This window comes from Clostridioides mangenotii TR, assembly GCF_000498755.1.
Lineage (GTDB): Bacteria > Bacillota > Clostridia > Peptostreptococcales > Peptostreptococcaceae > Metaclostridioides > Metaclostridioides mangenotii_A.
Map to the genome: position 1 here is coordinate 1 of NZ_AXUS01000003.1, position 57,671 is coordinate 57,671.

Consider the following 57,671-nt stretch of genomic DNA (forward strand, 5'->3'; position numbering starts at 1 on the left):
ATTTTATTTTATTATAATCATATTTTATCTATATATACTATGACCCTTTATTTGTATAACCAATGATAGCCAAATACTAAATACTAATTGTACTTGAATACAGTCTGCTCATCAATTTCAGTCGTAAGTGCATCTAAAGCCGTTTGAATTATATCGTATCTAAGTTTGTACTGCTCTTCTTTTGACTTTGTTGGGTCTCCCATAGGATATGGTATTGATACTGTAGTTACTATCCTATTAGCACCAACTGTTTTAGCAACCGGAACTAAGTTGCACATTTGCACAATCGGGAATCCCGCTTTTTCAAACTCTCTTACCATCGTTGCGCCGCAACGAGTACAAGTACCTCACGTAGAAACCAGTATTATAGCATCTACGTTTGCATCTTTAAGATATGGAATCATCTCATTTGCCATTTTAACTGCTTCACCTTGAGTTGTTCCAGTACCGACTGTTGAGTAAAAGTATTCATGAAGTTTTCCGATATTACCTCTTTTTTCATGTTCTTTTAATGCGTCTATAGGAGTTACTACATCTGGATCTCCATTTGCAACAGCAGGGTCAAATCCAGCGTGAATTGTTTTAAATACTCCAGATTTTAAATCTTCTATGTTTGATATATCGTATCTTCCCCATCTTGTCGCAGATGCAGATTGAATTCTATCTGGATTATCTACTGGTACTATTCCGCCAGTCGTAACAAGTGCAACGTTTGCACTACTGATGTTTTTTACAGCAGGGGCTATATCTACTTTCTCTATAATAGGTATCTCTAACTCAGATACAAAGTTCTGACCTGTAAGTTTTTTTACAATCATATTTACTGCTCTGTCAGACGCCATCAAATTGTCGTCTCTCCAAACTTGATGTCTTTTACCTCTTTCAAAAATGCCTTCAGTCTCTGCATCTAGCACTTTTTGATCATTTAGTATTTTATTTCCAAGGCTTGCCATACTAGATAAATCTTTTCTCATTTTTCCAGCGCTATTTCCACCCTTAAGTATATACATATCTTTTTTGTACATTTCTACTCCGGGATTTTCTTCGTGCATTGATGTTATTACTTCTACACCAAATTTATCCTTTACAGCTTTACATATCTGCCCACATGCAACGCCATATCTACCCGCTTGGAATGCTGGACCTGCAAAGAAGATGTCAAACTCCTTATCCTCTAGAAATCCTAGTACTCTATCTACGGCTTCATCCGTATTTGATCCCATAAAGTTATCTCCACAAATTATTGTGTAAACTATCTCTGTATCGTCCAACAACTTATCTAACTGTAATCCTGGTCCAACTAGGCCTTCTCTAATTTCCGGCTCAAAATCAGCCTTGTCTTCTCCACCTATTTGACCAAAAAATTGATTTAAGTATAGTATTGCTTTTTTCATAAAATTCCCTCCTATTCTATTAGAATTCTTTCATTGTCTTTGTAGACCATCCTAAAACTTGATCCCCACAGAACATTGAGTTGTTTTCCATTATTATTGAACCATCTTCTCTAACTGAAGGCCCTAGCACTTCATCATTAGCCCAGCCCCCTGCAAAACCATCCCTGCCTAATGACTCTAGTTCTCCAAGTACAGTTTGCATAGCAGGAAGCTCTACAAGCTCTGAAACATTCCCACATGATACTATTGCATCTAACTTTTGGTCTAAAGTTACAAATGGTTGTGAGTTTCCGTCTCTTCCAGTACATTCATTTGAAAGACCCACAACTTTTACTCCCACATCTTCAAGGGCTACTATACAACCAACAAAATCTGCATCTGGATTTCCGTATCCTTCTTCAGTCACTATAGCTCCATCAGCTCCTAGTGATTTAGCTATCTGAGCTACGAAAATTGCCGATCTTTCTTTTTGTTCAAGTGATACATTTAAGTTTGATAAAATTACCCCTAAAAAGTTTAAAGTTTTTCCATGTTCTCTATATAAGCTCTTTAAAACTGGCGTGTTTTGTATATCGTAAGTAGACCATTTTGATGAGCAAGGCATAAAGCTACCAGAAATAAGCGCACCATCTAATATCTCATTTGGATGTAAAAATGTAGGTACAAAGTGGTTCATATCCCATCCATATACCAAGTCATTGTAACCAGAATCCTCCATCTGTGATTGACCCTGCATAACTAAAACTACACTAGGAAGTTTATTTGTGTCATCATTTCTCTTTGTAACTGGATCGAGTTCAAAGATTTCTGTATCCTCTGGAGTTAATTCCTTTATACAATTTGCAATGTACTCTGCCAATTTATGTCCTGCTCTTCTAAGCGCATCGTTTTTCTTTTGTTGTTCTTGCTTTTCAAAATCTTCATTTGTATCAGCTACTAACACAATGTTGTTTAGTTTAGAAAAATAAGTGTATTTAGCACCTTCTCCTCCCATATCTATTAAACCGTCCTGAAATCCCCCCCAGTGTTTACCTACAACTAAAACACTACAATCTTTCAGTGCATGTGTCTTACCGCTACCACAAGGAACTACATCACCTGTATAACCAGGAAATAGTGGTGATCCATCTAGTTTTACCCTAGGCTCAATTGCTTCTTTTACAGGACAAATTCTCACCATATCTCCAGGTTTGACGATGTGAATATCAGCCTCTGTTATCCTCTCATCCTTTTTAACAAAATCTAGAAGATCTTCTTTATTTAGGGTAAGTTCTCCATCATTAAAAAACGTTTTCTCACCAAAAGTGATTTTTTTAACATAAAATTGCCCAATTTCTAACTTCATATTTAATCCTCCTCTATCATAGATAATTGCTATAGTTCTACCCCTTAATATAATTTTATTACATAATCATTTCAATTGATTTGTTATTTTTTTAATTAACTCTTGTTTTTTTGGTAATTTTTACAAATTTATATCATTCTACTTTGTTATTTGATAGAATATAATTATATGTTGGTTTATAATTATATTCTATTCGGAGGCTTAATTATGTCAATTACAGTAAAAGATGTATTGCAGCTTGACTTGTTCAGAAATACAAAAGTATTAGCTGGTAAAGATGGCCTTGATCGTATGGTAAACAGAGTATCGGTTTTTGATTGCCCCATACAAATTGAGAGGGATTTGATAGTTCTGAAAGAAGGGGATTTTTTCGTTTCCAACTTCTATTTTTGGAAAGACGACTATGATGAAGCAATTTTTGCAATTGACTTTCTAAATTCTAGAAAGTGCAGTTGTCTCTGTATAACTAGTGAATACCTTGAATACTTTAGCGATGAAATGGCCGAACATTGCAATAAAATCAACTTTCCTATTCTCACGATAGACTACTCAGTCTCTTATGGAGATATTATGAAAAGCGTATACCTTTTAATGGTCGAAGATCAGAGAAATATTATTCATGAAATGCAGTTGATAAACTTAATAAAAACAAAAGACACTCTTGAAATAAATAAAATAATCAATGAAATAAATCCTCACTTTTTAGGATATATAACTACCATCTACTGTTACTCAAATGATCCTAACTTTAAATTTTCCAAGCATTTTAGAAATACTATTAATGAATCAAAACAAAATTTTTGTATACCGTACAAAAATGGTATTATAATAATTTTGACTTACAATAATATGACTGATAGTAAAATTATATCATATGTAAATTACTATCTAGAGCTAATCAAATCCAATGTTAAAGACTACATAGTCGGTATAAGCAACAATTCAATAAGCTTAATGGATGTACAAGAATCAATATCTCAAGCTGTTTTAAGCTGTACATCGCGCACGATAAAAAGTGATTCTATTGTATTCTACGGTAATCTGGGGTCATTCTCATTGTTACTATCATTCAAAGACACTCCCGTTATAAAATCCATATACAGCAATACAATTGTTCCAATTATACAATACGATAAAAATCATAATAAAGACTTATTATATACACTTATCACCTTTGTTGAATGTTGCGGAGATTATAAAAAAACTGCTCAGCTTATATATCAGCACGAAAACACGGTTAGATATAGAGTACTTAAAGTTAAGTCTCTTTTAGGCCTTGGGGATTCAACAATTGAATTTTATGAGAGGATTTCTTTAGGTGTTAAACTTCACAAAATATACAAGCAAATGAATTCAAGCTTTTAATTTATCTATAACTATAAAGAAACGGACTCTTAATCTTAATTAAGAGTCCGTTTCTCTAATAGTGCGAATTTTATAGCTTTAAATTCTATATTATAAATATTTAGTAGGCTTTTTACCAATATTAATTGGCAGTGTATCCAGCTTTGATAAGGGTGTCTATTGATACACCGCCCTTATTTTCATTTACCAGTACTATTGGCCCAGTACATCCCATTCCACTCTCAGCGTAGATTCCACTCTTCCACAATTCAGAAACAGCATCTTCTAGATCCATTATATCAATACCGTTTATTTGGTATGTTACTACTTCTTTATCAGGCATTTTTACTTCAACTTTATCAGCTTTAGTCTCTTTTTTAGTCAGAGATGAGATAACATCATCAAATTTAGCTTTCTTAGCTTTTGAAAATTCATCTTTAGCAACTTCATTTACTGAACCTTTTACTACATCATAAGCGTATTTTAAAGCATTTGCAACAACTGGAGAACCAGATGCTCTAGAAAGAATTAAAACTCTTCTATCATAGTTTTCTCCAACACCTGGACCATATCCATATCCTTGGGCCTCAAAATCTCCACCAGTATTAAATGAAGAAAATATCTTCATAAATATATTTCCTGATAATGTATCTGTTACCATCACGTCTGGCGCTCCAACAAGTAAGTCATTACCCCTCATTACACATCCGCCATCGGCCCTTATAGAATCTGCAAACTCTATATCATATCCATTATCTTTAAGTTCTTTAAGACCTTTTTCAACTTGTCTTGCTCCATCTACATTTAAGATACCAACTTTAGGATTCTTAATTCCTATTGATTTCGCAGTCGAAATACCGTATATAGCATTTCTAATCATAGCCTCTATCCTATTAGTAGCACTAGTACCTGTTGTAGTTGCAAGTATCATTTCTTTACCTTTAGCAGGAGTAATTACCCTTCCTACTGTAGAAACTCCTATTGGGAAATTGTAGTGCATTGTAACACACGCATCTATATATCCCGAGTCAAGAAGCTCCTCCATTTTACAGTGCATATCTGATTCATCATTTACTTCAACTATTTCTAAGTCAGTATCGTATTTTGGCCCAATTAAAACTATATCAAACAATCCAGAGGCTGCAAGTTCAGCACCATCTACAATGTTTTTAACTCCGTGCTCACTACCTAGAGTTGTTATACCTATTTTAATTTTTTCACCAAATTCTCCACTTTCTATTGCATTAGCTACTTCTAAGAATACATCTGCAATTACTTTTTTAGACATATAATCACCCCTATTCTTCCATCATATCTAATGCTAATTTTTTCATGGATTCAGCAATTATCTTCTTAATTTCATCCTTAGATACACCACTTGTAGCGTCTTCTGTAACTCCTGTATTTCTTTCTATAATCACAGAAACTCCATCAAATAAATTAGTCATTCTTCCTAAGAACAAGCTTCCTTTACCAACTATCATAGCTCTATTTTTATCGCCAGTAGTCATATCATCTATTGCAAAACCAGCATATGGAACACCTGATGGTATATGCCCTTGAGTTGGAGCCCATCCAGGTAAACCGCACTTAGATACGAAATCTTTTAGATCCTTTTTCTCCATATCTCCACGTTTAACAGCAAGTGCACCTATCATCTTGTAGTTTGCCTCTGGAACATCTCCAGCTCCTGCAGGTTTTGTTATATCAGGGTTTTGCATTTCAACTGAGTATACATCTACATCAGGAATCTTTAGGTCCGCTCTATCAAGTCCTGAAGTAATAAGAGAAGTCATAACTGCTTGAGGAGATGATCCTGTTCCAACAGTATGTTTTCCTGTTAAGTCAGTTCTTATTATTGGATTAATTCCATCATTTTCAGATATAAGTACTGCAAATCCACCAACTACATCTTCTAGAACTGGAAGATCTTTTTTGATATGGTCTTTTGAGTTCATTCCAAGTTTAGCACTAGCACCACCTGCAACTATCATAACATTTTTATGAACTCCAGATTTAACAAGTGCTGCTGCTTGAATAAGAGCATGCGTTGGAGCTGCACAGAAACCTCTTGTATCAGAACCAGTTGCATTTTGGAAGCCTGCTATTTCAGCTATTGATTTTGCAAAGTTTCCTCCACCTCTTTGATTCATATCTCCACAAGCTTCTTCTGAACACTCAATAACATAATCTATATCATTAGCGTCTATTTCACAATGTCTAATTGCATGAATAGCAGATAAAACACCTGATGCTTTTACAACTAAGTTTTCAAACATAGTGTGAGCGTTTAGGTTTATATCTACATCATGAGCTCTTTTTATATATCCTACAAGTTCACCGTTATGGTATAACCCCTCAGCTATATGTTCTTCTATAAGAGCTTTTCCGTCTTCTATATCGTCTCCCTTTATTTTTCCAAAGAATGGAGAAATTTCTGGGTAGTTATTTTCAATTTTAGGTTTCACTTCATTTACAAAGCTTTCTGATAACTTAACAAGATCAAAAGCATCACTTATTTGCATAAATGCTAAAAATTCATCTTGAGGCATTATTTCCCCAAACTTACCATTTCTTTTTCCCTCAATTTTTTGGTTGCACCAAGGCATTTCTAAATCTTTTAAATCTTCTGGTCTGTTGTTTCCTATATAAACTTGATTTGGCATGTAATTTACTGCTTCATCATAAGATCTGATGTGTTTGCCTACTTCTATTAAAAATTCTGAATCTGGATGTGTCTGTCTCTCAACAGAGCATGTAGTTCCGTTTTGAACTATCATATCCGGAGTATGGACAAGTATGTAGCCTGCACCTTTTAATACTGGAAAAGTCATTTATTTGCACCCCCAAAGATTTTTTGTTCTCAAATTGTTGTGGATTTCACGGACAGAACACCCGTGAAATCCACAGATTGGATAGTATATAGTTAAGTATTTATATGATGTGACATTATAATTTACAGCGTGTATTTCTAGTCCTCAAATACTGTTTGACCATCAACTTCTGTAGTCAATGCTTTCAATGCTTTTTCTACTAATCCTCTTCTTAAAGCCTTTTCTTCATCTGGCTCTAAAGCTGGATTTCCTAGTGGATGAGGTATTGCAATAGTTGGAACTATTCTGTTTGCTCCAACTGTAAGTGAGATTGGAACTACTGTACACATATGTACAACAGGTATACCCGCTCTCTCTATTTCTTTAACCATCGTTGCACCGCAACGAGTACAAGTGCCTCACGTAGAAGTTAAGATTACTGCATCTACACCATCAGCTTTTAATTTTGCACCTATTTCAGATGCGTATTTTTTCGCACTTGCAACTGCTGTACCATTACCAACTGTTGAGAAGAAAGTTTCATATAGTTTACCTATAGCTCCCTCTTTTTCTAAGTCTCTTAGAACATCAACTGGTAAAACTCTATCTGAGTCTATATTACAGTAAACAGGGTCAAAACCACCGTGTGCTGTTTCGTAAGTTTCTTCAGTAAGGTTTTCTACTCCAGCGATTGAGTAAGAACCATACTTAGAAGCTGATGAAGACTCTATTCTATCAGGGTTTCCTTTTGGAACTATACCACCAGATGTTACTAAAGCTATTGTCGCTTTTGTAATATCTTTAACTGCTGGATTTGGATCAACTCTATCGAAATCTGGCATTGGGTATTCAGTTTCATATTCCTCTCCCTTGATCTTTTTGATAAGCATATCAACTGCTCTCTTAGATCCTCTATCTTCATGGAAGAAGTTAACTCTTATTCCTCTTGGCATATATCCTTCTTCTTTAGGAGATCCGATTTCTTCTCCTTTAGAATACTTAATAGCAAATTTAGCTAACTTAGGAAGCGCTTTCCTCATTCCTGCTGCAGAGTCAGAAGTTTCTACTATATATACATCCTTCTTAAACATATCTGCACCTGGGTTTTCTATATACATTCCTGTAACACATGGTATATTTAATGCTTCTTGAACAACTTTAGTTATTGTTCCAGCTGCAACTCCGTATCTACCAGCGTTAAATGCAGGACCTGCTATGAAAAGATCTGGCTTGAAGCCTTTTATCATACCTAGAACTTCTTCGCCTGCTTCGTCGATGTTTTCATTGAAATAACTATCTCCGCATACAACTGTTCCAACTATTTCAAATTCATCACCTAAGTTTTTATCAAGTTGCATACTTATTGGCGGTAAAGACTCAGCTATGTGAGGCTTTATATCAGCCTTTTCTTCACCACCAATACCAGCAAAGAACTGATTTACATAATGAACTACTCTAAGCTTTTCCATACGATTTCACCCCTTTAGATTTTATTTTAGTTGTTGAATTTGCAGAATTCATCTCTTATTTCTTTCATTTCACCCGCAATCTCATCAACTTCTAAAACCATCTCCATCATTCCTACTTGATCTTCGTAAACTTCTTCATTAAATAACTCTTTCATTTCCGGCTCAACAACATGGTAAACGCTAAGTCCCAAATCAACTCCAGCAAGTGGTCCAGCGAATGTTGGATCACCAGCAGTTACTGTTTCAGCTGCAAGACCTGCAGCTTCGGCTTCAGCAGCACCTAGTAAAACCACTAAGTTCTCAGCCCCGAATTTATCAGAAGCGTCTTTAACTCTTTTTTGGTTTTCTAAGTCCATAGCCCCAGCAGCCGTTCAGACAAAACATTCAGTCGATGAAAATATTATCTCTGCCCCTTCTACTGTTTTTACACACTCATCAATTGCAGGTCCAGGTATTCCGTCACGGTCACCTATTATAAGGACCTTCTTATTAGTCAATAAGCTCATAATAATCCTCCTAATTTATATTTTTCTTATTTTAATTACAATTATAATAAATTTATATTTTATTTTACTTATATATTTTTTTAAATTTAACTTTTATCGAATCTCTATTAACTAGAATCCTTTTGATGTTAAATGTCCAAATCCAGTTTCGTTTGTTGCACCAGTTATAGCTTGTATTTCAACTTCGATAGTTCCATCATCTTTTAGACTTCCATCAGCTCCACCAGCTATTACTTCTACTACATCTAAGTGACCTATAACTTTATCAAGTTTAGGTAAAACTACAACTTGGTTGGCATTTCCACCAGTTACAACAGCATCTGCTTTTGCATCTGCATCTGCAAGTGATTGAGAAGCACCATCTCTACCAGCGTATTCATCTGTAACGATTACAGTTTTAACACCTTGATTTTCTATTTTTTTACAGTTCATTATAAGGTCAGTATCAGGGTTTCCGAAACCTTCTTGAGATACTATAACAGCATCTAAACCTAGGTATTTACATAACTTAGAAGTCCAGTTTGAAGATCTTTCTTTATCAGCTAGGTAAACATTTTCATTAGTGATTATTACACCCATAAAGTTTATTTCTTTACCGTGTTTAGCATAAAGCTCTTCTACAACTCCATTATTTAAGTGAACATAACTTGGGTTCTTGTCACAAGCAGAAACACAGTTACCACTTACAACAGCACCATCCATTATTTCAGTTGGATATAAAATTGTTGGGACTATTTGTTTTGCATCTACTCCGTAAACATAAGTGTCGTGAAGTAATCCTTGAGTTTGAAGCATATAAACATATCCTACTTTTGGAAGATCTGGGTATTCACTTATTTGCTCAAGCAGTGGTTTAGTTTCATAAGTAGATACTTCATCTGGAGTAATCTCTTTAGCAACTTTTCCTAAGTAAGTAGCCGCTTTAAATCCAATCATTCTAACAGCGTACTCGTGATTGTGTTGTTTTAATCCATCAACTGGCTCTGCTATAACAACGACATTGTTAAGTTTAGAGAATGGAGTGTATTTTGCACCTTCTCCAGTCATGTCTATGATACCCTCTTGGAATCCAACGATTTTACCAGTAGTTACTACAGCTACACCTTTAAGTGCGTGAGTTCTACCTTCTCCAACAGTATCTACTTTAGATATAATTCCCGGGAAAATTCCACCATTTCCTTCGACCTTAACTCTAGGCTCAATTACATCTTTTACTGGTGTTATTCTTACACTTTCACCTGGGCGAGCTAACTCGATATCAATTGATTTAATATGCTCATCCCCACCAATTTCTTGTAGCATCTCTTCCTTGTTGATGAATAAAACACCATCTACTACTTTTGTCTCATCACCAAATTGAACATCCTTAATATTGATCTTACCTAATTCAAGACGCATACTGCACCTCCTAATATTTAGATTTATATATACATCTGACCTGTGTCAAATTTATACCTTTGTTAGTTGTTATTTTATAGTGCAAATCATTTATTTGTATTTACTATACGTATTTTTTGATCATGTCTTCTATATTAGGTACTGTTGCATCATCTTTAGTAACCTCGTCTACTTTTTCTCCGCCTTTGTATATAGCTAGAGTAGGAAGCCCTAATACCTTTTGTTTTATAGCTAATCTTCTTGCTTTTGTAGTATCCATCTTGCAGAATTTTATTTTATCTCCATAAGTTTCAGAAAGCTTTTCAATATCTGGAAGTAATGCTTTACAAGGTTCACAACCTTCACTCCAGAAATCTACAAATACTACCTCTTCAGAATTTAATACTTCAGTTTCAAAAGTTTCTTTATCTAGTGATAACATATTATTTCCCCCTCATTTTTTAATTTTTTATTTTAACTCCAAAACAATATTCAGTTTGTCTGATACTATTCTGGGAATTTTTCATCTATATATTTCTCTGCAACTACTGCAGCTATTGACCCATCTCCAGTTGCTGTAACAACCTGTCTAAGTGATTTTTCTCTAACATCTCCTGCTGCAAATACACCTTCTATATCAGTTTTCATATCTTGGTCAGTTATTATATAACCTTGCTCATTCATGTTTACTTTGCCTTTAAATACATCTGTCTGTGAAATCAGTCCTACGAAAACAAATAATCCCATTGTTCCATCTTCTTCATCTGCAAAGTACTCGTGAGTTTCTCCATTGATTTTGTTTTTAAATACTATAGACTCTAGTAATCCGTCGCCTTTAACTTCTTCAACTACTGTATCTAGTAAAAACTCAATCTTTGGATTTGCTTGAGCTTTTTCTAATACACTCTTAGCACATCTAAAGCCTTGTCTTCTATGAACTACAGTTACTTTTCTTGCAAATTTTGTTAGGTACATTGCTTCTTCAAGAGCACTGTCTCCACCACCTACAACAAACACTTCAAAGTCTTCAAAGAAGTCGGCGTCGCATGTAGCGCAGTAAGAAACACCTTTTCCAGTAAGTTCTTTCTCGCCAGGGCAACCCATTTTTCTTGGAGATGCTCCAGTCGCAATGATTACAGCTTTTGCTTTATATTCACCTTTTTGACCTTTTAAAACTTTTATGTCTCCGTCGAGTTCAACTGATTCTATAGTATCCTTTACTCTCTTAGCTCCAAACTCATCACACTGTTCAACCATTCTTGCAACCAGTGATGGCCCTGTTGCTTCCCTTACAGATCCAGGATAGTTTGCAACTTCATGGGTAATAACTATTTGCCCACCAGTTTTATCTTTTTCGATGATCAAAGTATTAAGTTTTGCTCTAGATCCATATAATCCTGCTGACAATCCCGCTGGACCTGCGCCTATTATTACTAAGTCATAAACGTTTTCCATATTATATTCCTCCTATTTTGTTATATATTAATTGTTTTTAATTAACTAAATAAGTTTTTGACTATTTTTTAACACTTTCGATTAATTTTTAACAAAATCTATAGTTAAAAATTTTATCTAATTTTCAACATTTTTGGGTATAAGAAATAGGACCTTATTCTCTCATTTTTTAATTTAAAACTTCCTTTTCTCAGAAAATTCCAACTTATCAAAGTCTAATTAGGCATTTTACTATTCCTTTAAATATTTCTTGTTTTTCTAATTACTATCTAATGCTATACATAATTGATTCTTTGAACTGTATTGTAAAATATATCAAAGTCTATCACTCTAAAATCATCTTTTACTGATTCAGTCCAATTTGGAGTTATTTTGTCATTTTGGAATTTTGTCGTGGTGTTTATTGATTCTTCGATCAAACTTAATGAGTTTACATCAAGCGTATTGCCTTTTTTTAAAATTATGGTTCTATATGGTGTTTCATTCGGCTTCACACTTCCATATAGTGGATGTGAAAGAAGATTAAAACCCTCATGAATTAAATCTCTACAGATTTTCAATATATCTATATAACCAACTTCTTTATATAGAATATTTAAGTCATCACTTGTTTCTTCTTTTACTTTTGAGTTGTTTGTTATTATGATCATTTATACACTCTCTCTTTCGAAATGTAGTTTATGTTAAAATAAAAAACAGAAAATACAAACATCCAATTTGTATTCCCTGTTAAAATATTCTTCAGAGCCACGTCCACGTACAGTCTTCTATTACCTGAGAATTTCATCTAAGCTCTTTGGATTTACAGATTAGATTTGTCCCTTCGGTCGCCATCATAACAATGTGGCTGTCTCCTGTGCGCTTCAACCGTATGTTTAGTTTTAGTATATAAATCAGTAAAAATATATTGGATAAGTTTTTAACTATTATTTTTAATAGCTTTTAACTATCTCTTTAATTAATAGTATATAAATATTCAATCCAAATTGCAACATATTTTTTACAAAAAAAGTAAGTTTCTTCATTTTATTCCGATATTTTACTGAAATCACTTACTTTTCATACTATTGTTATATGAAATATTTTCCAAAATAATGATCGATTATAATGATATTTTTAATTTTATTTATTAATTTTGATCTTTAAATACTTCCTTTTTCATTAAAAATATTCTTCATTTACAGCATCTAAATAAAATTTTACGCTGTTGATTATTTTTGTAAGTGCATTTTTTTCAAATGGTGAATTTAAATTACCGATTTCTATTATCTCAACAAATGATTTGCTTCCACCTACCGCACACATTTTTTTGTAATCTGATAAATAATCAGACTTTCCATCTCTACTCTTTTCCCACATTTGTAAAGCACAAACTTGCGCTAAAGCATAGTCAATATAGTAAAATGGGTTTTTAAATATATGCCCCTGTTTATACCACCAACCACCTTTTTGTAAAAAATCACATGCACTATAATCCCTGTGTGGTAGATATTTTTTTTCTAAAGTCCTCCAAATGTTTTTTCTCTTTTCCTTTGATATATCTGGATTTCTGTAAACCTCGTGTTGAAATTCATCTACCAGCGCTCCGTATGGTATAAACTTAATTGCCGAAGATAGATGTGAAAACTTATACTTCTCGGTATCTTCTTTAAAAAACATATCCATCCATGGCCATGTTATAAATTCCATACTCATAGAGTGAATTTCACAGCTATCGAGCGTTGGAAAATTGATTTCCGGTGTATCAATCCATCTAGACATATAGAGTTGAAACGCATGTCCAGCTTCATGAGTAAGTACATCTATATCATCTAGTGTCGAATTAAAATTTGCAAATATAAAAGGTGCCTTATGATTTGGTATATATGTACAGTAACCACCCGCTCCTTTATTTGCTCTGGTTTCGTAGTCTATGAGTTCATTCTCTATTATATAATTAAAAAACTCATTTGTTTCATCTGAAAGTCCTTTGTACATTTTCTTTGCTGAACTGAAAATATAATCTGCATCACCTCTTGGTTTAGCATTCCCATTTGTAAACTCTATGTTCTCATCTATGTAATCCAATTTTTCCAAATTCAAACGACTTGCTTGCCTTTCGTACAGTGAATTTGCAAGTGGTACAATATCATTTAATATATGATCTCTAAATATTTTTACCATCTTTTCATTGTACTCGGTTCTCATCATTCTAAGGTATCCAAGCTCCACAAAATTGTCAAAACCAAGTTTTTTAGCCATTTTGTCTCTGACCTTTACAAGGTCGTCAAACAGATTACCGAATTCATCTTCATTTTCTTCAAAGTAATTGTAGTATTTTTTTGAAGCAGATACTCTGATTTTTCTATCTTTAGAGTACATGTATGAAGTTATACCAGATAAATTTTTTATTTGTCCATCAAATTCTATCTCAGCAGATGCAAGTAGTTTTGTATACTTTGAACAAAGCTTGTTTTCATATTGTAGCTCAGGTATTATCAGTGATGAGAATGCCTTAAGTGAATAATCGCATATTTTTAAAAACTGTTTGCCATAATCTACTTCAATCTTATCTATGTACTTTGAATTAACAATGCTTTTATAAAACATAGAATTTAATTCCTCATACATTGGGCTGTACTCATCCCAATACTGCTTTTCTTCTATGTAAAATTTATCACTTGTATTTAAACTGTATCTTATCGATACAATTGTAGACATAGATTCAATATTATTTCTAAGTCTGTTTAGTCCTTCTATATGTAATTTTTGATCTATGTAAGACTTTGATGTATCTATACAATTTACAGTATCTATAATTTTGGACTTAATGACCTTATATTCCGGTCTAGTATATTTAAATTCCGAAAATTTCATAATATCCTCCTATAACCTAATAAAAACATTTTAAATTTTATTTTTATTGCATAAATAATTATAACATATCAGAAAAATAATAATAAAAATACGATACCCCATATAAAATAAATTGGTTATTTTATAAGAAGTACCGCATTTTTAAAGCTTAAATATTTTATATGCTACATCCAATGCCCCAAGTATATCTAAACAATAAATATCCTCATCATCATTCATTTCATTTATGTTTATCCAACTTTCATACTCATCCTTCGTCCAGAAGAAATTCATTATATTTCAACAACTTGCCGCCCATTCTGAGTGTTTATCTAGGTTAATATGTAAAACCCTTAGATTAGGATTGCTGACATACTTTATCTGTTCATCCTCAACTCTAATTTTTATTTCTTGCCCAGTTACACAACACATAGAGTCGATTGTTACATTTTGATGGAATGTACAAGATGTTCCGATTGCATCTATTGCACACATTGCAAAAAATTCTCTTCCATCATCAAGAGTTACTTTATGACTTGTAGGTAAAGCTGATACAGGGTAAATAAAATTGATATTATCACCTTCAGCTACAAGTATATTTTCTTTTATAAAACTGTCTAATGTATTTTGCAAATATCCTCTATCTATGCTCAGCTTCAAACTCAAAACATTAACAACTTCATTAAGTGTGATACTACGTTTTTCTTCAATAATCATATCCATTATGGACACTCTAATAGCTCTCTGCGTATTATCTAAATTTTTATATTTTTCTACTTCGCTCATAATTCCCCCTAAGCATTATAACAAGTTGACAGTAATTCTGATACATGTGATTTATACTCTTCATACTCCTTACAATCTCTATTTCTCGGTCTAGGAATATCAATTTTTATATTACCTATTATTTCACCTTTGTTTCTAGACATAATTACAACTCTGTCGCTCATATAAACAGCTTCATCGACATCGTGTGTAACCATAACTGCAGTAATTCTGTTAGCTGACCATATTTTTTCTAGCTCTTCCTGTAAGTTTTGTCTCATCTTCAAATCGACAGCACCCAAAGGTTCGTCCATAAGAAGCACTTCAGGATTACAAGCTAAAGCTCTTATAACTGCAACTCTCTGTTTCATACCCCCTGAAAGTTGATGAGGATACATGCTTTCTTTGCCTTTTAAGTCTGACATTTCTATAAGTTCTTCTAGATTTTTTTCCCTTTCCTTCTTTGGAATCTTCTGCTGTTTCATAGGGTATAAAACATTATCCCTTACAGTCTTCCACGGAAATAAAGCGTAGTTTTGGAATATAAAAGCTCTATCAATACCTGGTTTTATAACTTTATTTCCATTTACTAAGATTTCACCACTATCAGGTTTTTGAAAACCACCTATGATAGTAAGCAACGTAGTCTTCCCACATCCAGAAGGACCAAGCAAACATATAAACTCCCCTTGATCTACTTCTAAACTTATGTCATCAAGTACTTCGATATGTTTTTTATTATTTATAAATGATTTGCTTATATTTTTTACGTCCAGCTTCATTAATCTGCAAACCTCCATTTACAAAGAGTTTTGTTCACGAATTTTAATATTAAATCTATTAAAAAACCTATTATAGCTGCCATACACATAAGGGCAACTAATAACTCAGTCCTCATCAAGGTCTGAGCTTGTACCATAGAGTAACCGAGGCCGGCACTCGTAGCTATGAATTCCGCTCATATTACAGACATCCAACCAGTACTTATTGCGAGTCTTGATCCTGTCAATATATCTGGTAGCGCTGCTGGTATTATTACATTAAAGAAAATCGACACTGGAGATGCACCCATGCTTCTTGCAGCATTGTAGTAATCTTTTGATATAGCTCTAACCCCTTGAATAGTATTTAAAATTATAGGGAATACACCTGCAAACGCGATCAAAAATATTGTAGGCCCATCTCCTATTCCAAACCATACTATTGTCAGCGGAACCCATGCCATTATGGGAACCTGTCTTACGGAGTCAATCATAGGTGATAAAACTTTCTCACTAGTCATTGAAAATCCCATAATAAGTCCTATTGGCAACCCGATTCCGAGTGCACATAAGAATCCTTTTAAAACCCTTTGAAGTGTTATCATTAGATTTTTTACTATTTCAGGATCAGTAACACAAGTTATAAAACCTTTAAAAACATCTAATGGCATCGGAAGTAGTAATGAGCTTCCTATTTCAATTGCAGCAATTTGCCATACTGTAACTATAACTACTAGAAGAATAATTCTATATAGATTCTCTATTAGACTTTTAGAATTTTTCTTTTTTCTAATAGCTATTCTTTTATCGGCAGAAATTTTACTTTCCAATTTACTATTTCCTCCATCTCTTTATTTGAAATATCCACGTTCTTATAGTTTTCTATAGCCTTTTTAAAGACTTCTCTATCTTCTAAATCATAAACAGCCTCATTGTAAAGCCTAATAAAGTTTTTATATAGGTCATTTTGTTTAAATTCCTTATTTACTACTAAAACGTAACTTTCATACTCTTTATTAGTCGCGGTAGAAAGTTTCTCTCCCTTTAAACTAAGGGATTTCATAATATCTACTACAACGCCATCCACTAAATCGCTCTCAAGACCATATCCTAGAGCTGTACCTATAAGTGGAACAATTTCTGCATCTTTATAGTACTCACTAACCAAATTGTATTGATAATCTCTCTTTTGAGTTACACCAATTCGCTTTGGTATATCAGTATCCATCAAGAATATATCCGAGTTTTTGACTACGGGAGCTACTATCTCAAAGTTTGTATCATTTTTTATATACTCCTCGGCTGCATCTTTGCAGATTATTGCCATATCCATTTCCTCTGAACTCAGAGCCCATTGTGTTGTGCTCGATCAGCAATCTGCAACAGAGTACTTATCCAATAACTTATCTATTTCCAACCCGTCAAATTCATTTTTTTCAGTCATATAGTTTATCACAAAACCAGAGGTATCATCAGATACCCCTAATTTCATTTTACCCTTTATATGTTCTTTGGTATTAAAATTAAAAAATAGCAAAATCAAACATACAAAGATTATCGTTGCTGAAATTATAATATTTTTAAATTTACTCATTAATTTCATTGCCTTTTCAATCTATTGTTTATCTAATTTTATTGCTTTAGCCTTCCAATCGTCATAACTCATATCTTTTGGAAATACAGGATCTACTTTTTCTTCTATAAATTTATCAAAGTCGTCGGCACCGCATGAATCTAATAAGCTCTTGTCAACAACCTCATCATAAGATGGAACCTTGTCCATTTTTTTGTATTCTTTGTACATCTCTAAGTTGTTTTTGTACTCTTCACCTGTAATTTTCCAAGTAAGTGTTCTACCTTCACCAACAGTCTTTTTATAAATAGTCATTAGAGCTACTTCTTCGTCCACATTGTAGTCTTCTGCAAATATTTTTGCTGCTTTAACTGGATTAGTGTATATGTACTCTATTGATTTTGTATGTGCTAGTACCAATTTTTTGGCTAGTTCTGGATGATCTTTTATAAAATTTTTATTTAGCGAGAATGAACAACAGTTGTACTGTTTACCAGTTGATTCTTCTTTGTACTGTGTCGACGCAATTATTTTACCTGTTCCTTCATACTCAGCTACTGATCCCCATGGATCACAAGATGTAAATGCTTTTATTTTGCCTGTTTTAAAAGCTAGGTATGCATCTTTGTCCGACTCCATATCTACACAGTCATACTCGCTAGACTTAGCTGGTATCCCTGCTTCTGGTCCATAATCAGTTTGCCACAAAGTATCATTATCAGGATCGCCAGCTATCTTTTCCCAATTAAATCTTTTGGCTCTTTTATATCATTCGAAACTATTAGGTACTCTGAACCCCCACTGTGATTATTCGCCGCAACTACTATAGGAGCTCCCTTTGGGATAGCTCCTGCTAATCCTCCAGTACCTATGTAACCAGCATCCATCTGACCAGCCGCCATTGCTTCTGGTACTTTTCCATTTCCTAGAGTCTTTACATTTAATCCAAGCTCCTCATAAATTCCAGCCTTAACTCCAACTGGTGCTGCTGTCATATGATCACAATTATAATACCCTACTGTTATAGCGTAATCATCGTCACCTTTTGCTTTGTCTTTCTTTGAACTACATCCTGTCAGCACTGTAGTCCCAATTACAGTAGCCAACATTAATGCCGTAACCTTTTTTGATTTACTCATCTTCAATCCTCCAAAATAAAATTAATTAACAACAACTCTCCATATTCTCTCCAAACAAATCTTCTAACTTATTTCCTTCTAATCTGTAAATTGCATATCCAATTTTTTTGTTTTTAGAACCAGATACCATAATCTCCATAACACCTTTTGAATCGATATCTTTAAATGTTATAACCTGATCATCGACTGGTGCAGCTACCGGTTCAGTAACATAATACTCATTCCCTTTAGTTGCAACGACAACAAGTCTATTGTGGTTTTCTTTATTTTTATAAATTACCGCCAAGTCTTTTTTATCGTCGCCGTTAACATCTTCTTCAGCATAAGTTATTATTTCTTTGTATTTGCAATTTTTTTTAAAGTACTTAAGCGTTTGTTTACTTACATCGGGTAAACCATCATCTTCTTTTAAGTTTTCATCCACCAACTTTGATCCCAGTATCAAACACACCAACACAACAACTGTAATAATTATTTTTTTACGCATATTTTTTAATTACCTCTTTCATTTTAGGTAATATTGCAATAATACAGAAAATTATTATTGCTATTGAACATACATATGTTATAGATTCTGGTATATTTAAAAATAACCTATTTGCCAGTTGTACTGATGCACCATCCGCTTGACTGTTTACAAAGTTTGAGTTGCCACTTAAAATTAGATTAGTTATATAACCGATGATTATAGATCCTATTGTAAGAGTTGCCGTATATATAATTACACATCTTTTCCCAATTACATTGTACATACTTATAAGTTCAGGTAGGTTTGTAGCTGCTCCTGCAATTAAGAAAGTTATCGCTACTCCAGGTGATGCTCCACTTGCTACTAATGCAGCAATAAATGGTATATGACCAACTGCACACACGTACATAATACATGCTAAAACTGTGATACTAGCCATTGAAATAAGACCTGGATTACCCAAATACTTCTGTATTATAGAACTAGGAAAAATTGTAGTAATAAACCCTGCCATGATCATACCTACTACTACGTATTTACTTATAGTAAGAGCGAGTTCGCTAAATGACCATTTCATTCCATCTAATAAATTTTCTAAAAAACCTTTTCTTTCTTCTTCTAACTCAATTGCTTCACTGTCATCATCGCTGGCAACAAAAAGTTCGTCTTTGGCAAATGTATTTCCTATAAAACAACCAACATTGGAAGTACAAATCCAGCAATGATGTATATTATCGTTATCTGTCGACCCAACAGTCCAAAACAGAGTATAACCGCTATTGGATTTATAATAGGCGTTGATGTCATAAATGCTAACATAGGTCCTAAGTAAGCCCCCGAATAGTACATACTTATTCCTATTGGAATTACTCCACAACTACAAATAGGCAAAAACATCCCTGAAATAGTACTCTTTATTAAAGAAGAGGCCTTTTTATTCCCTAAATGTTTTTGAAACTTAGCTGGGGTAATTACATTGTGTAGGATACCTGCTAATACAAAACTTATCATTAGCCAACCTGAAGATCCGTTTAACATTATAAATGCGGTCACCAGAGTATCCTTTACAGCAGTAAAGATTGTCTCTAACATATTCATTAATCTCCTATAATTAAATTTTAAATATTGCAATTTAAATAGCTTCTAAATATTTTTGTGTCCCTATTCTATATCTAAGTTCTTTTCTCTTATTTATATATAGCGGCAACTGCTCCTCTATCCAATTGCTTCTAATATTGCTTTTTCAATGCTTTTTTTGTTTAATCTATCATACTTCTTCTTTTGACCTATAATCATTGTCCCTTTTGTTATAAGTCCATATTTTTTGACGTATGAAAAATCTTTTCCTGCAGTGTACAATTTTACTTCTAATTTATCGCTGTACTTTTTACCAAGATCTTTAATAAGCCCTCCATGCTCATCGCAAGATGGTCAGGTACTTATAAATTCAATCAATACTTTTGCCATATATTCCACTCCCCAAATTCAAAATAAAAATAAAAATTATTCTTTATATATAATTTTTATTTAACTATATTCACTTTATATTTACAAAAAAAGTCGTATTTCTACGTAACAATCACCCACAGAAGACAGTCTCAATGGGTGATTTTAATCTCTACTTTGTAAAATTTATCTCTTATAATGTAATCACTTGATCTATGCCAGCATCTCCCAAACATGCATAAAGATTAGGGAAACATCCTATAGTAGCCCCATCTACTAAGTTGCCTTCAATACCTCTTTCAATTGTGCATTGATCACATCCCATTATTATCATACCTGTTTTGTTATTTATTTTGCTAAGTTTTTCACCAACTGGATTACCTTTAGATAGGAATAAGGTATTGTCCATAAAAAAGAACATACCTAAAACTTCTGCTCCGTGATTTCCTTGCTCTAGCTGTGGAATAATCATCTTGTCTAATATTTTGTGTGCATTTGTACTACTAAAAATATAAGCAACTTTCACTGCAACTACCCCCATAATTATACATTTTTTGATATTCTTTTCTTACATAATTATACATTTAACTAAGTTGCAAAGTACAATTGAAATTTACTATGTGACGAACTCTAAACATCGTAATTTTCTATTATTAAGTTTTTTTGGCGTAAATATTATCAGAATATTGAATTAATTCAAAGTTGATTTATTCCTATATATCATATATAATTACCATAAGTTAACTTTAGGTTAATAAATTAACTTATTTTTAACACTTATTAATTAAGAGGTGATATTATGGTAACATTTTTTGTGGGTATTGCACTATTGCTAGTGGGAGGATTCTTGTATGGAAAATACTGTGAAAAAGTATTCGGTCCAGATGACAGAGAAACACCTGCAATAACAGAAAGGGATGGTGTTGACTATGTTCCTATGAAAAAATGGAAAAATAGTCTTATTGAGCTATTGAATATAGCTGGTACTGGACCAATACTTGGACCTATACAGGGTATATTATTTGGACCTATCGCCTTTATATTGATTCCAATTGGTTGTGTTTTCGGTGGGGCTCTACATGATTATATGTGTGGAATGATATCTATTAGAGAAAAAGGTGCTCAGATGCCAGCTTTAGTAAATAAGTTTTTAGGCAAAAAAGTTTATGGAATTTATCAAATTTTTCTATGTTTACTTATGCTGCTAGTAGGTACGGTTTTTATATATACACCTGGAGATCTAGTTGTTTCTCAACTACTTGGTCAAAAGCCTGTTATGGGTAACCCTGTTGTTTGGATTGTGTACGGTCTTATATTCTTATACTATCTATGTGCTACACTATTCCCTATTGATAAAATAATCGGGCGTATATATCCTATATTCGGAGCTATACTGCTTTTATCTGCAGTAGGCGTTGGAGTTGGAATATTTACAAGTGGTTATCAACTTACTGAACTTAATTCGGCTAATTGGCTTGGAATTCATCCAGATGGCATTCCTCTAGTACCGACATTCTTTGTAACAATAGCTTGTGGTATCGTATCAGGATTCCACTCTACTCAAGCCACTCTTATAGCAAGATCTGTATCAAGTGAAAGAGAAGGTAGAGGTACCTTCTACAATACTATGATTTTAGAAGGTTTAATAGCTATGATATGGGCTGCTGCTGCAATGGGGATTTATGCAAAAGGAATTGACAGTTCATTTATAGGAACGGCTTCAGTAATCGGAATTGTTGCTAGAGATTTACTTGGATCAATAGGTGGAGTAATCGCAATAATAGGCGTTATAGTTCTTCCTATAACATCAGGAGATACAGCTCTTAGATCTCTTAGATTGATACTTGCTGAACACTTTAACATCGATCAAAAAATTAAAAGAAATAGAGTTGTGCTTACTATTGGAATATTCATTCCAGTAATTGCAATACTTATTTTTGCTAAATCTAGTGAAAAAGGATTCAATATACTGTGGCGTTACTTCTCGTGGAGCAATCAGACTATTGCTGTCTTCGCATTTGCTATGATAACAGTTTACCTAATTGTTAAAAATAAAACTACCTTATGTCATTAATACCAGGTATGTTCTACGCATATGTAATATTCAGCTATATCTTGAATGCACAGATCGGTTTCAATTTAAGTATAAATATTGCATATATTATATCTGCTCCTTTAACTCTTCTGTATGCCTACTTTACAGTTAAATACGGAAAAAACTTAAAGAAAAATAGTCTAGAAATAACTGGATAGTTAAATTTCTAAAAATTATTGGGGTCGAGATAATATAATCATATTATCTTAAAAAAAGAATGACAAAAAGTCGGAAGTCAATTAGTATAATACGATATCCAAAATAATTTGGCATTGTTGATATACTAATCAACTTCCGGCTTATTTTATTGCCTACGTTACATTTCGTTTTATTTTCACGTTACATCTTGTTTTATTATCTACACTACGTTTTGTTTTATTGAAATGCTACATTTTGCTATATTGTCACGCTACAACTTATTTTATTATTACGATACATCTTATTTTACTGCCTTTTATTAATCTATCGCCTTTACACTACTTCTTTCAATAATTGAAGGATACTGGACTCTAGCAATTTTATCTCCAGGATTTTTATTTATAGCTTCTACCAAATAATCTGCAGCATTTTTCACTACTGCTTCTCTTTTATCATCAATTGTAGTAAGCTCAGATTTAAAGTAATCTATCAACTCAATATTATTATATGTAATTATCGATATATCATCTGGAACTCTTATATTATGGCTCAGTTTAAGTTCTTGATTTATTGAAATTGCTGGTATATCTTGTTGTATGAAAATCGCGGAATACTTTTTTATTTCCTCAATATTTCGACTTACAAATTCAACCTGAGATTCAAAATCCATACTGTTTTCCATTATATGTGGCTCTAAATTAGCATCTTCCATAGCTTTTAAATATCCTGATGTTCTGCCAATATACATGTCGCTAGTTTTATCAGTCGATGTTATAGTAAGTATTTTAGTATGTGATTTTTTTATTAAGTGCTGTGTTGATATATATCCACCGTATTCATTGTCATCCCAAAAATAGTTATTTTTTTCTTCTAAATAATACTTAGGTTTAAAGAACATATACGCATGTGGAAAGTCGTTTTTATTAAGAAATTCATATTCCTTTTCTGTTAAATCCTTTGATACTATCAATAAGGCATCGACCATCTGCCCATTTACAAGCTTGTATATATTACTCTCCCCAGAAATATTATTATTTGGTTGAATAATAAAGTCGTATTTAGTTGATTCAATCGATCTTATTGAGCTCTCCATTGCATCACTAAAAAATCTTCTCATATCTCTATCATTGAAGTTATTAGAAAAAACTACACCAATTGTATTAGTGCTCTTCTTAACTAAATTTCTAGCATTTACATTAAAATGAAATCCTAATCTATCTGCTTCTTCCTCTACTCTTCGCTTGGTTTCTTCCGATACATTAGGACAAGAGTTTAAGCACCTTGACACAGTTGAGTAACTAATTCCAAGGTTTTTAGCAATATCTTTTATAGTTACCATTTATCTCATCCTTTATATTTATTTCTTACTTACCTTAAAATAATAGTTAATATTTAAATCAAAGTCAATACTATTTTGAAACGTTTCCACAATTTAATGAATAAACAGTACTTTTTTACACATAATAATTGCGACTAATATTTTAGGAGGTAATTTTATGAATGAAAATTTAAATTGTTCAGCTACAAGTTGTGTTTATAACTCTAGCCAATTATGTTATGCTGGAAATATCAAAGTTGATGGTAGACAAGCAAATTCTACTGGCGAAACTTACTGTGCATCATTTGAAGATAAAGGTCATTCTGGAATGACTAACAGTGTTGACAATGCTAAACAAGTATGTCCAAATGATATTCACTGTGAAGCAACTAAATGTAAGTATAATGACCAAGAACTTTGTAAGGCTGAAAATGTCCATATAAATGCTAACAATGCTAGTTGTGAGACATTTGCTGCTAAATAAGTAGTCTAAAAATTAAGACAGGCGCAATAGACATTAAAAATGAAAAAATTATAAATGCCGACTAACACAGCTTGGACCAAAGGCTGTAACTGTAGTCGGCGTTTATAATTTTTTCCAATTTCATTTGTTTTCCATCTACTGCGCTTGTCTTAATTTTGTGCTGGAGATAAAAACAATATCAAGGTAATATTTTAAAATTTTAAGTGGCAACTAAAAAGAGATCCTTTTAAATCGATCTCCTTTTAATTTTATACTCCTAACAACTCTTTTTTTAGTATTAAATACGTCTTTCTTATAGATCTCAGTTATTTTACATAAGTGCAATTGTTGAAGAGTAGTGCTTTATAAACTATCAGAGATGAATTGCATAGTTCTTCTAAAATCGATTAAACCATATCCTTGAGAATCGTTAGGATATTCATATAGTTCATTTCTTGTTGCGCCTATCATTAAATATGTTTTTAAAACTTGAGAATATAATAATAATTTTGGATATCTACTTTGTATACTTAAAAACTCCATTATCAGTGCTAACATGCCTGATGTAACAGAACTGCTAATACCAGTTCCTGTACCTGATCTATAGCTATCATTACCGTAAGTTGATACAATATTAACACCAGGAGCTACAAAATCAGGTTTCACAGAAACTCCTTTTGTTGGGCCCTTTGATGAACCAACCCATATGCTATCATATCTATTGTCATAAGAACCAACAGTAATTATATTCTCGCCAGTTCCAAGAAAGGTTATAGTTGAAAAAGAACTGGTATCTATAAATCCATCATTAGCGCCTAAAAGATTGTTGTTTGGTAAATAAACATGGTATTCTCCATTTAGGAATACATCCGGTCTAACTCTAAGGGTCCACGCTCCAGGTTTCATATTTCTAAGGTTTATCTCAAGAAATTCAGATCCTGTAGGTAACCAAGGATAAAAGTATCTAACCCTGTATGTTGTATTTTCTAAATTAAATATTCCTATGTATTCATAGTAATCAGGAGCATAATATGCTGTATAACTGACTTCTCCTGACGGCGAAATTATTGTTGCATTTATTCTATCTAAGTCACTCCCCTCGAGGAAAATATCTAAATTTTGACCATCCCCGAATTCAATAATAATATCATTTACATCCATCTGATTTCTAAATCTACCAGCATAATGTATATAAGTATTTCTTTGATTTCCTGCACCACTTACTACAACAACTCCTGGATATTCTAATTCAGTAAATGTATTTAAGGCTGTTATAAATCCCAGTGAAGATCTCTGTCCAACAGTTAAATTTATTATAAGAGACTTTTCTTCCCTAAGTGCAACGCTTATAACATATGAAAATGCAGCTAAAAAATCAGTTGTTGTATAATTTCGCTTTTCTACATAATATCGTCCTGGATATGATCTTAATTTTACAACAATTAAATCAGATCCTTCTGATACTCCTTTGTAGTTAGAGTTTACCCTTCCGCTACCCACAGTAATTCCAGCAGCAATTGTACCCGTTCCTACATCATCTCTACTTAAACTACCGTCATTTCTTGCTATAGCAGCATTTAATTCTTCTCTTGAATATTCGCTTCCAAACAAATATCCTTCCGGTGGAGGATTTATGCTGCCTTCTTGATCCCATAACTTTATTATTTTACTTGATCCATCTTCTCTAATTAAATCAGGATGTAAATAATTGACTCCTGAATCTATTATCGCAATAAGGACTCCTCTTCCTGTAATATTATTATAAATATTATTATAAATATAATTCGCTCCAGAAACACTTCTTGCTCCATCTCCTAATTCGACAAAGTTAGTTAAATCTATCAAGGAGCTCATTGGATCAGATTCATTGTACCAAGAGATCTCATATATACTTCTTAATATATTTGAGTTGAAATCTAATGGCGTATATAGGACAGCAAGCCTTTCATTCAATATAATAAAGTTATTTAAACCTCTATCTCTAAGAGCGGATGCTAAGTGTAAACCTTCACCTTCTTGGAACACTATATAAAATGATTTTTCCATATTTACCTCCTATCTAAAAAAATCAAACATTCTTCTCACGTTTAAAACTCCGTACCCATAACTATAATTTGGATAAACTATATTTACAGCACGTTCAGCACCCAATTTTATAAATGTCTTAAAATTAGATAGATAAGCTTGATTGTAGTAGTTGCCATCTACAAGTGTATACTGAAAATATAATGCTGCCGCCCCTGAAACATGTGCTGCCGATGCTCCTGTTCCTGTTATAGTGGCATAAGTATTTCCAGGAAATGGTGCAATAATATTTACACCTGGAGCAATGATATCTGGTTTTGCCCAATTTTGAATAGTAGGACCTCTTGATGAACTATTCCACAAGCTCCTGTTTAATGAATTATAGGAACCCGAGGTTACAATCTCTTCTCTAATTGCAGGGAAATTTATAGTATAAGATGGGTCGGGATTCCTAAATCTTGTTCCACTATTTATAAATATTCTATTTGGCAAGTATATATTATATCTTCCATTAATTATATTAATTCCAGTGAGTCTTATTGTCCAAATACCACGTACTACATTTCGTAAATATATTTGTATAAATTGTTGACCTGACACGGTTGTAGGATATCTCGAGGTTATATTATAAGAAGTACCTTCTAAATCAAGTAATCCACTTACTTCAAGATAATTAGAGTACGCGCTTATCCTCCTAGTACTTTCACCTGATGGAGAAACTAATTCCATATCTACTAAATCTGGCCTTTGTACCCACAGGTCTATTGTTAGTTCTTCTTCATCTTCATTAATCTCTAACTCCACATTAACTATCTCTCCATTAAATTGTAGTCTTCCAGTAGTATGTGTTTGTGTATCTCCCTCATCTCCAGCTCCAGCAACCTCACAATATCCTCTTTCGTAATATCTCGTTGTATTTACGTTTGTAAGCCCTAAAAGATTATTACTTCCATAAGATATATTTATAACTATAGGTCTACTTAGTTGTCGGGCTTTACCATATGCATATTCTGTTGAAGCATACAACATTGCATTATTATAGTATCCTTCTAACGTACCAAGTTTGACAATAATCAAATCGGCTTCATATGCAACTCCTGCATATTCAGGATTTATATTTCCCATACCAGCACATATACCGCTTATCATCGTTCCTCTTCCTATTTCATCTTGAGATAGACTTGAGTCATTGTTCTGAATAGCTATATTAATATCTTCCCTTGTATACTCTGTTCCAAAATAAAATCCTTCTGGTGGATTACCTTCTTTAGTTTGATCCCATAAATATAGTATTTTAGATGTTCCATCAGGATATATAAAGTCGGGATGTAAATAATCAATACCGCTATCTGCAACTGCTATTATTACGCCTCTACCAGTTATTGATATATTAGGGTTGTTTTTAAAGTAGTTAACCCCTATTTCTTCAGTTGCTACTATACCATCTGTAATCCCTTGACTAACTTGAGATAGTGGAGCCATTCTAATAGTTCTTTCAATATTAACTACTGATCGCAATGCTAATATATCTTCTAACCCTTGAGAATACGTTTCTTCACTTAAGCGCAGAACTCCTAAATTATTAGTTAATCTCAAGAAATCGTACGGATAGCCCGCTGCTTCAAACTCATTAAAAAAATTAGGTGTAAATATTACATTTATATCATAAATAACATTATTATTTCCGTCTAATCTATAATCGTTACTATCTTTAATCATAATAACCACTCCTTATTTTATTGTAGTTATTTAATATTTAGTCTTTTATACTAAATCTATTATCATTATATTTTATGTTTATATAGTATATTCACTAAATGAAGAAAACATAGCAGTAACAAGAAATCAGGAAAATGTTTACAATTAATAACCTAAATGCGGAGGGGTTTATGATCATCTTTAGATTTATATGTGATAATTCAGTATAAACAAGTGATATTCCTCTTAGCACAGAATAGTATCCGATTCTATATCTAAGCTTATCTATTACCTTTTAAATCAGGTTGCCTTAATGGACCTAGATCGTTTGCAAATTATATTGAATATGAAATTGTGATAACAACAACTTGTATTCTCTTAATAAATATAATTATTTATAAATGAAAAAAAGAGCCTATGTATTAATTTACATGGCTCTTTTTCACTTCATCTAACTAAAACATAATTAAAAACATCAAGCATATCATTATATTTTATTTTTCTATTGAAACAGTAATATAAGCAATAATCTATATTTTACTAGATGAATTTAATATGTATTAATCTGATGCACCTTTATATTAAATTAAGTGAAAAACACTATTTAATAGCATCTTCATAAACATTATTAGTATTCTCTTCCATTTGCTGTAATCTAGTCTTAATACTATTTAATTCAGATTTAGCTTTTTCTGATTCTGATTTATACTGGTCCCTCTCGGCATTTGCTCTACTTACTTCAATAGCCTTTTCATTAATCTCTTTTACCTTCTCATTTATCTCATTAATTTTCTGTTGTATCTCATTTTGTTTATCTGACAATTGCTGTTTTAAACTTTTAATCTCTTGATTTGATGACTGATTCGCCTGTTTCAGTGAGCTTAATTCATTTTCTAATTGTTGTTTTTGAGATACTAGTGTTGACTTTTCTGATATCAGTTGTTCTTTATTTTTTTGTAATTCACTCGCTTTATTTTCTAGCATAATATTATCAGTTTTACTTCGCTTTAAACGACCAGCTAGATCATTTACTCTGTTTTCAGTATTAGTTATAATCGAATTCCAATCTATTGAAGATTGAAATGCCAAAACTGTTCCTCCAGAGAAGACAATAGCGGATACTAAAAGACTTATACCTAATTTACCAAATTTTTTCATATTCATAATCACCTACCCTCATATATATACACCATTGTTTACTTATTACTTCTTAATTACGAAACAGTAATTATTTATATATTTCTATATAGTTATTTTTTATAAACTTAATTACATTCTATGTAAACTACATTGATTAGATTCCTTTTTCATCGAATATATCCATACTATTAACTTCCTGGTTTTAGTAGGTCAATGAAGGTTATTTTAAGCATAAAAAACCGTTCTCCATGGACTACTTTTTTATAATTTTGAAGATTCATTGCAGCTTTTCTGGTAAAAGTTATCATTTCAACAGTGAGTGCAAAGGTTTAAAGAGCGTAAACTCTATTGAACAATAGTACTTGTATTATGCACAGGGAAAAGGTTCTGTGGATTGAAAAATAAATAATATATAAATTTAGGGTTGAACTTCTCCCCTTCTTTTTACATTCTTATATTAATTTTATTTTTTCCAACCACTCTAAAACTTCTTTATATGTCTCTTTAAAGTAATTGCCTACAAACTTAGTTACGATGAAAACAATTTTCATTACTATAAACACTTATTCAACATAAATATCATATTATATATCAGTGGACAAGAATATAATCCACTAAAGTTTTTAGTTTTGCATTTAAGTATCCTGTTTGTGAATTGAGATACTATTTAATTTTCAAAACTTATATTTTCTATCAATAATAACAAAGTAAATTTTTAATTCATTCCTATAAATGTTTTAGGAAAATAACAGTAAGGTATCATGCCATCTTAATAAACTTAAATAAGATGGCATGTTTTTTAGAATTCCTTTAAATTAATTTTCTATCTTTTAAGTATTTAACCAATAACTCGTATGACTTTTTAAAATCCTTGCCAACCTATTTGGCTACAATTTTCTAATATACTAAGACCTTCATTTGCTACATAAAAATAGCACACAAGTTTTCTAAATACCCATGTGCCATTATCTATTAACCTAATGTTTATTTATTTCTAATAAAAGTTTTTATAAATAAAAATACTGACATTAATAACCCTATAATTACAATTGGCATATACTTTAAACCTGTTTCTAAAACTGTTCCGTCATCCTTTATTACAACTCCAAATTTTACTGCAAGAATTCCAATAAATAAAGAAATTATAAAAAGCAGTATTGATAAATAATATTTTTTCATAGTATATCTCCTAACATTAATAAGTTAATTTAAATCTAGTAAATTCATTTTGTCTAATTCTTTATTTCTCACTATATCTTTACGACCTAAATAATATATCACTAATAGAACTATTGATGGTATATTAATCATTATAAATGTAAGGCTAAGGCTAAATATATCTATAAAGCTAAAATTGATAATTGAGATAGTCATAAATGCAAGTACAATAGATCCTATAAAAGTAATTAAAGGAAATATCAGTCCTAAATATTTATTTGATTTAGATGATAGTATACTTTGAAAATAAGCAACTCCAAATATTAAAATGATACCTAAAATAATAGTCATAATTTAAACCTCCTGTTTAGTTTTTTTATACTCTTTTATTAAAAATTTTGCAGTTCCATAATCGATTTTATCTTCTAATGCAAGATTTTTAATTATTGCTACATATGGCTCTGCTCGATATCTTGACTTAAATTAATTTTTTGTATTAATTTATCTAATCTTAGTCGAACAGTTGGATAGCTAACATCATAAATTTTTGCAACCTCTTTTAATGATCCTGATGAAGTTACGAATATTTTTATAAAATTTATATCTTCATCATCAAGATTTTCTAACCATTCTGGGAAATTTCTCACATAAATACCCCCTTTTTAATTCATTTATAAAATCTATAGAGTTACTATATCTAGTAATTTTACTATAAGTAAAGTTATAAGAAAGTATTATAAAAACCAATAATTTTGGAACTATAACCATATAAAAAACTTCCTAAAATCTTATTGATTCTATTAATATATTTATAGTACACTTTAATATTATTAAAGTCAATATTAATTTTATTAAACATTTTATTTATTTCAGTTTAAATAAAGTTAAAATAATGTATTTTTTTTATAAAACTTTTTATTTTCACTAAGAATAAAAAGACTACTTAGTATATTCCTCGTGTTGTTATTGCCTTATATTGTTGTTCCTGATTTAATTAGTCGATTTTGCATATGTTTCAACTTTATATCTTGATTTTATTTTATGAACTGTCTTAAAACTACCAAAACTATATATAACCTTGATTGTCTATACTTCAGGCTTTTTATACTTACCTCTTTTACTTAATTTATTGCATAAAAAAACTCCTATATAAGAGTTCTTAGTAATCAAATATGTAAATGTTATACTTTAATTTGAATTTGTTATTCTTCATTCTTTATGAATAAACAAGCCAATAGAGAAACTATCCAAGCATTAGTAATAAATGAACTCATAGTAATTCCTAACATTACAAATACAAACGCAATATCAATATTTTTTCTAGTAAAATATTGTTGTATCATTTTTATATAAGTCAATTTCTCCGTCTCCTTTAGATATATTATCTTTGTATCATCTATTATAATACCAATAAATTCCTAATAAGAAAAGACCTAGAATAAATCTAAGTCTTTCTTCCGCTATATATAATCAAAGGAGGAAAACAGCCAGCATGTTGTAGGATCCGAACCTACATTTCCATTACTTGCATAATGAGTTAGGCACCACCCTCACCCCATTTAATATATATTCTCGTTAAATATAGAAATCCCTTCTTATGTAAGTAAATTTACCTACAATAACTTTAAATAACAGTTGCTATATAAATTAATCTCTTAACTCCCCATATTACTGGCTAGACAAATCTCATGGAATATTTTTCCACAATACTATTATCTCATAGCTAGTAAAAACAGGCATTAACATGAAATTGATTATATAAATATAAATCTAAAATGTTATTATTCTACGTGTTTTAAATGTGTAACAGTTAGTTCATAATTATAACCATTATATACTTTTATAACCTCTTCTCTCTCAATACTAAATTTATCATTGTCTCCAGAAATAATTGTAGCTACATTATCTTTGTACTCAGACTTATTTAGATTTATATCTATCCCAATATCATTTATATTACCGTATAAATAAAACACAGGTTTATTATCTTTTATAAATACTATTTGTGACATCTCTGTGCCTTCAGTTTCAGTTATATTTCTCCATTCGTAACCAACTTTTTTATATATGACTTCTCTTGGTGTTTCTGGTGCGAATATAAATGCCTTATCCCATTTAAATGGCGTTATTTCTGACAAACTGGCTTCTTGGACTTTATCATCAATTTCATATAACGCCATCGATAATAATCCAAAGGTTTCATCTACTTTTTGTAAGTCACTTAAATCAAATTTTGTTAAATCACTAGTTTTTTTAACTACATTCCATTTATTATTTTTCTTTTCTAGTTGAAGGTTTATTTTAGATATACATTCTCCATTCTTACCTGGCTGTGTAACTATTACATTTTCGCCAGATTTATTTTTATAATTATGTTGAGTAATTTGCTTATGCGTATGGCCTGCAACTATAGCATCTATTCCTTCTACCTGAAGTGCTAAATCTTGTATTCTATTACCTGGATTTCTTGGTTTCTTAGGTTTTTCACCTGAATGAACAACTGCTACTATAATATCTGCCTTATCCTCTTTCATTTTACCAACCCATTTGTTAGCATCTTTTACCAGATCATTCATATATAATTTGCCCTCATATTCTGGCTGATCTTTTAATTCTCTAGACTTATTTTTTACTAATTTCCCATCTCGTGTTCCATCATCTACTCTAGATTGTTTTTCACCAACTTCTTTTATAGTAAGGCCTAAAATACCTAATTTTACTATTCCACTTGATGTTGCAATATCTTTAATTATATAAGGATCAGTATAACTCTCACCATTTTTTTTATATGTATTTGCTGATAACACTTTTATACCTTGTTTTTCAAAGTCAGAAATCATATTATCTAAATAAAACTTATTATTAGACACAAACTCATGATTTCCAAGTACTACTGCATCATACCCAACTTTTTTCATATCTTTTGCAATAGGTACTTCTATATATGTATCAGGCTTTTCTTGCCTTTTATCAAAATATTTCCACATATCTCCGGCATCAAAATCAAAAAAGTCACCAGCATCAACCAATGTTACACTTTTATCTTTTTTAAACTCATTCTTTACATATGAAGATAGCTTGTAAGGTATCTCCCCATGTAAATCAGTAGTGGCCAATATGTTTATTTCTTCCTTGTCAGTACTACAACCTGTTATTAGGAAAATAGATAATACTACTAAACATGTCATTAATATTTTTTTCATTACTTAAAACCTCCTGATTAGTACTTTATATAATTTGACACATTTTATAGTATATCTGAAAACATATTATTATTTTGTATTTTTATGTCGAATATCTATCATCTTGAATACTTTACCATTCAATCCATCTAATATAGCTATACTTAATTGACTGTTTAAAATATCTTGTTATATCTGTCGTTCGAGCATGTCCATTATGAAACCTTGGTCTGTCCTTGCTGACACACTCTCCTGGTATAGTAAAATTAACTATCAATTATATCTCCTTTATTGTTTTAATTTAGAAGGTGCTTAGTGAAAGTAAAAGCACCTTCTATATAAACTATTTAATTATTATCGTTTTTTCATTTGTGATTATTTCATACGAATAACAGCAAAAATTGCATATATACAAATCATAGTATTTAATAATCTGCTCATTTTTTCTATGCGCTATCTGTATATTGCGAGTTCTTGTGAATTTGTGTTCGCAAGGAGTTTGTCTATGCATTTTACAATCCTCCCTAAGACAGATTGATTAAACTTATTCAATCTTATTTTTGTTTGTATAGCTATAAACTTTGAGTGAAATTTATTCAAAGTCAAAAGTAGCTTACAATATACATTTTATTAATATTATACTCTAATTGATTCAATAATTTATACCTCCACCTCCACCTACTCACAACATTTCTCAAATAAATATTTGCACAATACAAGCCTGTCTTCATCTTCTCTAGTAATTATATAATTGCCTTTATCAATAAAACAAACATCTCCATAAAATATATAAGTCTTATTATATTCACATTTCCTACAACAAAAAAACAACTATAACCACTGTGGGTTATGTTTATTGTTTTGCGACTAAATAAAGAAAGATAAGGGGGTTGTAATAAATGAATAAAACAGAAAAATTAAAAAATATATTTATAAAAAGATATGGTATAATAAGAAATTTCTCGAAAGTGGCAGATATCCCATCTACCACTTAACAGGATCTTTAGATAGAGGAATAGGAGGAATGGCTATAGATAGGGCTATTAAAATTTGCGGCACATTAGATATATATATTAAGACATTTGATCCACTTGAAAGGGATGATGCTTTTATATATATGATATAAATGAAAAGAAATTATTAAAAAGTCAAAAGTTAAATGAACTTGGTAAAAATAAAGTAATTAGTAAAGCTAATGATCTAACTCAAATAAATAAATATAAAGAAGATGATAAAGACAATAGAATTGAACTTAAGGTAGAAGTAGCGCATCACTATACATCATGCGCTGTTATATTAGATTTAGACAAAATTGAACAAGAAAATATACTCTATTATATATAAACTCAAGCAAGCAGACGTACATTCTAAAAGGAGGATATTAAAATGAAAGTAAGCGTAAGAAACTCCTTTTATATATAAAAATACGAGTAGGTTGAATTTCACTTACCTACTCGTAGTTAACTTAATTTCTAAGCTGTTAAATCTTTTTCTTCATTTTCTTTTTTCTTATCGCCAAATTTATCTTTCAGATACTTTATATCTGCAGTAATGGATCTGTGTTCTATAGTAGATGTATCAAGTTTAAATAATTTAAATACAAACTGCATAACATATCCAAGTGCAATCGCACATATAAAAGTACCGATTCCAACTGTTCCGCCTAAGGCCCATCCTACAATAAGAGCTCCTACTTCAAGAACAGTTCTAACTAAACGAACCGACTTTTTAGTTTTTTTGTGTAACGCTATCATAAGCCCGTCTCTAGGCCCACTTCCTAAATGTGCTCCTAAGTACAGAAATGATCCTACAGAAGTTAGCATTACTCCGATAAAGTTCATAAATAGCCCCATATATAAATTATGTGACTTTGGTATGAAATCAAGATATATAACTAAATCCATAAATACCCCAATAAATATCATGTTGAGAACCGTTCCCCAACCTATATTTTCGCCCAATATTACATCGATAATGACAATAGTTACACCAACAGTAATTGATGCCTGACCTATAGTCATACCAATTTGATTGGACATACCTTGGTGTAGTACATCCCAGGCCATAAGACCTATATTTGCATTTATCATTAGTACAGAGGCAACAGCAACTACAAAAAACCCTAAAAACATTCTAATTATAATACCTAAGCTAAAATTTTTCACTGTTTATCACTCCCATAATAATCATACCAAATATTTATGAAATAAAATATATAAAAATGAAATATTTTTTTATTTTACTGCAAGTGATGCCTAAACAATGCAATTCTCAACTTGAACCACAAACTTACCACAATTTTTACATACAATTACACTAACTATATAACTATCATCTACTTCATTTCCTCTAGATAGCTTATTAAATGATTTACCAGAATACTCATTAGATATATCGCTGATTACATATTCTCCATTCTTTGTGAAAATATAAAAATGGTACTCTAAAAACGCAAAGAACTTCTGCTTTTCTTTAACTCCATATAAACAGTCTGGACATGCTTCTTGATAGTACTCTATATCAAACTCTGCATCTTTCTCTGTTTTATTTAATAGCTCTATTGCTTCTTTTAGATCGAATTTACTAACTGGCCTATCATCATCGTTTAATAGGTCTATGCAATTTTCCTGTGACAAGATGTATTCCTTTTCTTCGTAATTAATTTTATAAGACTCATATTTATATTTTTCTCCTTTTTAGTATATAACTTCTATTTTAACAGTTTATAATTCTTTTTTAAACTTTAATTCTTTAGAATGGGTGATAAGCTCAATAACTTAATATTATTACAAAATCATTTAAAAATAAAAAGAGCTCTATTTGCAGAGCTCGAGGTAAAAATTCATATTTGTTTATTGTAATTTTTAAAATTTATATTTACTTATTTTAATTAAAAAAGTCATTAAAATGTCCTGTCCTTTAATAAGAGCTTATTTTTTAGATGTTGATTGTCTCTTTCTAAAATTTTTATTTTATATGTCATATTATCATAATTTTTATTAAATCTTTCTCTATCAATATAATCTTTCAACTTTCCCGCATAAAATCCTAAAACGAAGACTTCTAAAGATACAATTAATACAAGTACACTGTTTTCCATTTTCTGAAACTCCCCCTTTAAATATAAAAAGATACAAATAAATTAGTAAAGTTTGTGCGATATACTTATTACGATAATATTATTTCATACTTTCTTTATTATACTTATTAGGTTAAAATCCTTTTATTTTTTATATCTAAAATATTTTTAGTTCTAATTTTTTTGTAAATTTAGTAACATTAAATAGCCATTTTCATATTTTTATAACCTTTAATTTTAAATTCTTCAATCTTTCTTGACATAAGCTCTGTTCCTATCCCAATCATCTTTTGTAGCAAAATCATCTATGTATATACTTAGCTCTGGATTTTTATTTCTTCCTTTGTAATATTTCAGATCCCTAATGTTGATGAATCGCCTCTTATAACATCTCTTCTAGTATCTCTATCTCTGAGTCTTTTATTTGCCTTATAATGTACTTTAAATTCATTTTATCCATACTATCAACTCCTTATAAGTCTATAATAAAAAATTTGCCCCTAAGTATGGTTACCTAGTGGCAAATTAATTACAAATAACGAATTTTTCTTAACTTAAAGTTTGAAAAATTCATTTGCTTATTTTTTATATTTACTAGTCTATTTCTGATTTAAAATGAACATCTTCTCTTAATGCTTTTTTGTATTCAGAATCATTTATGTATCCCAATTCATTCATTTTAAATAAAACTCTCTCTTGTCTCTTTTTTGCTTCTCCATAAATCTCATACCTCGCAGGATTATTGGTTATCCCTGCAAGCATCGCACATTCTGCTAAAGATAAATCCTCGACATTTTTTGCAAAGTAAATATTCGCTCCTTTACCAACACCATAAGAGGATTTTCCAAGGTACATATTGTTAAGATATGTTACAAGTATTTCATCTTTAGTCATTACTTTATTTAACTGAATAGCGTTGTACATATCCCTGACTTTTCTTTTCATAGTTTTTTCGTTGTTAGTAAGTAAATTCTTTGATACTTGCATATCTATAGTACTAGCCCCTTGAGTTGTATCAGTTCTTATATTATTGACTAAAGATCTTACCAAAGATATTTTATCGATACCATTGTGTTTATAAAACCTCTCATCTTCTATTGAAACTATAGCTTTTTTTAGATTATCTGGTATTTCCTTTGAACTAACAGCTGAACTGCTGATATAATTGGACTCAATAAGCTCTTTTGTAACTTTAGGAGCTCCTTGAATTGCATAAAGCGTATATCCAACTCCAAATAGAGATCCTATCAATGCAAACGTCAATACAACGGCTAATATAGATTTAATAATTTTATTTTTTCTCTGTATTTTTTTTGTACGTTTGGCATTCCTAAGATTTTCCAGACTAGCACTACTACTTTTTTGATTATCTGAAGTTTTTTTATTTCTTTTTATGGGCTGCTTATTTCTGTTTTTTGCGGCATCTTTTATATCATAAACATTATCATAGTTTGCAGAAGCAGATCTAGAGCTTTTAGTTTTACTCGAAGCTGGTTTAGAACTTCCAACTTTTTTACGCCTGATCTTGTTATCTTCATTATTGTAAGAGCTCATATCTCTCTCCCTTCTCTATATAAAACAAATTATACAATGTTCTACAAAATAAATCAAAGAACAAATTTGTAAGATTTCTCATGTAAGTCAAGAGATATATAAGTAAACTTTGATTTTCTTAATTTTATACTTCTCAATTAAAATATTATACTGCATCTTTAATTATTAAAAAAAGCTTAGCTGTTGCCAGTGTATCACTATCAGCTCTATGCGCATTTTTATTTTCAATTTTGTAGTACTGACATGCTGTTTCGAGCTTTTTGTTCTTTCCTTTATATGATTTTGTCTTTTTCAACATCTCTAAAGTACAGATGTGGTTTTTAATTGGTTCTAAATTCATCTTTTTTAAATAGTGATTTAAAAAGTTCAGGTCAAATTTCGCGTTGTGGGCTATTACAGTTCTGTTTCCTAAGTACTTCCTAAATCTTGGAAGTACTTCTTCTAATCCCTGTTCATTCTCAACCATCTCATTTGTAATATTAGTTAAATTAGATATAAATGAAGGAATTATACCATTGGGTTTTACAAACCTAGAGTAATTCCTTACTATTATTCCATCAGAAATTTCTGTAACACCAATTTCAATTATTTCACAACCTTGACGCGGATCAAGACCTGTAGTCTCTAAATCAACAACTACATACTCTCCCATATCCTATCTCCTTAATCTAAATTAATTTTCTGTAATATAATTATAAATCAAAATACAGAGTTTTAGTTGAACTTTATCAAATTTAGTCTAAATATTATTGTTGTTATTATTTATTTTATAATTATTTCGTTTTTTGTCAAATTCATCGACCTCTATATTTCGAATTTTTTCTCCGTTTTTCCATATTCCTACTTCTTTTTTACCCTCTTGTGTATATACAATTCCTTTACCATTTCTTTTATTATCTAAAAAATATCCCTTAAATATCTCCCCATTTGGATATATTAATTTGCCTAATCCATTTTTCTTTCCGTGCTTAAACTCTCCAGTATATATGATTCCATCGTTGTACAAATACTTTCCGATTCCGTGCATCAGGTCATCCTTCCAAAGCCCTTCGTACTTCTCATTTTTGGAGAATATACAAATCCCAAATCCGCTTCTTTTACCATTTACAACCTCGCCCTTGTACATGTTGCCATTATCATATTTTAAAACGTTATTTTTATTATTTGGAATTTCTTTTGTTGAATTATTCGTCTTGCTACTATCTAATTTAGTTATTGCTCTACTATCTTTCTCATGGTTAATCTCAATAACTTTATGATTAATTTCAATAATTCTATTTTTTGCTTCAAATGAATTAACTGATTTAGTTTTTTTATTCTTTCTTTTGTTCATTATAGTTGTTTTAATTATTTCAAATAAAATAAACAACGATGAAAGGGATATAAAAACATAAATTATAGTCATAAAATAATTCGAAAAAAGCATAGGATCACTTCCTCATCTTATAATTTAATAAACTTAAAATCTATATATTAAATTATATTTTTTAAGATGAACAAATATACAGTATTATAGCTCATTGCAGTTTATTTTTATCAAATGTACCCTAATGAATTTGCTATATTAATTTTGCACATTAAAACGAAAGAATAAAAAATCTAAATATTCAACTCCAATTGTTCCTTTAATATAAAATTCGTATAAAAATGAGCAATTGATAATCGATTACGATATACATATTTTACATATAAAAATACATACTCTAACAGACTATCAATCGCTCAATAATTTAAAAACTATTTTATTTTCTATTCAAATCTCTCTAAGAATGAGTGTTTAACCCCATCTTGTTGCCATCCTAATATAGAATCTACATTTACATTTTGTGCCGCTCTAAATATAGACTTCTCAACATTAGTAAAATTAGGTTCAAGTCTTTTAATTAAATCTTTAATTTCATATCTCTTGTTTCCTGTCTTTTTTGCTGCAACCATACAGGCACAGTTTAAAGGCCATATTCCAGATTTTTGTATAAAATTAATTATATGTTCCTCTCTTATATAGTAAAGGGGTCTAATTATTTTCATACCTTCAAAGTTTGTTGAATTAAGCATAGGAAGCATAGTCTTAAAGTTACCAGAGCAAAGTAGATTCATCATTGTTGTCTCAATAACATCGTCATAGTGGTGTCCTAATGCTAGTTTATTACATCCTAACTCTGTCGCTTTAGCATAAAGTGATCCTCTTCTCATTTTTGCACACATATAGCATGGATAATCCTTAGCTATCTTATCTGCAACCTCAAATATATTAGATTCATACAAATGTATCGGTATATTTAAATACTCACAGTTATCTATTAAAAGCTGTCTAATATTCTCATGATAACCTGGATCCATAGCTATAAATTCAAGCTCAAAATCAACTTGTCCATGTCTCTTTAATTCTTGGAACATCTTTGACATTAGTAGACTATCTTTTCCTCCTGAAACAGCAACAGCTATTTTATCGCCTTCTTCAACAAGTTTGTAGTCTTTTATAGCTTTTATAAACTTAGACCATAAGTTTTTTCTATTTTTTTTTATAATATATTTCTCTATCTCTTCTAAAGAAAGTCTTTCTTCAAAAGGCACTATAATTTCGCACCCTTTTCCTGACAATTCACTCATATAATCACCTCGTATAATGTACTTAGTCTATAATAACATAAAATATAAGTTTCTTTTATCCCCAATTTTATCTTATTAGCTTTTAAAGTAGCTCTTTTTGCTACAAGAATAATGAAAATGAGCCTTGTATCATTATATCTTATATCTAATATAAATTATATAAACATCCCTTATCAAACTATAATTACACATAATCTTATATTATTCACTTTTAAAGTAACTCTTTTTAGTTACAAGAATAATATATATACTAGATAGTCTCTTCTATCAATCACAAAAAGGAGGTTTTGACATTGAAAAATATGAATAGAGATATGGAAAAAAATTGTGGCGATTCTTTAGCCAGACCATATATAAACAACCAAGTTTATTCAAAGATATTTGACCTTTCAACTGCTCTATCAAGAGGTACTATTTTTCCAGAATTAGACCTATTTGAGTCACAAATGTACAATAAAGAACAGTATATAAGACCTAAAAAAAGAACAGGAGGTAAGAGAAAATGAGACAGTCCTCAAGAAGCGAACTTATGAGAAAAATTCAGGAGACTTGTTTTGCATGTGTAGATATGAATCTTTATCTTGACAACCATCCTGATGACAAGAACGCTATAAATACTTACAATACTCTATGTAATCAATTTGCTCAAGCTAGATACGCTTATGAAAATCAATACGGACCTTTAACTAACTTTGGATATGCACCAAGTAGATCTCCATGGCAGTGGAACGATGATCCTTGGCCTTGGGAAAAAGAATTTAACGACTAAATTATGTATATGGAGGATTATTATAAATGTGGATATATCAGAAAACTTTACAGCACCCTGTTAATCTGAAGAATAAAGATCTTAAAATGGCAAAATTCTTGATTACTCAATTTGGTGGACCAAATGGTGAACTAGGTGCGGCTTTAAGATATTTGAGTCAAAGATATACAATGCCTACTGGGAAATCAAAAGCATTGTTGACAGATATTGGTACAGAAGAATTAGCTCATGTTGAAATGATTGCAACTATGGTATACCAACTTACTTCTGATGCAACACCAGAAGAACTTAAAGCCGCTGGATTAGGCTCAAATTACGCACAAAATGGATACGGTATCTTCCCTAGTGACGCTAATGGAGTTCCTTTTAGTGCTTCAACTATTGCTGTTATGGGCAACCCGATAACCGACCTTCACGAAGATATGGCAGCAGAACAAAAAGCTCTTTCAACTTACTACCAACTTATAAATTTAACTGACGATGTGGATGTAAAAGAAACACTTGGATTTTTGGGTCAAAGAGAGATAATTCATTATCAAAGATTCGGTGAAGCTTTAATGGATGTTTATGATTATGAAGAAAGTCAAAAAACATTTTAAATCTATTTAATTTTATTTAGATCAATTTAATTCTAAATTTATCATTCTATAAAAGGGCCTTGTTATAAGAGTTACTATTTAATTTAATGTAGTTTCCTTTACTAATAAAAAATGGCGGCACTGATTTAATATCAGACCGCCATTTTTTGCTATTAAAGTCCCGTAGATCCAAATCCACCTTTTCCTCTAACAGTGTCGCTTAGATATTCGACTTCAACAACATTTATATCGTATATAGGTTTAACTACCATTTGAGCTATCTTCATATGTTTTTCTACCTTAAAATCGTCTTTACCATGGTTTATCATAATAACTCCAATTTCACCTCTATAACCTCCATCAATTGTTCCTGGGCTATTTAACAGTGTTATTGAATTTTTAAGTGCTAATCCACTTCTAGGTCTCATCTGACCTTCTGTCATCTCTGGTAACTCAATTGATATTCCAGTTTTTATAAGTTTAGTCTCTCCACTTTTTATAATAGCTTCTTCTATAGAATATACATCCATACCTGCATCTCCTTTGTGTGCAAAGTTTGGAAGTTTCGCTTCTGGATTTAGTTTTTTTACTTTTAATGTGTACATAGTCTACCTCTTTTCTTATATTAGTTACTTTTAATTGTAAGTTGTATAACTTAAATTATAACAAATTAATTCATTTTTACATATATGTATACAGAGAAATTCTTTTTTAATGTTTAATCAGCATAATTTTACTAATATACACAGTATTTTCAATTACTTTAGCAGATAGCTTTCGATTTTCATCTCATTTTGGTATAATATATAGTATAATGTAATGGCTGTGAATCAGTCATTTGTTTTTTGTAATATAGAATTATCTATATATATTACAAAGGAGGTTGTTATGAAACTTATTTTAGCCGAAAAACCGTCTGTTGCAAAAACTATAGCTTCCTTTCTAGGAGCTAAGACTAGAAGTGACGGATATTTTCAGGGAAATAACTATATTGTTACTTATGCGGTAGGTCATCTTGTCTCACTATACGATATGAAAGATTACGATAAAGATAAGTACTCAGGATCATGGAAGATGAATAACTTCCCTTTCTTTCCTAATAAATTTAAATTTAAAGTGGATAGCAGTAAGAAAAAACAGTTTAATACAGTTAAGGAACTCTTGAACCGCGATGATATTGAGTATGTAATCAACGCTACCGATAACGACAGAGAAGGAGAGCTAATTTCTTTTCTGGTATTTTTACTTGCAAAAAATAAAAAACCTATTAAAAGAATTCTAGTAAATGAATGGACACCCGAAGATATAACACGAGGTCTTGATAATCTTAAAGACAACAGTGAGATGATAAATCTTCAAGCAGCTGGATATACGAGACTTATTACTGATTGGCTTATCGGAATTAACTTTACATCTGCTGCAACTCTTAAATATGGAAATGGTAAGCTTTTAAACATAGGTAGGGTTATTCTTCCTACTGTAAAATTGGTTTACGATAGAGATATGGAGATACAAAACTTCGTCCCTAAGATTTACTATGAAATAGAAGGACACTTTAAAAGCCAAAATGGTGAATACAAGGGAAAGCTCACAATAAAAAAAGAAACTAAATTTGATACTTTAGATGATGCAAACAAAATTATAGATACAATAAAATCTGATAAAGGTATTATAGCAGATAAAAAAGTTACTATGAGTAAAGAGTATGCTCCTAAACTTTTCAGTTTGACATCACTTCAAGGTTATATAACATCTAAGTATGCAAGCTTCACTTCTGACAAAGTTCTAAATGTCTGTCAGAGTCTTTATGAAGGTAAAGGTAAAGGTGGTTATATAACTTATCCTAGAACTGATTCAATGTATTTAGAGGAAAGTTTAGTATCAAAAGTTGAACAGACTCTTAGCAGATTAAAGACTGGACTTAGTTATGAAAATAAAGTTAAATTTAGCAAAACTAAAAGGGTATTTGACTCATCAAAAGTTGATTCTCACAGTGCTATTATACCTACATATATTGTTCCAACTAACTTAACTCCAGATGAGGCAATAGTGTACCAGGCTATTAAAGATAGATTTATAGCTAACTTTATGCCTCCAGCTGAGTATGAAAACACGGAGATAAAACTGATGTAGATTCTAACATCTTCGTAACTAAAGGTAAGGTTCTAAAAAGTAAAGGCTACTTAGAAGTTTACAATAAAGAAGAAAAAGACAATTTGCTTCCTATAGTAAACAAAGATGATGTTGTCGATGTTTTGAGTATTATACCACAAGAAAAACAAACTACTCCACCTAAGCCGTATACTGAGGATACCCTGCTTAAAGCAATGAAAAACTGTGGTAAAAATGTTTCAGATGATGATAGTGCAGTTCTTTCTGGATATTCTATAGGTACTTCAGCTACGAGAGCTGACGTTCTAAAAAAGATAGGTCAAGTTGGATATGTAAGTAAAAAAGGTAAAGCATATTCTATAACTCAACTCGGTAAAAATCTAGTTGAGATATTCCCTGTTAAAGATCTACTTGATGTTGACTATACAGGTAAACTTGAAAAGAGTTTAAGCGATATTCAGAAGGGAAACTATACAAAAAAAGAATACTTGACCAACATAATGAATTTTATATACCAAAATGTTGAACTCATTAAAAGCGATTCTTCTAAAAATATTAATACTGAAAGCTATATCTTTAATCCAAAGACAAAAAAATTCACAAAAAAATCCGCTAAATTTGCTGCTTCCTCTAAAAGTTCAAAATCATCTTCAAAAACTAGTGAAGTCTCCGACTCTAAAAGTAGTGAATCCGGTAAATCAAAAGAATCTCTAGGTAAATGCCCTGTTTGCGACCATGATGTTTACGAGTTTGAAAAGGGATTCTTTTGCGAAAATTATAAAGAATGTAAATTTGGTGTTTGGAAAAACGATAAGTATCTAGCTTTTTATAAGAAAAAACCTAATAAAACTATGGTTAAAAGTTTGCTAAAAAAGGGTGAGGCGAGCGTTAAATCACTTACAAATAAAAATGGCAATAAATTTGATGCCGTTTTTAAGATATGAAAAAAATCCAAATAATAATATGTTTTCATGGAAAATTGAATCCTTTGAGAACAAATAGAGAACATAGTGAGGGTGGCTTTAGCAGTTGTTTTATACATGTAGATACGTATTTTAACAATAACTACTATAGCCATCTCGTTTTTTATGGAAAACTATATCCAAATACATGATTTTAATGATTTATAGTTTCATATAATATGTTATGCAACTACTATCAAAAATTAATAATTGATACAAAAAATAATAAACAAGATACCAATTATTTATTAATATCTTGTTTATACGCATATATATAATTTTATTATCTACACTAACAATTACTTTTTATTATTTCTTATCTAAGGTCTCATCAATCTTGTACCTAACCATATCAAATAACTCACCTATTTTGTATCCTTTAAGCTTACACCCACAGTTAGGACAGTAATCGTACTTCTTTGATACCAGAGCCCTACAACTTGGTTCATGACACCTTATTTTTAATGCCTCCTCTGATACTTTAAATCCACATTTTGGACATATTGAACCAGGACGCGATGAAACCTCTTTCCCACATCTTGAACATTTTATCATATTATGCACCCCCAGCTGATACTATCTATTATCATATAAAACACTGCTATTATAGTATTGTATGCTTAGCTAATCTATAAGTTTCATAAGGACCATTATGTTCAAAAGTTTTTCTATTACTTCATATATATTTTACTATTTATTTCTTATACTATTAACCTTTTTATTCATTAAATGTCTAACACAGTTACGATACAGAAATAGTTTTACTTTATTTAAGTTCTGCGAATGTTCACTATAAAAATCGTCAGGAGAATTGTAAACACCAAAATCTTTATTTAATCCATTTTTTTGGATATATGTATCATTTTCATTCCAGTCAATTACTGGATTTTTAAAATTATCTATTGCTACACCAAACCCACAGAAACTTGTATTACATTCGCTATATTTTTCTTGTAATTTTACAAGGTAAGTTTTATCAAGTATAAATCCCTCTAGATTATACCATTTATCATTATAGAAAACTTCAACCCAGCTGTGCAAAATATTGCTTGGTGCACTTCTATAAATAAAACCAGTCATTACACCTTTTTGCAACTTTTTATCTATAGTAAACCCATGTAATCTACAAGGTATATCAACAGCTCTTAAAAGTGCCATAAATAATGTTCCTTTAGTATTACATTGGCCATAATAATCAATTAATACTTTTGAAGCTGGAATATTGTCGTCGACATTGTATCCGAATTTAATATCATCTCTAATAAACATATAAATTTGCTTTATTTTTTCAAAGTCAGATAGTTTATCCCAACATTTGTTTCTTATTAATTCTTGTATAGTTTTATCTTTATAGTTCAACATAATTGTTTCTAGCAAATATTTTTTCATAATTAAACCTCCATGTAACCTTTGTAGTTACATGATAGCATCAAAATAAATCAGCGACTTTCAAAAATATGCTATCTTTTAATATATCCCTTGATGACATCCCTGTCCTCAGTTTATTTGTATAAGATAAATGTGAAGGAGTTGAAAAACCGGTGTTCATTGCTGAATGAGTTATACTATTTCCACTAAAAATATCCAAATAAGCTTGCTCTAATTGATGGTAAATCAAATATCCTTTAAGAGTTATCCCCGTCTTTTCCTTAAATAAATGTGAAATCCTTCCAACTGATAATGATACTTTATCAGCAAGATATTTTACTTGATGCTCCATAGGATCACAATTACACTCTTGCAATAATTTCAAAATATATTTTATTCTGCTATCTAATTCTGGTGGACAAGTTGTATCAAGCAAAATAATTTCCTTTAAATTTTCTATAAACCTTTCATAGAACCCGATTTCTGTATCTAAATGTATATTTAATAAATCATTTTGTAATGATTCTAAATCTTTATTCTGTAGTATACAATATGATTTTTCTCTAAAGAACTTGTTCCTTAGCCTAATATCTGTTTCAGTTAATGGTTTAATTAACATTGTAAATAGTTCATTTCCATTAGATTTAATTTTGTGGTTTGTATTTCTTTCAACAACAATACACGCCCCTTCAATGCATTTTCCCTCAACTTCAACTTCTATACTTCCTTTCGAACTAATAAATAATTGCAGCATCATATGCTTATGACATTCAGCTTCTATATGGCTAGAAAATGCAGATATGCAATCCCTACTCATAATAATAACATTCATAATGTTAGATTCCTCCAGCTATATTGACCTTTTTTGATTAGACCCATTTTATAATTATATATTATTTATGTCTATAGAAACCCTGATATTTACATTAAATTAATAAAGGTAAATTACCTAGATCTCTTTTTTTTTAACAAAAAATAGACGCTCATATATGAACGTCTATTTTAGAATTACTCTATTTATTGTTTACATATTCTTAAATATGGATCATTTATATATATCTATCCTTAACATAATAAAAATTAAAATCTAAGTAAATACTATTTTCTAGGATTTTTGATTGATGCTTGAGCTGAAGCAAGTCTAGCTATTGGCACTCTAAATGGTGAACAAGATACGTAGTCAAGACCTACATCGTAGCAGAATTGTACTGATGATGGCTCTCCACCGTGCTCTCCACATATTCCTAGTTTTAGGTCAGGCTTAACGCTTCTTCCTAATTTGCATCCCATATCTACTAATTTACCAACACCATTTTGGTCTAGTACTTGGAATGGATCTTTTTCTAGTATTCCTTTGTCAACATACTCTCCTAAGAACTTACCAGCATCATCTCTTGAATATCCAAATGCCATTTGAGTTAAGTCATTTGTTCCGAAACTATAGAAATCAGCAACTTCTGCTATTTCATCAGCTGTTAAACAAGCTCTTGGTATCTCTATCATTGTACCAACTGTATATTTAACATCAGAGTTTTCTTCTTTTAAGACAGCTTCAACAGTCTCTACTATTAATTCTCTTAATATTTTTAACTCGTTAACTTCTCCAACTAATGGAACCATTATCTCAGGGCTTACTTTGCATCCAGCCTTAGTAGCTTCTATAGCTCCTTGGATTATAGCTTTAGCTTGCATTACACATATTTCTGGGTAAGTTATTGCAAGTCTACAACCTCTGTGACCAAGCATTGGGTTGAACTCTTCAAGATCAACTACTTTTTTCTTGATGTCGCTTGCTCTTATTCCCATAGATGCTGCAAGTTCGTTTATAGTTTCGTCGTCATGAGGTAGGAACTCATGTAGTGGTGGATCCAATAGTCTTATATTAACTGGTTTTCCATCCATAACTTTAAATAGTTCTATAAAGTCTTCTCTTTGCATTGGAAGTATTTTTGCAAGAGCTTTTTCTCTTTGCTCTACAGAATCAGCAAGTATCATTTCTCTAACAGCCGGAAGTCTAGCATCGTCGAAGAACATATGCTCCGTTCTACATAGACCTATACCTTCTGCTCCAAACTCGATAGCTGAACGAGCATCTCTTGGGTTGTCAGCATTAGTTCTAACAGCCATTTGCTTGTATTTGTCTACCCAGTTCATAAGTCTCTCGAAGTTTCCTGTTAAAGCTACTTTTGTTTTCTTGATATCTCCTGCGTATACATTACCAGTAGATCCATCAATTGAGATATAATCTCCTTCTTTAAGAGTTGTTCCTGAAGCTGAAACTTCTTTGTTAGCTTCATCTACTTTTAACTCTCCACAACCAGCTACACAACATTTACCCATTCCTCTGGCAACAACTGCAGCATGAGAAGTCATTCCCCCTCTAGCAGTAAGTATCCCTTCTGCTTTTATCATCCCTTCGATATCTTCTGGAGATGTTTCAAGTCTAACTAATATTACCTTTTCTCCTCTATCTGATGCTTCAACTGCATCGTCTGCATTGAAGTATACTCTACCACTTGCAGCACCTGGAGACGCTGGTAACCCTTTAGCTAAAGACTTAGCTTCTGCTAAAGCTTTATCTTCAAATTTAGGGTGTAGAAGTTGATCTAATTGGTTAGGCTCAATTCTAAGTATTGCTTCTTTATCATCTATTATTCCTGCATCAACTAAATCAGTTGCTATATTTATAGCCGCTTCAGCAGTTCTCTTACCATTTCTAGTTTGTAGTATAAATAATCTTTCGTTTTCTATTGTAAACTCTATATCTTGCATATCTTTGTAGTGACCTTCAAGTATATGAGTTATCTCTACAAATTTATTGTATACCTCTGGCATAACATCTTTTAATGTAGATATATTTTGTGGAGTTCTTATACCTGCAACAACGTCTTCACCTTGTGCATTTATTAAGTACTCACCAAATAATTTATTTTCTCCTGTAGCTGGGTTTCTAGTAAATGCAACTCCTGTACCACTAGTTTCTCCCATATTACCAAATACCATTGATTGTATATTTACAGCAGTTCCTAAATCATGAGCTATGTCGTGAAGTCTACGGTATACCATAGCACGATTGTTGTTCCAAGACTTAAATACTGCTTCTATAGCAAGCATTAATTGCTCTTGAGGTTTTTGTGGGAAATCTGATTTGATTTCTTTTTTGTATATTTCTTTATACTCTTCCACTATTCCTTTTAAGTCTTCAGTAGTAAGATCTGTATCTTGTGAATATCCTTTATCTTCTTTTACTCTGTCTAAAACATTATCAAATTTGTACTTTGGCACTTCCATAGCAACATCTGAAAACATTTGGATAAATCTTCTGTAACTGTCGTATGCAAATCTCTCATTTTGAGTAGACTCAGCTAATCCTATAACACTTGTGTCGTTTAGACCTAAGTTAAGTATAGTGTCCATCATTCCTGGCATTGAGAAAACTGCACCAGAACGAACTGAAACTAGAAGTGGATTTTTGTCACTACCTAAAGTTTTATTTAAATCTTTTTCTAATTTTTCTAAGTGAGATTCTATTTCTTTTATTACATCTTCTTTTATTTTTTCTTCATTAGCATAGTAGTCATTACAAGCCTCTGTTGTTATAGTGAATCCTGGAGGTACTGGTAAACCTATTTTAGTCATTTCTGCTAAGTTAGATCCTTTTCCCCCTAGTAAATACTTCATTTCCTTATTGCCTTCATTAAAATCATAAACAAACTTCGTCTCCATATTTAAGCCTCCATTATTTTTTATTAATGTTTTATGACTGATTATCTATTTTAGATATTGATAACTTTTTAAACTTCTATTTCTTTGTATATTTTTAGACCATTCTCTTTCATTATATCCAATATTATTCCTGCTGTTTCTTCTATAGCTTTGTTAGAAACATTTATAACTGGACATCCAACTCTTTTCATTGTCTCTTCTGAATAGTCCAACTCCTGCAGTATTCTCTCTAAGTTTGCATAATTTGCCCTACTTGAAAGCCCCATTGCTTTAAGTCTTGCAGTTCTTATAGTATTTAATTTCTCTGGTGAATTTGTAAGACCTATTATTTTTTTAGTATCTATTTCAAATACTTCCTTTGGAATAGGTATTTCTGGAACTAAAGGAACATTAGCTACTTTTATATTTTTGTTAGCTAAGTACATACTTAGCGGTGTTTTAGAAGTTCTAGATATTCCCACTAAAACCAAGTCTGCCTTTAATATTCCTCTAGGATCTTTTCCATCGTCGTATTTAACAGCAAATTCAATAGCCTCTACTCTTTTAAAGTAAGACTCATCTAATTTTCTTATTATTCCTGCTTCTCTCTTTGGCTTCCTATTAGTTCTATCGCTTATTGAATTTAAAAGCCCACTCATAAGATCTGTACAACTTAAACCTTCTGCCCCACAATAATCTTCAACAGCCTTACACATTCCTTCATCTACTAAAGTGTACACTATAAGAGCATTTTCCTCTTTAGCACTGTGTAGAGTCTCAATTAAAAACTTTTCATCTGATATGTATGGAAATCTTCTTATCTCGTAAGTCTCATCAACATAAAACTGTGACATAGCTGCTTTAGCTACTTGTTGTGCAGTTTCTCCAACTGAGTCAGAGAGCACATATATAATTAAGTGTTCCACTGGCATTCCTCCCTAATTATCGATCATTTCTAAAAATAATCTTGTAATACTAGTCTTTGATATTCTACCAATAGCTTTCATATCCTGACCGTCTTTTCCACTTCTTTCTACCACTGGTATAGAATCAATTTCATGTTGTATTATTTTTTTAGTTGCAGTTAGAATACTGTCATCTTTATTTGTAGTGACTACGTTAGGAGTTCTCGTCATTATCATACCTACTGGCATCTTATTAATATCTCCCCCACCTATTGTAGCTTTAAGTAAGTCTTTTCTAGAAACTATTCCACATACTTTTTCTTCTTCATCTATTATGACGATACTACCAACATCAGATAAAAACATTGTAACTATAACATCGTAAATACTTTCATCTTTTTTAGCTAGTGAAGGCAAGCTCATTATATCCTCCACCTTTTTATCTTTTATATTACTGCTAAGTAAATTTATCTTGCTTACACCCGTATAGAAATATCCTACTTTAGGTCTAGCATCTAATATGCCTGTCATTGTAAGTATAGCCAAGTCTGATCTAAGCGTTGCTCTCGTTACATTTAAAGTAGCGGCAATATTCTCACTTGTTATCGGCTCATTCTCTTTGACAATTTCAATAATCTTTTGTTGCCTCTCATTAAGTTGAATAGGATTCACCTTCTTTCATTGTGCTATACTTTATAACTTTTAATCCTGATATAGTATATTATATAACTCAATATATTGTTCTGTAAATAGTAATTTAACTAATAATTAAATTTATTTGTCAAAAATATGCAAAATTTCTATTTTTAATTACAGATATATCGAATAATAGTCTTACTCAAGTAAATAATATAAATATGAAGTATATCTATAACTCACTAAATACAATTATTATATATGATATTGTTGTCGATTGTGTTTAAAGGTATTTTAATTTAGTTATTTGTAAAGAAACTATTTTTTGATTTATAAAAAATACAGTCCATAATTTTTAGACTGTATACTTTCTTTCATTAAATTCATATAATATCTGTTACACTATATATATAATTAATTTATTTTATATATAGTGTAACAGATATAAAATTTTATGCTTATATTACTGACCTTCATTAAACATATTGGCGAATAAATCTAATTTATGTAAAAATTCTTTTTGCATCTCTCCTAAAGTAGATATCTTATGTTTAATTAAAAATGTACCTTTAAAAGTATCTGTTTCAATAGTAAGTTTTGTACTCATAATAGATTTTGAAATCTTTATATATTTCAGGTCACTTCTATTAAATACTTCCACTTTTTTCACTTCATTATATAATTTGCTTATAGTAGTAGACATCATTTTATCATCATTTATCATAAGTATTGTTTGTCTATCGATTATTGTAAAATCTCTAGCTTCAGCAAAGGCCCCAAGCATATTAGACTCACCATTCTTAGTTATTAAATCATTTATAACTTTTTTTCTTATAACCAACATTTTATTTCTCCCCTACATTTGTTTTTAATCCGTTTATTAAATCCATAAATCAATTTCTAAGAACTATAATAAATTATATACTAAATTTTACAACTAATCCATTATTTAAATATAACTAATATAACACTAATAAATAACTACATGCCTCGCCAAATTCATTAAAAATATTTGCAAAATATCACAAAAAGCTGCTATAACTAATAAAGTGAACAACCAACTAAAACATGAAATTAATTTCTTTCCAATTTTTACTATGTAATCTTATATTCTTACCTTTATATTTTACTGACGCATTCTAATTACAGAGTTTTATTAACTAAATTAATATATTGCATAAAAAAAGGCATGTCCTTAATGGACTTGCCTTTATAATATAAGTATTTAAAATCAGACAAAACTTATCGACTTATTTGATATGTCATCAAACAAAATTTCACCTAAAATTTGCTCATAACTCCAAATCTAATAATTGATAAATTCTATTAGAACTATCTACTTATATACTATCTTAGATAAATCGCATATCTTTAGCATAGTATCGTAAATTTGTTTAAGTAAACCTAATCTATTATTTTTTACTGCCTCATCATTATCCATAACCATTACTGAATCAAACATAGAGTCAACAGCAGGTCTTAGAGATGCAAAAGTCTCAAGTGCTTCCTCGTATTTCTTGTCAGAGATGAACTCTTCAACCTTAGTCTTTACATTTTTAAACTCACTGTATAATCTTTTTTCAGCCTCTTCTTTAAATAGAGACTCCTCTACTTCATCATCTTCAGCCTTCTGAGCTAATGTAGACACCCTATTAAAAGCTGTAAGCATTTCTACTAGTTCATCTCTATCTAGCCAGCTATTAAGCGCTAAAGCCCTACAGTACATATCGTAAATGTCATTTACATCAGAACTTATAACAGCATCTACAACATCGTATCTAATACCCATATCTTTAAATAAAATTCTAACTCTCTCATTGAAGAAATTCATAATACTAGCGCATACTGCTGTTCTATCAAATTCTATCTCATAATAATTATCTAATGCACACTCAATAAGAGTTTTTAAATCTGCATCAATCTTTTTATCCATAAGTATGCTAAGTACACCTAACGCTTGACGTCTTAAAGCATATGGATCTTGTGATCCAGTTGGCTGAATTCCTATTGCAAAGAAACCAGCTATTGAATCAAGTTTATCCGCTATTGAGACTGCAACCCCTGAATTAGTTTGGGGAAGAATATCTCCTGAGAATCTTGGAAGATAGTGTTCAAATATAGCTTCACAAACTGCATCAACTTCACCAGATACTTTAGCGTACTCTTTACCAATAAATCCTTGAAGCTCATCAAACTCTCCGACCATTCCTGTAACCAAATCTGCTTTAGAAAGTTTAGCAGCTCTTGATGCATGTATTTTTTCTTCTGGCATATTAAGTGAATCTAATATGTCCAAACTCAACTTGTCCATTCTTAAAGTCTTTTCATATATAGATCCAAGTTGCGCTTGGAACACAACATCTTTTAATTTTTCAACATAATCATCTAGATTGTGTTTTATATCTTCGTTGTAGAAGAATAATGCATCTGCAAGTCTAGCTTCTAGTACTTTTTCATTTCCTTCTTTTACGTTTTCTATTCTAAAATCATTCCCATTTCTAACTGCTATAAAGTTTGGAAGTAATTTTCCATCCTTTGTAACAGGGAAGTATCTTTGATGTTGCTTCATAGGAGTTATAACTACTTCTTTTGGCAATTTTGTATAATTTTTATCAAACTCTCCATAGAAAGCTGTTGGATATTCCACTAAATGAGTTACTTCTTCAAGTAATTCTTCGTCTAATTCGACATTTCCATTTAAACTATCTGCAACTTTAATACATTGTTCTTTTATAATATCTTTTCTCTTATCTTGGTCTAATATAACGTAGTTTTCTTCTAATTTATTTAAATAATCTTCTAATGAATTTACTATTATTTCACTTTGTCCAAGGAATCTATGCCCTTTAGTTTTATTCGAAGAAACTATTCCTTCTATATCAAATTCAACTACTTTATCATTTAATAATGTAACTAACCATCTTATCGGTCTAACAAATCTTAAATTTTTTCCTCCCCAACGCATCGACTTAGGGAATACTACAGATTTTATAGTCTGTGGAAGTATCTCTTTTATTATTTCTTCACTTGACTCGCCTTTTTGTCTGATTGTAGCAAACATATACTCGTCTTTACCAACTTCTTTAAAGTAAATATCTTCAGGTTTTAAACCCTTGCTCTTCATAAAACCTAGTGCTGGCTTTGTGAAATTATTATCTGCATCCATTGCTATCTTTTTAGACGGTCCTTTTACTTCTTCTTCTAAGTTGCTTTGTTTTTCTTCTATACCATTTACTATTAAAGTTAATCTTCTTGGAGTTCCATAAGCTTTAATATCTTCAAAAGCTATTCTGTTCTCATTAAATAATTTAGAAAGATTGCTCTTTAATTGAAATAATGTATTTCCTACAAATCTAGCTGGCATCTCTTCAACACCAATTTCAAATAAAAGGTAATTATTCATTATTTGTCACCTTCCTTTAAAAGAGGGAATCCCATTTCTTCTCTTTGATTTACATATGTTACTGCTATTGTCTTTGCCATATTTCTTACTCTACCTATAAATGAAGCTCTCTGGCTGACTCCTATAGCTCCTCTAGCATCTAGAGTATTGAAAGCATGCGAACACTTAAGCACATAGTCGTAAGAAGGCATTACAAGCCCCTCATCCATTAGTTTAAGCGCTTCTTTTTCGTATGTATCAAATAGATTAAACAGCATGTCTATATCACATTTCTCAAAAGCATATACGGAGTTTTCAAATTCAGCTTTTCTAAATACTTCTCCATAAGTGATTTCGTCATTCCATTTTATGTCGTACACACTGTCAACTTCTTGGATGTACATAGCTAATCTTTCAAGACCGTAAGTAATCTCACCTGTTTCTAGCTCACACTCAACATTACCAACTTGTTGGAAATATGTGAACTGAGTGATTTCCATACCATCTAACCATACTTCCCATCCAAGGCCCCATGCACCCATTGTTGCTGCTTCCCAGTTGTCCTCTACAAATCTAATATCGTGCTCGTTAGGTCTATACCAATTTCTTTTAAACTCTCCAAATAAAGCTCTTGTATATTATCTGGAGATGGTTTCAATATTACTTGGAATTGATGATGTTGATATAGTCTATTTGGGTTTTCGCCGTATCTACCGTCTGCTGGTCTTCTAGATGGCTCAACATAACAAACCTTCCATGGCTCAGGACCTAGTGATCTCAAAAATGTGTTTGGATTCATTGTTCCTGCACCCTTTTCAACATCATATGGTTGCATCATGATACATCCTTGCTTTGCCCAGTATCTTTGCAACGCTAGTATCATATCTTGAAAATTCATAAAAACTCCTCCTATAATAATAAAGCCTCTCGTCTTCACGAAAGGCCCCTAATAGTTTCTAAAACTAACTTTCTCTAATTTTTAGGTTATCAAATGACACAAAATTTGTCAATATTGACAGAGAAATATTTTTAGTTTTAAATCATATTTTTTATTTGTTTTCTTCATCTTTTTCTTTTTTGCTATCGAACTCTTTCATAAGATCATCTGTAATATCTTTATCATCATCTTTTGAATCTTTATTTTTGTCAACTACTACATCTTTAACATCTTTTGCAGTATTTACTATCATATTTTTAAGCACATGAAGCTTTTCTTCGTTTAATTCACCTAAATCTACAACTTCACCGCTCTCTTCGTTTTGAACTTTTATGCGGTATTTTGTTATTACTGCAGCAGATAGTCCAACTAAAGTTATTACTGGTATTAAAGCAGCTCCTACTACTCCTACAGTTAAAGGAATGTTCATCATAACTTTATTGTCTTTCTCAACAATTACTCTAACAACGCTGCTCTTCTTTAATAAATCTTTTAGTTGATTCTTTATATCTTCTCCATCTTTACCAAATACATCTTCTAATGTTTCTTTAGCTTTTTTACCTTTATTTTTCTTTTGGTTTTCAAGGTAAACTACAGCTTCAACAACATCTCCATTACATTTTATCAGCGATTCCTTAGCATCAGCATAAGTAGCACTTGGGATTCTCTCAAATACAGCGTCCACTTTTTCAATAGTTATATTATCCATTATTATCCACTCCTTTATCATTTTGTACACTTTTAAGTAAGTGTAATGACTTCATGTTTATATTGCCTATATGAGTTTGCAAATATATTTTTAATACATTGTCAAGCTCATTGAGTATATACTTAGAGACTTTAGCTCTACTACATTTTAAAATATCATTACTTAATACATATTCCATAAGCTTTACAGTTGTTAAATCCAACTTGATATTTTGCGTGAAATGATTACTACAATTATTGCACAAAATACCGCCTTCTTCAATATTAAAAACATAACTTTCAGTATTTTTTTTCGAACAACTTATACACCTATCGACAACAGGTTTTACCCCGGCATAATCCAAAAACTTTAGTTCAAATGCAGAGGTAACATACTGCTTATCTACATTATCTTGTGTATATAAGTAAAGAGTCTGCGCTAACAATGTAAATAGTCTATTGTTGGTTTGGTTTTCATA

At 31.1% G+C, this 57,671-nt stretch carries 57 protein-coding genes, 2 pseudogenes and 1 riboswitch (1 of these 60 running past the window's edge); of the genes and pseudogenes, 7 read left to right on the top strand and 52 right to left on the bottom strand.

What is annotated here, in order from left to right; genetic code table 11:
* Positions 1–83 precede the first annotated feature (83 nt).
* Together grdH and T473_RS0101880 are read right to left on the bottom strand one after the other, a co-directional pair.
* Positions 84–1,394, bottom strand: coding sequence for a betaine reductase selenoprotein B (gene grdH / locus T473_RS0101875; RefSeq protein ID WP_081709349.1), 1,311 nt, complete (start codon positions 1,392–1,394; stop codon positions 84–86).
* Between the two features lie 19 nt (positions 1,395–1,413).
* A complete protein-coding gene (locus T473_RS0101880; protein ID WP_024620379.1) occupies positions 1,414–2,739 on the bottom strand; it encodes a glycine/sarcosine/betaine reductase component B subunit in 1,326 nt (441 codons plus the stop codon).
* A gap of 207 nt (positions 2,740–2,946) precedes the next feature.
* On the opposite strand from T473_RS0101880, the gene T473_RS0101885 reads away from it, so the two are divergent.
* The gene (locus tag T473_RS0101885; RefSeq protein WP_024620380.1) at positions 2,947–4,104 is read left to right on the top strand and encodes a PucR family transcriptional regulator; all 1,158 of its coding nucleotides are present in this window, start codon (positions 2,947–2,949) and stop codon (positions 4,102–4,104) included.
* 121 nt (positions 4,105–4,225) lie between these two features.
* Here the strand turns inward: T473_RS0101885 and grdD are convergent, their stop codons facing one another.
* From grdD to saoD, 20 genes are all read right to left on the bottom strand, one after another.
* A complete protein-coding gene (gene grdD / locus T473_RS0101890) occupies positions 4,226–5,371 on the bottom strand; it encodes a glycine/sarcosine/betaine reductase complex component C subunit alpha (RefSeq protein WP_024620381.1) in 1,146 nt (381 codons plus the stop codon).
* A gap of 10 nt (positions 5,372–5,381) precedes the next feature.
* Positions 5,382–6,917 (bottom strand): glycine/sarcosine/betaine reductase complex component C subunit beta, encoded by a 1,536-nt coding sequence (gene grdC / locus T473_RS0101895; RefSeq protein WP_024620382.1) that lies wholly within the window; start codon positions 6,915–6,917, stop codon positions 5,382–5,384.
* 137 nt (positions 6,918–7,054) lie between these two features.
* The gene (grdB, locus tag T473_RS0101905) at positions 7,055–8,365 is read right to left on the bottom strand and encodes a glycine reductase complex selenoprotein B (protein WP_081709350.1); all 1,311 of its coding nucleotides are present in this window, start codon (positions 8,363–8,365) and stop codon (positions 7,055–7,057) included.
* A gap of 26 nt (positions 8,366–8,391) precedes the next feature.
* Positions 8,392–8,871 (bottom strand): glycine/sarcosine/betaine reductase complex selenoprotein A, encoded by a 480-nt coding sequence (gene grdA, locus T473_RS0101910; RefSeq protein ID WP_077173549.1) that lies wholly within the window; start codon positions 8,869–8,871, stop codon positions 8,392–8,394.
* A gap of 111 nt (positions 8,872–8,982) precedes the next feature.
* The gene (locus tag T473_RS0101920) at positions 8,983–10,269 is read right to left on the bottom strand and encodes a glycine/sarcosine/betaine reductase component B subunit (protein ID WP_024620387.1); all 1,287 of its coding nucleotides are present in this window, start codon (positions 10,267–10,269) and stop codon (positions 8,983–8,985) included.
* A gap of 103 nt (positions 10,270–10,372) precedes the next feature.
* Positions 10,373–10,690 carry a thioredoxin TrxA gene (trxA, locus tag T473_RS0101925; RefSeq protein ID WP_024620388.1) on the bottom strand — a complete coding sequence of 106 codons (318 nt, stop codon included), beginning with the start codon at positions 10,688–10,690 and terminating at the stop codon, positions 10,373–10,375.
* A gap of 65 nt (positions 10,691–10,755) precedes the next feature.
* Positions 10,756–11,703: a thioredoxin-disulfide reductase gene (trxB, locus tag T473_RS0101930; RefSeq protein WP_024620389.1), complete on the bottom strand. Its 948-nt coding sequence runs from the start codon at positions 11,701–11,703 to the stop codon at positions 10,756–10,758.
* A 275-nt stretch (positions 11,704–11,978) separates the two neighbouring features.
* Positions 11,979–12,353: a GrdX family protein gene (locus tag T473_RS0101935; protein WP_024620390.1), complete on the bottom strand. Its 375-nt coding sequence runs from the start codon at positions 12,351–12,353 to the stop codon at positions 11,979–11,981.
* A gap of 100 nt (positions 12,354–12,453) precedes the next feature.
* Positions 12,454–12,570: riboswitch (glycine riboswitch) on the bottom strand.
* A 294-nt stretch (positions 12,571–12,864) separates the two neighbouring features.
* On the bottom strand, positions 12,865–14,559 hold the full coding sequence (locus T473_RS0101940) for a M3 family oligoendopeptidase (RefSeq protein ID WP_024620391.1): 1,695 nt from the start codon (positions 14,557–14,559) through the stop codon (positions 12,865–12,867).
* Positions 14,560–14,700: 141 nt separating this feature from the next.
* Complete coding sequence (saoL, locus tag T473_RS0101950; protein WP_242825830.1) at positions 14,701–15,324, bottom strand: MerB-like organometallic lyase SaoL; 624 nt, start codon at positions 15,322–15,324, stop codon at positions 14,701–14,703.
* An 8-nt stretch (positions 15,325–15,332) separates the two neighbouring features.
* The gene (gene saoA / locus T473_RS0101955; protein ID WP_029791438.1) at positions 15,333–16,085 is read right to left on the bottom strand and encodes an ABC transporter ATP-binding protein SaoA; all 753 of its coding nucleotides are present in this window, start codon (positions 16,083–16,085) and stop codon (positions 15,333–15,335) included.
* Positions 16,085–16,894, bottom strand: coding sequence for an ABC transporter permease subunit SaoP (saoP, locus tag T473_RS0101960; RefSeq protein ID WP_242825831.1), 810 nt, complete (start codon positions 16,892–16,894; stop codon positions 16,085–16,087). Before saoP ends, saoA begins: the two co-directional genes overlap by 1 nt.
* A complete protein-coding gene (gene saoB, locus T473_RS0101965) occupies positions 16,861–17,667 on the bottom strand; it encodes an ABC transporter substrate-binding (seleno)protein SaoB (protein WP_416361142.1) in 807 nt (268 codons plus the stop codon). The genes saoP and saoB overlap by 34 nt, the downstream gene beginning before the upstream one ends.
* Positions 17,668–17,679: 12 nt before the next feature.
* Positions 17,680–18,345 carry an ABC transporter substrate-binding subunit SaoX gene (gene saoX / locus T473_RS15940; protein WP_278246343.1) on the bottom strand — a complete coding sequence of 222 codons (666 nt, stop codon included), beginning with the start codon at positions 18,343–18,345 and terminating at the stop codon, positions 17,680–17,682.
* 23 nt (positions 18,346–18,368) lie between these two features.
* Complete coding sequence (locus T473_RS19365; RefSeq protein WP_278246344.1) at positions 18,369–18,776, bottom strand: ABC transporter substrate-binding protein; 408 nt, start codon at positions 18,774–18,776, stop codon at positions 18,369–18,371.
* 25 nt (positions 18,777–18,801) lie between these two features.
* Positions 18,802–19,263, bottom strand: a complete 462-nt coding sequence (gene saoC / locus T473_RS0101980; RefSeq protein ID WP_024620396.1) for a Cys-Cys-COOH (seleno)protein SaoC — start codon at positions 19,261–19,263, stop codon at positions 18,802–18,804.
* On the bottom strand, positions 19,256–19,822 hold the full coding sequence (locus T473_RS19525) for a permease (protein ID WP_330369329.1): 567 nt from the start codon (positions 19,820–19,822) through the stop codon (positions 19,256–19,258). The genes saoC and T473_RS19525 overlap by 8 nt, the downstream gene beginning before the upstream one ends.
* Positions 19,823–19,929: 107 nt before the next feature.
* Positions 19,930–20,337: a permease gene (locus T473_RS19530; protein WP_330369330.1), complete on the bottom strand. Its 408-nt coding sequence runs from the start codon at positions 20,335–20,337 to the stop codon at positions 19,930–19,932.
* Positions 20,338–20,460: 123 nt separating this feature from the next.
* Complete coding sequence (gene saoT / locus T473_RS0101990; RefSeq protein WP_242825833.1) at positions 20,461–20,712, bottom strand: thioredoxin-like (seleno)protein SaoT; 252 nt, start codon at positions 20,710–20,712, stop codon at positions 20,461–20,463.
* 172 nt (positions 20,713–20,884) lie between these two features.
* Positions 20,885–21,217, bottom strand: coding sequence for a DsrE-related protein SaoD (saoD, locus tag T473_RS0101995; RefSeq protein ID WP_024620398.1), 333 nt, complete (start codon positions 21,215–21,217; stop codon positions 20,885–20,887).
* A gap of 273 nt (positions 21,218–21,490) precedes the next feature.
* On the opposite strand from saoD, the gene T473_RS15950 reads away from it, so the two are divergent.
* Positions 21,491–22,765, top strand: a complete 1,275-nt coding sequence (locus T473_RS15950) for a carbon starvation CstA family protein (RefSeq protein ID WP_330369331.1) — start codon at positions 21,491–21,493, stop codon at positions 22,763–22,765.
* Positions 22,766–23,243: 478 nt separating this feature from the next.
* Here T473_RS15950 and T473_RS0102005 read toward each other — a convergent pair whose 3' ends face one another.
* The gene (locus T473_RS0102005; RefSeq protein ID WP_024620399.1) at positions 23,244–24,263 is read right to left on the bottom strand and encodes a LacI family DNA-binding transcriptional regulator; all 1,020 of its coding nucleotides are present in this window, start codon (positions 24,261–24,263) and stop codon (positions 23,244–23,246) included.
* A gap of 157 nt (positions 24,264–24,420) precedes the next feature.
* On the opposite strand from T473_RS0102005, the gene T473_RS0102010 reads away from it, so the two are divergent.
* A complete protein-coding gene (locus T473_RS0102010; protein WP_024620400.1) occupies positions 24,421–24,726 on the top strand; it encodes a DUF1540 domain-containing protein in 306 nt (101 codons plus the stop codon).
* A gap of 342 nt (positions 24,727–25,068) precedes the next feature.
* Here the strand turns inward: T473_RS0102010 and cspC are convergent, their stop codons facing one another.
* The 17 genes from cspC to T473_RS0102095 form a co-directional block, all read right to left on the bottom strand.
* Positions 25,069–26,751, bottom strand: coding sequence for a bile acid germinant receptor pseudoprotease CspC (gene cspC, locus T473_RS0102015; RefSeq protein ID WP_024620401.1), 1,683 nt, complete (start codon positions 26,749–26,751; stop codon positions 25,069–25,071).
* Positions 26,752–26,760: 9 nt separating this feature from the next.
* Positions 26,761–28,449 carry a S8 family peptidase gene (locus T473_RS0102020; RefSeq protein WP_024620402.1) on the bottom strand — a complete coding sequence of 563 codons (1,689 nt, stop codon included), beginning with the start codon at positions 28,447–28,449 and terminating at the stop codon, positions 26,761–26,763.
* Between the two features lie 579 nt (positions 28,450–29,028).
* Complete coding sequence (locus T473_RS0102025) at positions 29,029–29,592, bottom strand: hypothetical protein (protein WP_024620403.1); 564 nt, start codon at positions 29,590–29,592, stop codon at positions 29,029–29,031.
* An 838-nt stretch (positions 29,593–30,430) separates the two neighbouring features.
* Positions 30,431–30,556, bottom strand: a complete 126-nt coding sequence (locus T473_RS19945) for a phage holin family protein (protein WP_077173557.1) — start codon at positions 30,554–30,556, stop codon at positions 30,431–30,433.
* The gene (locus T473_RS0102030; protein ID WP_024620404.1) at positions 30,553–30,747 is read right to left on the bottom strand and encodes a hypothetical protein; all 195 of its coding nucleotides are present in this window, start codon (positions 30,745–30,747) and stop codon (positions 30,553–30,555) included. Before T473_RS0102030 ends, T473_RS19945 begins: the two co-directional genes overlap by 4 nt.
* 24 nt (positions 30,748–30,771) lie before the next feature.
* Positions 30,772–31,077: a hypothetical protein gene (locus T473_RS0102035; RefSeq protein WP_024620405.1), complete on the bottom strand. Its 306-nt coding sequence runs from the start codon at positions 31,075–31,077 to the stop codon at positions 30,772–30,774.
* 98 nt (positions 31,078–31,175) lie between these two features.
* On the bottom strand, positions 31,176–31,373 hold the full coding sequence (locus T473_RS15955; RefSeq protein ID WP_330369332.1) for a DUF2089 family protein: 198 nt from the start codon (positions 31,371–31,373) through the stop codon (positions 31,176–31,178).
* A gap of 555 nt (positions 31,374–31,928) precedes the next feature.
* On the bottom strand, positions 31,929–32,084 hold the full coding sequence (locus T473_RS18765) for a hypothetical protein (protein WP_162531328.1): 156 nt from the start codon (positions 32,082–32,084) through the stop codon (positions 31,929–31,931).
* A gap of 423 nt (positions 32,085–32,507) precedes the next feature.
* Entirely contained in the window at positions 32,508–33,929 is a 1,422-nt protein-coding gene (locus T473_RS15960; protein ID WP_024620406.1) for a metallophosphoesterase, read from the bottom strand.
* A 112-nt stretch (positions 33,930–34,041) separates the two neighbouring features.
* Positions 34,042–34,185: a RusA family crossover junction endodeoxyribonuclease gene (locus T473_RS18405; RefSeq protein ID WP_161627524.1), complete on the bottom strand. Its 144-nt coding sequence runs from the start codon at positions 34,183–34,185 to the stop codon at positions 34,042–34,044.
* A 1,195-nt stretch (positions 34,186–35,380) separates the two neighbouring features.
* Positions 35,381–36,040 (bottom strand): YczE/YyaS/YitT family protein, encoded by a 660-nt coding sequence (locus T473_RS0102060; RefSeq protein WP_029791443.1) that lies wholly within the window; start codon positions 36,038–36,040, stop codon positions 35,381–35,383.
* Between the two features lie 123 nt (positions 36,041–36,163).
* Entirely contained in the window at positions 36,164–36,571 is a 408-nt protein-coding gene (locus T473_RS0102065; protein WP_029791444.1) for a DUF3785 family protein, read from the bottom strand.
* Between the two features lie 239 nt (positions 36,572–36,810).
* Positions 36,811–37,008, bottom strand: coding sequence for a hypothetical protein (locus T473_RS0102070; RefSeq protein ID WP_024620409.1), 198 nt, complete (start codon positions 37,006–37,008; stop codon positions 36,811–36,813).
* Between the two features lie 573 nt (positions 37,009–37,581).
* The gene (locus tag T473_RS0102080) at positions 37,582–38,541 is read right to left on the bottom strand and encodes a biosynthetic peptidoglycan transglycosylase (protein WP_024620410.1); all 960 of its coding nucleotides are present in this window, start codon (positions 38,539–38,541) and stop codon (positions 37,582–37,584) included.
* Positions 38,542–38,686: 145 nt separating this feature from the next.
* A complete protein-coding gene (locus tag T473_RS0102085; protein WP_024620411.1) occupies positions 38,687–39,193 on the bottom strand; it encodes a 3'-5' exonuclease in 507 nt (168 codons plus the stop codon).
* Between the two features lie 87 nt (positions 39,194–39,280).
* On the bottom strand, positions 39,281–39,967 hold the full coding sequence (locus T473_RS0102090; RefSeq protein WP_024620412.1) for an MORN repeat-containing protein: 687 nt from the start codon (positions 39,965–39,967) through the stop codon (positions 39,281–39,283).
* 323 nt (positions 39,968–40,290) lie between these two features.
* Complete coding sequence (locus T473_RS0102095) at positions 40,291–41,151, bottom strand: tRNA 2-thiocytidine biosynthesis TtcA family protein (protein ID WP_024620413.1); 861 nt, start codon at positions 41,149–41,151, stop codon at positions 40,291–40,293.
* A 302-nt stretch (positions 41,152–41,453) separates the two neighbouring features.
* Between T473_RS0102095 and T473_RS0102100 the strand changes: the two genes are divergently transcribed.
* From T473_RS0102100 to T473_RS0102110, 3 genes are read left to right on the top strand one after another with little or no spacing between them, the layout of a single operon-like run.
* Positions 41,454–41,657, top strand: coding sequence for a spore coat associated protein CotJA (locus T473_RS0102100; RefSeq protein ID WP_242825838.1), 204 nt, complete (start codon positions 41,454–41,456; stop codon positions 41,655–41,657).
* On the top strand, positions 41,654–41,920 hold the full coding sequence (locus T473_RS0102105) for a spore coat protein CotJB (protein WP_024620415.1): 267 nt from the start codon (positions 41,654–41,656) through the stop codon (positions 41,918–41,920). The genes T473_RS0102100 and T473_RS0102105 overlap by 4 nt, the downstream gene beginning before the upstream one ends.
* Positions 41,921–41,946: 26 nt before the next feature.
* Complete coding sequence (locus tag T473_RS0102110) at positions 41,947–42,519, top strand: manganese catalase family protein (protein WP_024620416.1); 573 nt, start codon at positions 41,947–41,949, stop codon at positions 42,517–42,519.
* A 152-nt stretch (positions 42,520–42,671) separates the two neighbouring features.
* Here the strand turns inward: T473_RS0102110 and dut are convergent, their stop codons facing one another.
* The gene (gene dut / locus T473_RS0102115; RefSeq protein ID WP_024620417.1) at positions 42,672–43,103 is read right to left on the bottom strand and encodes a dUTP diphosphatase; all 432 of its coding nucleotides are present in this window, start codon (positions 43,101–43,103) and stop codon (positions 42,672–42,674) included.
* Positions 43,104–43,386: 283 nt separating this feature from the next.
* Between dut and T473_RS15970 the strand changes: the two are divergent.
* Positions 43,387–45,612 (top strand): annotated as a pseudogene (locus tag T473_RS15970) (type IA DNA topoisomerase).
* Positions 45,613–45,881: 269 nt separating this feature from the next.
* Here the strand turns inward: T473_RS15970 and T473_RS0102125 are convergent.
* The 11 genes and pseudogenes from T473_RS0102125 to recO form a co-directional block, all read right to left on the bottom strand.
* Entirely contained in the window at positions 45,882–46,127 is a 246-nt protein-coding gene (locus tag T473_RS0102125) for a zinc ribbon domain-containing protein (RefSeq protein ID WP_024620418.1), read from the bottom strand.
* A 135-nt stretch (positions 46,128–46,262) separates the two neighbouring features.
* On the bottom strand, positions 46,263–46,961 hold the full coding sequence (locus T473_RS0102130) for a transglutaminase-like domain-containing protein (RefSeq protein ID WP_024620419.1): 699 nt from the start codon (positions 46,959–46,961) through the stop codon (positions 46,263–46,265).
* A gap of 40 nt (positions 46,962–47,001) precedes the next feature.
* Positions 47,002–47,772, bottom strand: a complete 771-nt coding sequence (locus T473_RS0102135) for an AraC family transcriptional regulator (protein ID WP_024620420.1) — start codon at positions 47,770–47,772, stop codon at positions 47,002–47,004.
* Positions 47,773–48,038: 266 nt separating this feature from the next.
* Entirely contained in the window at positions 48,039–50,666 is a 2,628-nt protein-coding gene (ppdK, locus tag T473_RS0102140) for a pyruvate, phosphate dikinase (RefSeq protein WP_024620421.1), read from the bottom strand.
* 68 nt (positions 50,667–50,734) lie between these two features.
* Positions 50,735–51,577 (bottom strand): pyruvate, water dikinase regulatory protein, encoded by an 843-nt coding sequence (locus tag T473_RS0102145; protein ID WP_029791447.1) that lies wholly within the window; start codon positions 51,575–51,577, stop codon positions 50,735–50,737.
* A 6-nt stretch (positions 51,578–51,583) separates the two neighbouring features.
* Positions 51,584–52,222: a helix-turn-helix transcriptional regulator gene (locus T473_RS0102150; RefSeq protein WP_024620423.1), complete on the bottom strand. Its 639-nt coding sequence runs from the start codon at positions 52,220–52,222 to the stop codon at positions 51,584–51,586.
* A gap of 427 nt (positions 52,223–52,649) precedes the next feature.
* A complete protein-coding gene (locus T473_RS0102155; RefSeq protein WP_024620424.1) occupies positions 52,650–53,030 on the bottom strand; it encodes a hypothetical protein in 381 nt (126 codons plus the stop codon).
* A 492-nt stretch (positions 53,031–53,522) separates the two neighbouring features.
* Positions 53,523–55,589, bottom strand: coding sequence for a glycine--tRNA ligase subunit beta (gene glyS, locus T473_RS0102160; RefSeq protein WP_024620425.1), 2,067 nt, complete (start codon positions 55,587–55,589; stop codon positions 53,523–53,525).
* Positions 55,589–56,466 (bottom strand): annotated as a pseudogene (gene glyQ, locus T473_RS19950) (glycine--tRNA ligase subunit alpha). Before glyQ ends, glyS begins: the two are co-directional and overlap by 1 nt.
* A 151-nt stretch (positions 56,467–56,617) precedes the next feature.
* The gene (locus T473_RS0102170) at positions 56,618–57,217 is read right to left on the bottom strand and encodes a DUF4342 domain-containing protein (RefSeq protein WP_161627529.1); all 600 of its coding nucleotides are present in this window, start codon (positions 57,215–57,217) and stop codon (positions 56,618–56,620) included.
* Positions 57,207–57,671: the 3' portion of a DNA repair protein RecO gene (gene recO, locus T473_RS0102175; RefSeq protein ID WP_024620427.1), read on the bottom strand. It continues 309 nt past the right edge of the window; only the last 465 of its 774 coding nucleotides appear in the window; the start codon falls outside the window, past its right edge; its stop codon occupies positions 57,207–57,209. Before recO ends, T473_RS0102170 begins: the two co-directional genes overlap by 11 nt.

Bases quoted from the DNA above. Each gene is read 5' to 3' on its own strand.
- T473_RS0102130 (WP_024620419.1), bottom strand. From the start codon at position 46,961: ATGAAAAAATATTTGCTAGAAACAATTATGTTGAACTATAAAGATAAA.
- T473_RS0102025 (WP_024620403.1), bottom strand. From the start codon at position 29,592: ATGAATATGAAAAAATTTGGTAAATTAGGTATAAGTCTTTTAGTATCC.
- T473_RS0101885 (WP_024620380.1), top strand. From the start codon at position 2,947: ATGTCAATTACAGTAAAAGATGTATTGCAGCTTGACTTGTTCAGAAAT.
- T473_RS19530 (WP_330369330.1), bottom strand. From the start codon at position 20,337: ATGTTAGAGACAATCTTTACTGCTGTAAAGGATACTCTGGTGACCGCA.
- T473_RS15950 (WP_330369331.1), top strand. From the start codon at position 21,491: ATGGTAACATTTTTTGTGGGTATTGCACTATTGCTAGTGGGAGGATTC.
- saoC (WP_024620396.1), bottom strand. From the start codon at position 19,263: ATGCGTAAAAAAATAATTATTACAGTTGTTGTGTTGGTGTGTTTGATA.
- T473_RS0102135 (WP_024620420.1), bottom strand. From the start codon at position 47,772: ATGAATGTTATTATTATGAGTAGGGATTGCATATCTGCATTTTCTAGC.
- T473_RS0102105 (WP_024620415.1), top strand. From the start codon at position 41,654: ATGAGACAGTCCTCAAGAAGCGAACTTATGAGAAAAATTCAGGAGACT.
- cspC (WP_024620401.1), bottom strand. From the start codon at position 26,751: ATGGAAAAATCATTTTATATAGTGTTCCAAGAAGGTGAAGGTTTACAC.
- T473_RS0102030 (WP_024620404.1), bottom strand. From the start codon at position 30,747: ATGAAAAAATATTATTTATCAATACTGCTTTTTATAATTTCTTTATTT.
- T473_RS0102110 (WP_024620416.1), top strand. From the start codon at position 41,947: ATGTGGATATATCAGAAAACTTTACAGCACCCTGTTAATCTGAAGAAT.
- T473_RS0102155 (WP_024620424.1), bottom strand. From the start codon at position 53,030: ATGTTGGTTATAAGAAAAAAAGTTATAAATGATTTAATAACTAAGAAT.
- trxB (WP_024620389.1), bottom strand. From the start codon at position 11,703: ATGGAAAACGTTTATGACTTAGTAATAATAGGCGCAGGTCCAGCGGGA.
- T473_RS19365 (WP_278246344.1), bottom strand. From the start codon at position 18,776: ATGAGTAAATCAAAAAAGGTTACGGCATTAATGTTGGCTACTGTAATT.
- T473_RS0102010 (WP_024620400.1), top strand. From the start codon at position 24,421: ATGAATGAAAATTTAAATTGTTCAGCTACAAGTTGTGTTTATAACTCT.
- T473_RS0102095 (WP_024620413.1), bottom strand. From the start codon at position 41,151: ATGAGTGAATTGTCAGGAAAAGGGTGCGAAATTATAGTGCCTTTTGAA.
- T473_RS0102080 (WP_024620410.1), bottom strand. From the start codon at position 38,541: ATGAGCTCTTACAATAATGAAGATAACAAGATCAGGCGTAAAAAAGTT.
- T473_RS0102070 (WP_024620409.1), bottom strand. From the start codon at position 37,008: ATGGAAAACAGTGTACTTGTATTAATTGTATCTTTAGAAGTCTTCGTT.
- saoA (WP_029791438.1), bottom strand. From the start codon at position 16,085: ATGAAGCTGGACGTAAAAAATATAAGCAAATCATTTATAAATAATAAA.
- T473_RS0102100 (WP_242825838.1), top strand. From the start codon at position 41,454: ATGAATAGAGATATGGAAAAAAATTGTGGCGATTCTTTAGCCAGACCA.
- trxA (WP_024620388.1), bottom strand. From the start codon at position 10,690: ATGTTATCACTAGATAAAGAAACTTTTGAAACTGAAGTATTAAATTCT.
- T473_RS0102020 (WP_024620402.1), bottom strand. From the start codon at position 28,449: ATGATTAAAGATAGTAACGATTATAGATTAGACGGAAATAATAATGTT.
- T473_RS0102060 (WP_029791443.1), bottom strand. From the start codon at position 36,040: ATGTTTTTAGGGTTTTTTGTAGTTGCTGTTGCCTCTGTACTAATGATA.
- ppdK (WP_024620421.1), bottom strand. From the start codon at position 50,666: ATGGAGACGAAGTTTGTTTATGATTTTAATGAAGGCAATAAGGAAATG.
- T473_RS0101920 (WP_024620387.1), bottom strand. From the start codon at position 10,269: ATGCGTCTTGAATTAGGTAAGATCAATATTAAGGATGTTCAATTTGGT.
- T473_RS0102145 (WP_029791447.1), bottom strand. From the start codon at position 51,577: ATGCCAGTGGAACACTTAATTATATATGTGCTCTCTGACTCAGTTGGA.
- T473_RS0102090 (WP_024620412.1), bottom strand. From the start codon at position 39,967: ATGCTTTTTTCGAATTATTTTATGACTATAATTTATGTTTTTATATCC.
- T473_RS19525 (WP_330369329.1), bottom strand. From the start codon at position 19,822: ATGAAATGGTCATTTAGCGAACTCGCTCTTACTATAAGTAAATACGTA.
- T473_RS0102125 (WP_024620418.1), bottom strand. From the start codon at position 46,127: ATGATAAAATGTTCAAGATGTGGGAAAGAGGTTTCATCGCGTCCTGGT.
- T473_RS0101880 (WP_024620379.1), bottom strand. From the start codon at position 2,739: ATGAAGTTAGAAATTGGGCAATTTTATGTTAAAAAAATCACTTTTGGT.
- grdD (WP_024620381.1), bottom strand. From the start codon at position 5,371: ATGTCTAAAAAAGTAATTGCAGATGTATTCTTAGAAGTAGCTAATGCA.
- T473_RS0102085 (WP_024620411.1), bottom strand. From the start codon at position 39,193: ATGGGAGAGTATGTAGTTGTTGATTTAGAGACTACAGGTCTTGATCCG.
- T473_RS0101935 (WP_024620390.1), bottom strand. From the start codon at position 12,353: ATGATCATAATAACAAACAACTCAAAAGTAAAAGAAGAAACAAGTGAT.
- T473_RS0101940 (WP_024620391.1), bottom strand. From the start codon at position 14,559: ATGAAATTTTCGGAATTTAAATATACTAGACCGGAATATAAGGTCATT.
- dut (WP_024620417.1), bottom strand. From the start codon at position 43,103: ATGTACACATTAAAAGTAAAAAAACTAAATCCAGAAGCGAAACTTCCA.
- glyS (WP_024620425.1), bottom strand. From the start codon at position 55,589: ATGAATAATTACCTTTTATTTGAAATTGGTGTTGAAGAGATGCCAGCT.
- T473_RS15960 (WP_024620406.1), bottom strand. From the start codon at position 33,929: ATGAAAAAAATATTAATGACATGTTTAGTAGTATTATCTATTTTCCTA.
- T473_RS0102035 (WP_024620405.1), bottom strand. From the start codon at position 31,077: ATGACTATTATTTTAGGTATCATTTTAATATTTGGAGTTGCTTATTTT.
- T473_RS0102005 (WP_024620399.1), bottom strand. From the start codon at position 24,263: ATGGTAACTATAAAAGATATTGCTAAAAACCTTGGAATTAGTTACTCA.
- grdC (WP_024620382.1), bottom strand. From the start codon at position 6,917: ATGACTTTTCCAGTATTAAAAGGTGCAGGCTACATACTTGTCCATACT.